Annotated in this window: 60 protein-coding genes and 5 tRNA genes (1 of these 65 only partly in view); 64 read left to right on the top strand and 1 reads right to left on the bottom strand. The window is 54.9% G+C overall.

From position 1 onward, the window contains the following. The first annotated feature begins 191 nt into the window (after positions 1–191). The 55 genes from QLQ17_RS15330 (at position 192) to rplQ (ending at position 42,160) form a co-directional block, all read left to right on the top strand. On the top strand, positions 192–1,370 hold the full coding sequence (locus tag QLQ17_RS15330) for a capsular polysaccharide export protein, LipB/KpsS family (protein WP_283210493.1): 1,179 nt from the start codon (positions 192–194) through the stop codon (positions 1,368–1,370). A gap of 22 nt (positions 1,371–1,392) precedes the next feature. After that, the gene (locus tag QLQ17_RS15335; protein ID WP_283210494.1) at positions 1,393–2,109 is read left to right on the top strand and encodes a glycosyltransferase family protein; all 717 of its coding nucleotides are present in this window, start codon (positions 1,393–1,395) and stop codon (positions 2,107–2,109) included. A 195-nt stretch (positions 2,110–2,304) separates the two neighbouring features. Then, positions 2,305–3,501, top strand: coding sequence for a hypothetical protein (locus QLQ17_RS15340; protein ID WP_283210495.1), 1,197 nt, complete (start codon positions 2,305–2,307; stop codon positions 3,499–3,501). 2 nt (positions 3,502–3,503) lie between these two features. Continuing rightward, entirely contained in the window at positions 3,504–4,571 is a 1,068-nt protein-coding gene (locus QLQ17_RS15345; protein WP_283210671.1) for a hypothetical protein, read from the top strand. Next, a complete protein-coding gene (locus tag QLQ17_RS15350; RefSeq protein ID WP_283210496.1) occupies positions 4,568–5,116 on the top strand; it encodes a hypothetical protein in 549 nt (182 codons plus the stop codon). The genes QLQ17_RS15345 and QLQ17_RS15350 overlap by 4 nt, the downstream gene beginning before the upstream one ends. Positions 5,117–5,132: 16 nt before the next feature. Then, on the top strand, positions 5,133–7,532 hold the full coding sequence (locus QLQ17_RS15355; protein WP_283210497.1) for a DUF6160 family protein: 2,400 nt from the start codon (positions 5,133–5,135) through the stop codon (positions 7,530–7,532). A 105-nt stretch (positions 7,533–7,637) separates the two neighbouring features. Next, positions 7,638–8,606: a biotin--[acetyl-CoA-carboxylase] ligase gene (locus QLQ17_RS15360; RefSeq protein ID WP_283210498.1), complete on the top strand. Its 969-nt coding sequence runs from the start codon at positions 7,638–7,640 to the stop codon at positions 8,604–8,606. Beyond that, entirely contained in the window at positions 8,603–9,337 is a 735-nt protein-coding gene (locus QLQ17_RS15365; RefSeq protein WP_283210499.1) for a type III pantothenate kinase, read from the top strand. Before QLQ17_RS15360 ends, QLQ17_RS15365 begins: the two co-directional genes overlap by 4 nt. Further along, positions 9,334–10,080, top strand: a complete 747-nt coding sequence (locus QLQ17_RS15370; RefSeq protein ID WP_283210500.1) for an SPOR domain-containing protein — start codon at positions 9,334–9,336, stop codon at positions 10,078–10,080. Before QLQ17_RS15365 ends, QLQ17_RS15370 begins: the two co-directional genes overlap by 4 nt. Positions 10,081–10,111: 31 nt before the next feature. Then, a tRNA-Thr gene (locus tag QLQ17_RS15375) sits at positions 10,112–10,187 on the top strand. 41 nt (positions 10,188–10,228) lie between these two features. After that, positions 10,229–10,312: transfer RNA gene (locus tag QLQ17_RS15380), tRNA-Tyr, on the top strand. Positions 10,313–10,322: 10 nt separating this feature from the next. After that, positions 10,323–10,397, top strand: a tRNA-Gly gene (locus QLQ17_RS15385). Positions 10,398–10,413: 16 nt separating this feature from the next. After that, positions 10,414–10,489, top strand: a tRNA-Thr gene (locus QLQ17_RS15390). 51 nt (positions 10,490–10,540) lie between these two features. Continuing rightward, positions 10,541–11,737, top strand: coding sequence for an elongation factor Tu (gene tuf / locus QLQ17_RS15395; protein WP_283210501.1), 1,197 nt, complete (start codon positions 10,541–10,543; stop codon positions 11,735–11,737). Between the two features lie 51 nt (positions 11,738–11,788). Then, a tRNA-Trp gene (locus tag QLQ17_RS15400) sits at positions 11,789–11,864 on the top strand. A gap of 32 nt (positions 11,865–11,896) precedes the next feature. Continuing rightward, the gene (gene secE, locus QLQ17_RS15405; RefSeq protein WP_283210502.1) at positions 11,897–12,265 is read left to right on the top strand and encodes a preprotein translocase subunit SecE; all 369 of its coding nucleotides are present in this window, start codon (positions 11,897–11,899) and stop codon (positions 12,263–12,265) included. A gap of 12 nt (positions 12,266–12,277) precedes the next feature. Continuing rightward, complete coding sequence (gene nusG / locus QLQ17_RS15410) at positions 12,278–12,811, top strand: transcription termination/antitermination protein NusG (protein WP_283210503.1); 534 nt, start codon at positions 12,278–12,280, stop codon at positions 12,809–12,811. 137 nt (positions 12,812–12,948) lie between these two features. After that, positions 12,949–13,380, top strand: a complete 432-nt coding sequence (rplK, locus tag QLQ17_RS15415) for a 50S ribosomal protein L11 (RefSeq protein ID WP_283210504.1) — start codon at positions 12,949–12,951, stop codon at positions 13,378–13,380. 1 nt (position 13,381) lies between these two features. Beyond that, positions 13,382–14,080, top strand: coding sequence for a 50S ribosomal protein L1 (gene rplA, locus QLQ17_RS15420; RefSeq protein ID WP_283210505.1), 699 nt, complete (start codon positions 13,382–13,384; stop codon positions 14,078–14,080). A 217-nt stretch (positions 14,081–14,297) separates the two neighbouring features. Next, positions 14,298–14,828, top strand: a complete 531-nt coding sequence (rplJ, locus tag QLQ17_RS15425) for a 50S ribosomal protein L10 (protein WP_283210506.1) — start codon at positions 14,298–14,300, stop codon at positions 14,826–14,828. A gap of 39 nt (positions 14,829–14,867) precedes the next feature. Further along, complete coding sequence (gene rplL / locus QLQ17_RS15430; RefSeq protein ID WP_283210507.1) at positions 14,868–15,245, top strand: 50S ribosomal protein L7/L12; 378 nt, start codon at positions 14,868–14,870, stop codon at positions 15,243–15,245. 244 nt (positions 15,246–15,489) lie between these two features. Continuing rightward, positions 15,490–19,566 carry a DNA-directed RNA polymerase subunit beta gene (gene rpoB / locus QLQ17_RS15435; protein WP_283210508.1) on the top strand — a complete coding sequence of 1,359 codons (4,077 nt, stop codon included), beginning with the start codon at positions 15,490–15,492 and terminating at the stop codon, positions 19,564–19,566. Positions 19,567–19,642: 76 nt separating this feature from the next. Next, a complete protein-coding gene (gene rpoC / locus QLQ17_RS15440; RefSeq protein ID WP_283210509.1) occupies positions 19,643–23,857 on the top strand; it encodes a DNA-directed RNA polymerase subunit beta' in 4,215 nt (1,404 codons plus the stop codon). A 170-nt stretch (positions 23,858–24,027) separates the two neighbouring features. Continuing rightward, a complete protein-coding gene (gene rpsL / locus QLQ17_RS15445; protein WP_283210510.1) occupies positions 24,028–24,402 on the top strand; it encodes a 30S ribosomal protein S12 in 375 nt (124 codons plus the stop codon). A 113-nt stretch (positions 24,403–24,515) separates the two neighbouring features. Then, entirely contained in the window at positions 24,516–24,986 is a 471-nt protein-coding gene (rpsG, locus tag QLQ17_RS15450; RefSeq protein ID WP_283210511.1) for a 30S ribosomal protein S7, read from the top strand. 18 nt (positions 24,987–25,004) lie between these two features. Next, the gene (fusA, locus tag QLQ17_RS15455; protein ID WP_283210512.1) at positions 25,005–27,110 is read left to right on the top strand and encodes an elongation factor G; all 2,106 of its coding nucleotides are present in this window, start codon (positions 25,005–25,007) and stop codon (positions 27,108–27,110) included. Between the two features lie 35 nt (positions 27,111–27,145). After that, a complete protein-coding gene (tuf, locus tag QLQ17_RS15460) occupies positions 27,146–28,342 on the top strand; it encodes an elongation factor Tu (RefSeq protein ID WP_283210501.1) in 1,197 nt (398 codons plus the stop codon). Positions 28,343–28,527: 185 nt separating this feature from the next. Then, positions 28,528–28,839, top strand: a complete 312-nt coding sequence (gene rpsJ / locus QLQ17_RS15465) for a 30S ribosomal protein S10 (protein WP_004580743.1) — start codon at positions 28,528–28,530, stop codon at positions 28,837–28,839. 75 nt (positions 28,840–28,914) lie between these two features. Beyond that, a complete protein-coding gene (gene rplC, locus QLQ17_RS15470) occupies positions 28,915–29,553 on the top strand; it encodes a 50S ribosomal protein L3 (RefSeq protein ID WP_283210513.1) in 639 nt (212 codons plus the stop codon). 11 nt (positions 29,554–29,564) lie between these two features. Then, on the top strand, positions 29,565–30,170 hold the full coding sequence (gene rplD / locus QLQ17_RS15475) for a 50S ribosomal protein L4 (protein ID WP_283210514.1): 606 nt from the start codon (positions 29,565–29,567) through the stop codon (positions 30,168–30,170). Continuing rightward, positions 30,167–30,460: a 50S ribosomal protein L23 gene (rplW, locus tag QLQ17_RS15480; protein WP_283210515.1), complete on the top strand. Its 294-nt coding sequence runs from the start codon at positions 30,167–30,169 to the stop codon at positions 30,458–30,460. The genes rplD and rplW overlap by 4 nt, the downstream gene beginning before the upstream one ends. Positions 30,461–30,477: 17 nt before the next feature. Then, positions 30,478–31,305 carry a 50S ribosomal protein L2 gene (gene rplB / locus QLQ17_RS15485; RefSeq protein ID WP_283210516.1) on the top strand — a complete coding sequence of 276 codons (828 nt, stop codon included), beginning with the start codon at positions 30,478–30,480 and terminating at the stop codon, positions 31,303–31,305. Positions 31,306–31,328: 23 nt separating this feature from the next. Then, a complete protein-coding gene (rpsS, locus tag QLQ17_RS15490; RefSeq protein ID WP_150914340.1) occupies positions 31,329–31,604 on the top strand; it encodes a 30S ribosomal protein S19 in 276 nt (91 codons plus the stop codon). 16 nt (positions 31,605–31,620) lie between these two features. Beyond that, a complete protein-coding gene (gene rplV / locus QLQ17_RS15495; RefSeq protein ID WP_283210517.1) occupies positions 31,621–31,953 on the top strand; it encodes a 50S ribosomal protein L22 in 333 nt (110 codons plus the stop codon). Positions 31,954–31,964: 11 nt separating this feature from the next. Next, positions 31,965–32,648, top strand: coding sequence for a 30S ribosomal protein S3 (rpsC, locus tag QLQ17_RS15500; protein ID WP_283210518.1), 684 nt, complete (start codon positions 31,965–31,967; stop codon positions 32,646–32,648). A gap of 12 nt (positions 32,649–32,660) precedes the next feature. Next, positions 32,661–33,074 (top strand): 50S ribosomal protein L16, encoded by a 414-nt coding sequence (gene rplP / locus QLQ17_RS15505; protein ID WP_283210519.1) that lies wholly within the window; start codon positions 32,661–32,663, stop codon positions 33,072–33,074. Further along, complete coding sequence (gene rpmC, locus QLQ17_RS15510; RefSeq protein ID WP_283210672.1) at positions 33,074–33,265, top strand: 50S ribosomal protein L29; 192 nt, start codon at positions 33,074–33,076, stop codon at positions 33,263–33,265. The genes rplP and rpmC overlap by 1 nt, the downstream gene beginning before the upstream one ends. 1 nt (position 33,266) lies before the next feature. Next, the gene (rpsQ, locus tag QLQ17_RS15515) at positions 33,267–33,533 is read left to right on the top strand and encodes a 30S ribosomal protein S17 (RefSeq protein WP_007154006.1); all 267 of its coding nucleotides are present in this window, start codon (positions 33,267–33,269) and stop codon (positions 33,531–33,533) included. A gap of 18 nt (positions 33,534–33,551) precedes the next feature. Beyond that, positions 33,552–33,920, top strand: coding sequence for a 50S ribosomal protein L14 (gene rplN, locus QLQ17_RS15520; protein WP_283210520.1), 369 nt, complete (start codon positions 33,552–33,554; stop codon positions 33,918–33,920). A 17-nt stretch (positions 33,921–33,937) separates the two neighbouring features. Continuing rightward, a complete protein-coding gene (rplX, locus tag QLQ17_RS15525; RefSeq protein ID WP_283210521.1) occupies positions 33,938–34,258 on the top strand; it encodes a 50S ribosomal protein L24 in 321 nt (106 codons plus the stop codon). 15 nt (positions 34,259–34,273) lie between these two features. After that, the gene (rplE, locus tag QLQ17_RS15530; RefSeq protein WP_283210522.1) at positions 34,274–34,813 is read left to right on the top strand and encodes a 50S ribosomal protein L5; all 540 of its coding nucleotides are present in this window, start codon (positions 34,274–34,276) and stop codon (positions 34,811–34,813) included. A 12-nt stretch (positions 34,814–34,825) separates the two neighbouring features. Next, complete coding sequence (rpsN, locus tag QLQ17_RS15535) at positions 34,826–35,131, top strand: 30S ribosomal protein S14 (protein ID WP_283210523.1); 306 nt, start codon at positions 34,826–34,828, stop codon at positions 35,129–35,131. Positions 35,132–35,220: 89 nt separating this feature from the next. After that, positions 35,221–35,613 carry a 30S ribosomal protein S8 gene (gene rpsH / locus QLQ17_RS15540; protein WP_283210524.1) on the top strand — a complete coding sequence of 131 codons (393 nt, stop codon included), beginning with the start codon at positions 35,221–35,223 and terminating at the stop codon, positions 35,611–35,613. 9 nt (positions 35,614–35,622) lie between these two features. Beyond that, on the top strand, positions 35,623–36,156 hold the full coding sequence (gene rplF / locus QLQ17_RS15545) for a 50S ribosomal protein L6 (protein ID WP_283210525.1): 534 nt from the start codon (positions 35,623–35,625) through the stop codon (positions 36,154–36,156). 9 nt (positions 36,157–36,165) lie between these two features. Then, positions 36,166–36,513 carry a 50S ribosomal protein L18 gene (gene rplR / locus QLQ17_RS15550; RefSeq protein WP_135804362.1) on the top strand — a complete coding sequence of 116 codons (348 nt, stop codon included), beginning with the start codon at positions 36,166–36,168 and terminating at the stop codon, positions 36,511–36,513. 12 nt (positions 36,514–36,525) lie between these two features. Further along, on the top strand, positions 36,526–37,026 hold the full coding sequence (rpsE, locus tag QLQ17_RS15555; RefSeq protein ID WP_283210526.1) for a 30S ribosomal protein S5: 501 nt from the start codon (positions 36,526–36,528) through the stop codon (positions 37,024–37,026). A gap of 4 nt (positions 37,027–37,030) precedes the next feature. Next, on the top strand, positions 37,031–37,219 hold the full coding sequence (gene rpmD, locus QLQ17_RS15560) for a 50S ribosomal protein L30 (RefSeq protein WP_283210527.1): 189 nt from the start codon (positions 37,031–37,033) through the stop codon (positions 37,217–37,219). A gap of 1 nt (position 37,220) precedes the next feature. After that, entirely contained in the window at positions 37,221–37,655 is a 435-nt protein-coding gene (gene rplO / locus QLQ17_RS15565; RefSeq protein ID WP_283210528.1) for a 50S ribosomal protein L15, read from the top strand. Between the two features lie 17 nt (positions 37,656–37,672). Continuing rightward, positions 37,673–38,995, top strand: coding sequence for a preprotein translocase subunit SecY (gene secY, locus QLQ17_RS15570; protein WP_283210529.1), 1,323 nt, complete (start codon positions 37,673–37,675; stop codon positions 38,993–38,995). 29 nt (positions 38,996–39,024) lie between these two features. Further along, positions 39,025–39,138 (top strand): 50S ribosomal protein L36, encoded by a 114-nt coding sequence (rpmJ, locus tag QLQ17_RS15575; protein WP_004580765.1) that lies wholly within the window; start codon positions 39,025–39,027, stop codon positions 39,136–39,138. A 139-nt stretch (positions 39,139–39,277) separates the two neighbouring features. Further along, a complete protein-coding gene (rpsM, locus tag QLQ17_RS15580; RefSeq protein WP_283210530.1) occupies positions 39,278–39,634 on the top strand; it encodes a 30S ribosomal protein S13 in 357 nt (118 codons plus the stop codon). Positions 39,635–39,647: 13 nt separating this feature from the next. After that, complete coding sequence (gene rpsK / locus QLQ17_RS15585) at positions 39,648–40,037, top strand: 30S ribosomal protein S11 (protein WP_004580767.1); 390 nt, start codon at positions 39,648–39,650, stop codon at positions 40,035–40,037. A gap of 18 nt (positions 40,038–40,055) precedes the next feature. After that, entirely contained in the window at positions 40,056–40,676 is a 621-nt protein-coding gene (gene rpsD, locus QLQ17_RS15590) for a 30S ribosomal protein S4 (RefSeq protein WP_283210531.1), read from the top strand. Positions 40,677–40,723: 47 nt separating this feature from the next. Further along, a complete protein-coding gene (locus QLQ17_RS15595) occupies positions 40,724–41,728 on the top strand; it encodes a DNA-directed RNA polymerase subunit alpha (protein ID WP_283210532.1) in 1,005 nt (334 codons plus the stop codon). A 33-nt stretch (positions 41,729–41,761) separates the two neighbouring features. Then, complete coding sequence (gene rplQ / locus QLQ17_RS15600) at positions 41,762–42,160, top strand: 50S ribosomal protein L17 (protein WP_283210533.1); 399 nt, start codon at positions 41,762–41,764, stop codon at positions 42,158–42,160. A 61-nt stretch (positions 42,161–42,221) separates the two neighbouring features. Here rplQ and uvrA read toward each other — a convergent pair whose 3' ends face one another. Further along, on the bottom strand, positions 42,222–45,041 hold the full coding sequence (gene uvrA, locus QLQ17_RS15605) for an excinuclease ABC subunit UvrA (RefSeq protein ID WP_283210534.1): 2,820 nt from the start codon (positions 45,039–45,041) through the stop codon (positions 42,222–42,224). A gap of 173 nt (positions 45,042–45,214) precedes the next feature. On the opposite strand from uvrA, the gene QLQ17_RS15610 reads away from it, so the two are divergent. The 9 genes from QLQ17_RS15610 to QLQ17_RS15650 form a co-directional block, all read left to right on the top strand. Further along, positions 45,215–46,585, top strand: coding sequence for an MFS transporter (locus tag QLQ17_RS15610; protein ID WP_283210535.1), 1,371 nt, complete (start codon positions 45,215–45,217; stop codon positions 46,583–46,585). Between the two features lie 56 nt (positions 46,586–46,641). Further along, complete coding sequence (gene ssb / locus QLQ17_RS15615) at positions 46,642–47,136, top strand: single-stranded DNA-binding protein (RefSeq protein ID WP_283210536.1); 495 nt, start codon at positions 46,642–46,644, stop codon at positions 47,134–47,136. Between the two features lie 168 nt (positions 47,137–47,304). Next, entirely contained in the window at positions 47,305–48,819 is a 1,515-nt protein-coding gene (locus QLQ17_RS15620; protein WP_283210537.1) for a PilN domain-containing protein, read from the top strand. Further along, positions 48,816–49,511 (top strand): type II secretion system protein M, encoded by a 696-nt coding sequence (locus QLQ17_RS15625; RefSeq protein ID WP_283210538.1) that lies wholly within the window; start codon positions 48,816–48,818, stop codon positions 49,509–49,511. The genes QLQ17_RS15620 and QLQ17_RS15625 overlap by 4 nt, the downstream gene beginning before the upstream one ends. A 336-nt stretch (positions 49,512–49,847) precedes the next feature. Further along, positions 49,848–51,572: a pilus (MSHA type) biogenesis protein MshL gene (gene mshL, locus QLQ17_RS15630; protein ID WP_283210539.1), complete on the top strand. Its 1,725-nt coding sequence runs from the start codon at positions 49,848–49,850 to the stop codon at positions 51,570–51,572. Between the two features lies 1 nt (position 51,573). Continuing rightward, positions 51,574–52,413 carry an ExeA family protein gene (locus tag QLQ17_RS15635; RefSeq protein WP_283210540.1) on the top strand — a complete coding sequence of 280 codons (840 nt, stop codon included), beginning with the start codon at positions 51,574–51,576 and terminating at the stop codon, positions 52,411–52,413. Continuing rightward, on the top strand, positions 52,410–53,522 hold the full coding sequence (locus tag QLQ17_RS15640; RefSeq protein WP_283210541.1) for a tetratricopeptide repeat protein: 1,113 nt from the start codon (positions 52,410–52,412) through the stop codon (positions 53,520–53,522). The genes QLQ17_RS15635 and QLQ17_RS15640 overlap by 4 nt, the downstream gene beginning before the upstream one ends. A 3-nt stretch (positions 53,523–53,525) precedes the next feature. Beyond that, positions 53,526–55,307 carry a GspE/PulE family protein gene (locus QLQ17_RS15645; RefSeq protein ID WP_283210542.1) on the top strand — a complete coding sequence of 594 codons (1,782 nt, stop codon included), beginning with the start codon at positions 53,526–53,528 and terminating at the stop codon, positions 55,305–55,307. Further along, positions 55,307–55,554, top strand: partial view of a type II secretion system F family protein gene (locus QLQ17_RS15650; RefSeq protein WP_283210543.1) — the start only. Its footprint extends 982 nt past the window's final position; only the first 248 of its 1,230 coding nucleotides appear in the window; its start codon is at positions 55,307–55,309; the stop codon falls past the right edge of the window. Before QLQ17_RS15645 ends, QLQ17_RS15650 begins: the two co-directional genes overlap by 1 nt.

Consider the following 55,554-nt stretch of genomic DNA (forward strand, 5'->3'; position numbering starts at 1 on the left):
TCAGCAGTGAAACAGACCAGCGCCGATGGTAGTGTGGCTTCTGCCCATGTGAGAGTAGGTCATCGTCAGGCTCCTAATACCCAAACCCCAGCACCTCAAGTGCTGGGGTTTTTTATTGGATGGCAAAAAATGTGATTGGCTTTCGTCCTTGATACGCTAAGATTGAGCCGGCGATTAAAAGGCGATCTACTTTGGATGGAGGAGTATTCCCTCACAATGGTTTCATGAACATTCTTTTTGTCTCTCTCTCCTCGAGCCGTCAACGATACTATTCAAATATCAAACGTTTCGCCCCTGAAGGCTACAGTGCGTTTGTCGAGCCTGGTTATGTCAGCCTTTACTCATTAAGGCGCTTGTTCGTAAAGGCTCCGCGATCGGTCAGTGACTCCCTTGGCCAAAAAGTCAAAATCCAGTTGCGGCGTCAGGAGATAAACTACCCCTCTCTATTTTCTTCGGGGCTTTTGTCGCGCTGGTATCGTAAGTCGCTATATCTATGGGAGAAGCTTCGATTCTTTTCCTTGGTCGATTTGATCCGGTCTCGCGACGCCAACACCGTCGTTGTTTGGAATGGGCAGAAGCCACCCTATTCAACTGTCGTGTCTGCAGCCGACTATCTAAATATACCGGTCTGGTATTTCGAAAATGGGCATTTTGCCAACACTACGACCTTGGACCCGAGAGGCGTAAACGCCTGTTCATCAGTTGTCAAAATTCCTTTGTCGCTAATTACGGATGGGGAAGACCGCCCAATAGCCAAATCGAAGGAAGCGAGCAACACGAAAATCAAGGTGCTTGTACCGCTTCAGATAGAGTCGGACACACAGCTTGTGTCTAACTCGGATTGGGTCAGCACTTCTCAAGATTTGGTCCATCTCGTTGCAGATTGCATGGAAGGCGTCGTAGGCAACGCCAGGCGCTTTGAGGTGATTGTGCGCCATCACCCCTGGGGCAAAGCCAAGGTGGAAGTGCCCGATCGGCGCGGTGTTTCCGTCGATGATGAAACCTCACTGGAAGACCAGTTAGAAATGGTCGACCTGGTGATTACCATCAACTCAACAGTTGGGCTGAAAGCGTTAGAGCGTGGTTTGCCGGTGTGTGTGCTGGCACCTTCAGTGTACAGTCGTCCTGAGGTATGTTCTGTGGCGCAGAATAAAGAGCAATTAATGCAGGCTCTAAAAGAGTTGTTTCAGGATCCAATGCAGAAGCCGAAAGCGGGCGCCTATCTTCAGTTTCTTTCTGAAGTGTATTCTATACCCGGTGATTGGCACTATTCCGACGATTTGCCACCACAACACTTTCAACACATCTGGTCGCGCCTGCTACGTTCAGACCAATATAGTGCCATTCTCAGACGGGCCAACGTAGGCTGAGATGGATAAGGAGTGGCCGTCAGTGAATACCGTTCTCTGCATGAAATGGGGCGCAAAATATGGGCCTGAGTACGTAAATCGTCTGGCCTCGATGGTTCGAAGGAACCTGTCAGTCGAATATCGGTTCGTGTGTCTAACGGATGATAGTCTTGGTATCGACCCTGGCGTTGAGGTGCAACCTATTCCTGATGGCTTGGTTGCGATTGATGGTCCGGAACGCGGCTGGAAAAAATTGCTGGCCTTCGCCGTCTCCCGTTACGGCGTGAAAGGGCGAGTTCTCTTCTTGGATCTTGATGTGGTCATCTTGAAGAACATCGACGATTTTTTTTCTATCGATGGCGACTTCCTGATTATCAAGGATTGGAATTTGGACGGAAGTATCGGTAATTCTTCCGTATTTCGATTTGAGTCAGGACAACATCACGACATCATCGAACAATTCAACCAGGAGCACGACTCGATCCGGCGTCGGTTTCGCAATGAGCAGGCGTTCTTATCTGCCTGGATTAATGACCAAGGGCGCCTCGATTATTGGCCAGATAGCTGGTGTCCGAGTTTCAAGGCTAACTGCATTCCCCGATTTCCGAAAAACCTGTATCAGGCGCCAGAGCCACCTCCTGCAGCAAGAATCGTGATATTTCACGGTAACCCAAACCCGGATGCCGCTTTAGAAGGAAAATCTGGGAAATGGTATCGCTATTTCAAGCCCGCCCGTTGGATCGTGGAATACTGGCGGTAAACCATTCTGAGAGCCGCTTGTTTAAAATCTATGACGCCGCTCACAGTGACATCGTGTAAAAATGGTTACTCTTTGTACACGAACTGGCCAAAAACCATAAGAAAGCCAGCGTAAGAAAATTGTATTCAGAGACACTCGTTGGAAAATAACAATAATCCCGCTTTTTGAAGCGGCGATTGATGGTGAGATGTGTCTATGAAAAACAAATGGCTTTCGCTGGTGATGATGTCATTCGTTACCCCTGCCTTCGCTGACCTTCAGCCGATCTCTGACGCTGCCCTTTCGGAAGTCACCGGCCAGGCTTTTGTGTCGGTTGATCGCCAGTACCATCCTGACGAAGCAGATAGCACCTCTTATACCCGCGTGAATCTGGGTATGGATATGGAAATCCAGACCAATGTGGACGTTCTCGAAATGGGGCGTTACGAGCGTGACGGTGAAAAGGCCGGAACGTCCGATGTGCTAATTGAGGACTTCGCGCTGGGCTATATTAATAATCGCGCCTATTTTGACCGCAATTCCAAAGCCCCACGCCAGAGAAAGGCCGACGGAAGCAGCTACGCAGAAAACGAAATCGTCCCGTTCTTCATCGACAACCCTTTCTTCGAATTTGCTTACGATGAAGATACTCAGGAGGTCGTTGGTTTCCGGCTCGGATTCGGCGAGTCGATGGGTATGCTCTCCGGAAAAATCGAGACGCTCACGGGTAACGTCAACGTCGACATCATCGATCGCGGTGAAGGGCTGCGCGAGGCCGATTCCAATGGCAACTTTTTTGACCGCATCATTGTGTTGCTGACGCCGTTACTGGAAGGCGGTAGCCCCCTGCAGACCAAGGCTCAGTTGGTCTACGGCGAGGAGGGTGATCCCAACATCGGTGAACTGGATCCGATTCGAGCAGAACATATTGGCGTACCGAACGGCGAAAGGTTTGTACTGGAAGATGCTGGTGGGTTTACCCGTTGGTCGGTGGCCAACCTGATTGGCTTTGGGTCCAGCTCTCGCATAGAAGTCCCTGATTGCTCTTTTTTCAGCTGTGGTAGTGGCGATATCTACGTTTACGCCCAGGACTGTCTGGTGCTGGGTATTGATTCCTGTTTTGACCTGGATATCTACAACAGTTTCCCGGTTGGCCAAGTGGGAGAAGTCAACGGCGAGCGCCGAATTACCGGTCCTGCGGACGGTGCGTTTATTTCATTCCAGACCAAAGACATTGACTGGCTGGAAGATGTCAAAAAGACCAACCCTACGGCGGAAGACTTTATTCGCGCCACCTCCGGTGCCTTCTTCAATATCCCGAACGGTGCCACCGAAGTGAACCTCAATGAAGCGTTATACGGTACGGAGCGCTATAGAACGGAGTACATCGATCGGGGGCGGGGGCTGTTTTGAGTATGCTGGCTAGCTCGCAAAGGTTGATCGCTATTGCCCTCCCTGTTTTTCTCGGGTGGGCACTTTCCTTTTCTGTCTTGGCAGAGCTTCAGGACCTTACTGAGGAAGAACTGTCAGGAATCTCCGGTGCCGGGCTAGGTATCGTGCTTGAAGATTTCAAATTCTCCCATGGCACGGATGCGCCTGATGCCAATGGTAACCAGGCCCGGATTTTCAAGATTGGTGGCATCAAGAGTACCGATGGCCGGGACGTGGAAATCGTTGTCAATCATCTCTACATCTCTGGCTCTGGCAGCCAATACGGGCAATCCTTGAGCCCGGTAAACCTTGGCAGGTTGGTGAATCCATACAGCATCGATGTGGTGGACGGTAACGACATCGGGGTGCCCAACAAGGCGGTGCTGGAGTTTGCCGCCCCTTCCCTGATTGATCCCACGCTGGGTTTTGACTGTATGAGCGCCTCGGCCACGGCGGGCAGCGGGCCCTGCGCGAGCCGTCCGGCCACCGAATCCTACATTGGCGAGAGGCCAGACGTCGGGATGCAGATGAACATCGCTGTGGGCAATGATCGATCAGCCAACATCAATATTCACGCTCAGAGTGCGGTGATTGACGGCAGTTATCTTCGACTCTGGGGTGATAACGATCGTCGTCAGATGGTGGGTCAGTTCAAGCTTAATTTTTACACGCCCGAACTGTCCGTGAATGCCTGCTCTCAGGATGGATCCTCCTGTGGGTCGAGGATCACCATGACGGATTTTGCGTTGGAGCTGGCCATTGGTAACCAGCTACAACCGGTTTTCTTTGATGTCGATGGCGGCGGGAACTTCGTCGTAGAGGTCGCGGCGATTGACCGCCCATCCCCCGGTTCTATCGGCGCAGACGGTTTGCGTGGAAGCAGTAACGCGGCGACCTGGGACTTCTATAACGACTACTACTCCAATCCGGAATACAGAAGCAATCTGCGCATCGGCAATTTCTCGGTCGGTGACCGTGACTTCGGCTCTGCGAGGGTTCAGGGGATGTTGATACAGCACCTGAAGATTAAAACGAAGGATCTGGCGAAATGAGATGGATCAAACCAACTTTTATGGCTTTAGGTTTGGCTGCATTTATAGCGGCCCCGGTCAGTGCTGAACTGGATCGATTGAGTGATGAGGATTTGTCGGATGTGTCAGGTCAGGGCGGGATATATCTTTCTGGCGACATCAGCATCAACGAGGAAGGCGGTCCTATCGATAACAGCTATTTTGGCCGCTGTGACGATGGCTCGAAAAAGTGCGGTGCCCGATTTGCCAATCAGTTGAAAGAGGGTGGTGGCTGGATGGTGCTGGACGAGATTCGCGGCAATTTTGCTTTTGAAGGGCTGACGCTTCGAGTTCGTTCCGTGGATTCCGGGTTCGGTGGTGACGGTGAGGAATTCAATGGGGATGTGCTGGAGGTCGGCCTCCCAAATGTCGTTCGGTACAACGATGTCCGGTTCAAAATAGCGGCCAGCAACCAGGCGCGACCAACGGCACCGGGGTTCCAGCAGACGGACATTTTTTCGGTCCAGATGCAGGGCGATGTAATCATGGAAGGCAATATGCTGGTCTTCCCAACGGGAAACCCATGAAGGTGCGGCAATGATGATGGGATTCAGATGGCGGTTTATCTCGGGCTCTATCGTCACTCTGGTGAGTGGTGTCTGGGCTGTCATGCCGGTGTATGCCGATCTACAGCAATTGGATGATGCTGATCTGGCCGGAATCAGCGGCCAGAGTGGCATCACCATCGACCTGGATCTGGAAGTGGGTGCAAAGCAGTTGTCCTATTTTGAGGATGGCAATGGTATACACCTGGAAGATTTCCGCATCGGTACCGCCGATGCTGCCCAAGGGGCCGCTGGCCACGTAATCAAGATCGATGTCGAGGACGATGCATCCCTCAATCTTGATTTTCTGGTCGATAACCGTCGGATCGAGTTTCAGAACGTGACGCTCGATGGCGTCGCCGGGCGCGGCATGGGCGGAATGTTCTTTGATCATTCGCTGGACGGGTATCTTCGGATAAGTTCGGGTGGAGCGATCAGCTCGGCCGGCACCACGTTTGATACGGCCTTTGAAGTGACAAACGGCCGCCTGGGGTACAGAACCAACGGCAACGAAGTTTTCCTGGACGATATCACGATGTCGGTGGAAGCGCTGGGGATCACGCTGGATGAGGTTGGAGGCGGGCTTGAGTTCAAGGTGCCCCGGCTAACCGGTTCCTACGAAGTGGGGGCTATTCGGTACAGCAACAATCCATCGAATCACGGTAACTCCGTGGATGTCGATTCCGGTCGTCTGTTGCCGAGTTATGGCAGCCTGAGTGGCGATTACGATCTGAGCACGCAGCTGAATATCGTGGGTGGTGGTCGCGACGGCACGGAAGGCTTCCGTCTGGACAACGACACCGTGATTAACTCCGCGAACTTCATCTACTCGGACGACGGCAATTCTCTTAGATTTCGAGATATAACGGGAGGCTATCGCTTCAACGACCTGAGAGTGGATGTCACTCAGGATTGGCAAGGTCGTCAAGCACTGGGGCTCACCCTTGGCTCGCTTGAAGGGGATCTGGCCATTGGTGGCATCGAGATGGGCAGTGATGGTGACAGTATTGGTCAGGTCAATCTGGATTTTGTCTTTGAAGATCACGTTTACAACGGCCAGGCCTATTCCAATGCCCTTTATCTGCAAGGGGGTGGTCACGCCGATGCCGGTCCTCAGGGGCTCCGGTTAGCTGCGGAATGGAGTCTTCGCGATGCCGACCTGGCGTATACCGAGGACGGTAACCGGGTCATTTTCAGCGGATTTCAGTCGTGGGGTCGCGGTGACGTGACGGTGAATGTGACCCGTGACGAGGTGATCAACGGTACCGAGTTTTTTGATGGTTTGCGGATTGGTTTTGAGGATCTGAAAGCCGGTTATCGGATTAACGGCCTGCGTGTTGGCGACGAGGATGCACCTTTGCAGGGTGGCACAGAGTTGCTGTTAGCGTTGGGCTTCTATCCGTCCTACGAGTTTGACCTTGATGGGCATGTCACTCTGGGTCCGGGCGGTGCAGAAGGGGAGGGTCTCACCATTAATTCTGACATCCGCATTCGGAACGGCAAGGCGGCAATCATCGCTGGCCCCTATGACGAGGGCAATGGGGAGCAGGCCCAAAAAGGGCTGTGGATCAGCGAGCTGGATTATGACGCCCATGTTCGTGATATGACGGTGGATGTGACCGAGGACGGGCTGGCCATTATCAAAGGAGAGGCTTGGAGTACCATGGATGTGGGCAATCTGCGGGTGGGCGACAAACAATCCGGGAAGAGCTTTGGGCGCTTTGTACTGCAAAAATACGAAACCGGCAGCAGTATGACCATTAAGCCCGGAGGCGCCGGTGCGGTATGCGCCGGTGGCATGGGGTCTGATCCCGCGGCCTGTAGCGGTTCCGGCGGCGTCTGGGAAGAGCGTGGTGACGAAGGTGTCACGATTGCGCTCAAACAGATTTTCGCCAAGGCGGTGAGTGAAAGGCGCAAGAATGCCTTTACCTGGGAAACCAATCGACGCACCAGTGGCGGCGCGTCAGTCAATGGAACCGGCACACAATTGGTTCTGAACGATATATACACCAGTGATGGCGGCGATTTTGACGGCGATGGCGTGGACGACAACACCTTCGGTATACAAACGGAACTGTCTGTTGATGTGTATCAGACGCGGGTTGTGAAAAAATCGGATGGGCCAGATGCCCAGGGTGTCGTTGGCTCTCGCGGAGACGAAAAAATCATGGATGCGTCAGCGGCTGCGGGTTATCGCTACGTATCTTCTCCTTCCGAAACCCAGCTGAAGGATCGCCCCCTGGGCTTTGCCGTGCAGGCTCGGTCGCGATTCAAGGAGCTGTCGATCGGTAACATTGACCTGGTTCACCCGGTCGGGGGTGCCCAAACGGCAGTGTATGGGGTGAAGATGCAAAACGTGGACATCAAGGCCAACCTCACGGCCACACCCATTCCCTGATGTTCACTTGCACAAACTTGAGCTCTGGCCGACGAACTTTGTTTTTTGCGGCGTCCTGGTGTTTAATCGCGCCCTGATACTGATCTATTTACCGGGCGCTGCAGAATGAAATCCAGAGCTTTACTCGGCCTTCTGTCAGATGGCCAGATACACTCCGGCGAGTCTCTTGCTGCGCGACTTGGCGTCAGCCGTACGGCCGTCTGGAAGCAGATAAAGCGTGCCGAGGATGAGGGCTTTTCCATCGAAACCATTCGCGGCAAAGGCTACCGGCTGAAAACGCCGGTGGATTTGCTGGACGCCACAGAAATACTCGGTCATCTCCCGCCAGATATACGGTCATCGGTTTCTCTCAAGGTCTTTGACGAACTGGATTCGACCAACGCAGAAATTATAAGGCAACGTGGCTCTGACAATGGTGCTGCTGTGCCGGTTTGCCTCGCCGATCATCAGACAGCAGGTCGCGGTCGCCGGGGGCGTCAATGGCAAAGCCCCCGGGGCGAGAATCTGTATTTAAGCCTGGGTCTTACCTTTCGAGGTGGCTTCTCAATGCTGGATGGTCTGAGCCTGGTGCTGGGGCTTGCGGTGGCAGAGGCGCTCGAAAAGGAGGGCGCCAAAGACATCGGATTGAAATGGCCCAACGATCTCTTTCTGGCTGACGCCAAGCTTGCCGGCATTCTGGTGGAGCTTCAGGGCGAACTTGAGGAGGGCGTTGTGCAGGTGGTGGCAGGCATCGGTGTCAACGTGCACATGACCCGTGGTGAGGGTGTGGGTCAGGCCTGGACGAGCCTGGCCCGGGCAATGCCGGACAATGAGTGGGCCAGGAATCGGCTGGCATCTTCGATCATTGCCGGGGTTTTGGGGGCCGCCGACGTGTTTGCTGATAAGGGTTTCGTCGAGTTCCGGGAGCAATGGCAGGCTCGGGATATTTTTAGAGACAGATCGCTTAAAACCGCGGCCGGCGAGCTGCGGGGCAAAGGTGGTGGTGTTGACGAGCAGGGCAACTACCTGATTGAGGTGGATGGCTACCAAGAGAAGGTTCGCGCCGGAGAAATCAGCTTGCGAGCAAACTCATGAGGTTGCTGATAGACGCAGGGAATACCCGCCTTAAATGGCAGTTGAGAGAAGGGGATCGGATCGTCGCCCGAGGTGCTCATTTGCTGAATGAGTCAGGGTGGCTTGGTGAAATTGCGGCTTATGCACGACACATCCAGCATGTTGCGGTATCAACCGTGGTTTCGGAGGCCAAGCGCCTCGAGCTTGTGAGCGCCCTGGCTGATCTTGCAATATCGGACGTTCATTTCTATTGGTCAGAAGAAGAGCGCGAGGGCCTGCACAATTCCTATTCCGAAGTTCACAGGATGGGGGCAGATCGCTGGCACGTTATGGTAGGTGGCTGGAGTCGCAAGCCTGGTGGCTTCGCAGTAATCGATGCCGGGAGCGCGATCACGGTGGACTACGTTTCCGATAATGGGCATCACCATGGCGGGTACATACTGCCGGGAAAACATATGATGCTTCGATCCCTGCAGCAGGATGCCGCAAGAATCAATTTCGAATCGCTGGATGCGGATGCAAACTTGCCAGGCAAATCGACCACGGAGTGCGTTCAGCATGGTCTGGTCTGGTTGTGGCAGGGGGTGATTGGCCAGGTAATCTCGGATTGTCGGGAATTCGGTCTCAGTCAGGTCTATTGCACAGGCGGTGATGGTCAGGCCCTGATGGCTGCTGGCTTACCGGCTGAATACGAGCCGGACTTGGTGCTCGAAGGCCTGGCAGTAGTCGATGCTGGGGCTTCTGGCCAATGAAGTGGGTTGGTTGGGGGCTGCTTGTTTTGAACGCCCTGGTCTGGTTTGGCATCGATTACTGGGAGCCGGCGCACGTGAAGATCGTCGCCGCTGAAAAAACCTTGCCCAGAGTGGCAACGTTGAAAGTAGATTCAGAGCATCAAGATGAGGGTTCGGATCCTGCGCCCACAGAGAATCAGCCCGCGCAATCCTCAATGACGGTTTCTTCAGTCGCCGCGCCAGAGCCGGAACCCGTGCCTGAACCGCCTCCGGTAACTCGAGTCTGCGTCAAGCTGGGTTGGTTCGAAACGGCAGAAAAGGCTCGCGATATTTATCAGTCTCTCGGTCGCCCCGGGGCTTTAAAGTCAGTCTCTGAAGAGGAGCGCGCCCTTGAGCCTCTACATTGGGTGATTATTCCTCCGCAGCCGGAAGACAAAGCGTTGTCCCTGTTCAACGAGCTGCAGCGTCGGGGCATAGATTCGTACCTGGTGACCCGCGGAGAGAATACCAATGCGATCTCGTTGGGCCTGTTCCAGTCCCGCGACGCGGCTGAGCGGGTCCTGAAGGCAAAAAAACGCCAGAATCTCAATGCTGTACTGGCAAACTTCCCCCGTAATCAGCTAAGCTACGCCCTCGTTTTTGAGGTGGCCCGGAATGCCGACCAAGGCACCGGAGAAGGGCGAGTCAGGGATTACCGGGACGATTTCGAAATGGTCGAAATCAGCGGTTGTGAAGGTATTGCAACAACTCCTGAAAATCCGTAGTATACCGCCCTCGCTGAAGAGGCGAATGTGGGCTGGCGTAGCTCAGTTGGTAGAGCAGCTGACTTGTAATCAGCAGGTCGGGGGTTCGATTCCGTCCGCCAGCTCCACTTTTTAGTTTTAACGGGTTCGCCTTGGGCGAGCCTGTACGGGAGGGGTTCCCGAGTGGCCAAAGGGATCAGACTGTAAATCTGACGCGAAAGCTTCGCAGGTTCGAATCCTGCCCCCTCCACCACTTATTGCTCGCGGGCATCGTATAGTGGCTATTACCTCAGCCTTCCAAGCTGATGACGCGGGTTCGATTCCCGCTGCCCGCTCCAATTTGAAGTGTGAAACGCTCATGTAGCTCAGTCGGTAGAGCACATCCTTGGTAAGGATGAGGTCACCGGTTCAATTCCGGTCATGAGCTCCATCATTTTGTCCGGTCAACGTTACGGTCAGGTTGATTAGGGAGATAGGTCGAATGTCTAAAGAAAAATTTGAGCGTAGTAAACCGCACGTAAACGTGGGCACCATTGGTCACGTAGACCATGGTAAGACCACGCTGACAGCTGCCCTGACTCGTGTATGTCACGAGGTATGGGGAACGGGTTCTGCGAGTGCATTCGACTCGATCGATAACGCACCGGAAGAGAAGGCGCGTGGTATCACCATCGCGACCTCTCACGTTGAGTACGATTCACCGGCACGTCACTACGCACACGTAGACTGCCCGGGCCACGCTGACTATGTGAAGAACATGATCACTGGTGCGGCGCAGATGGACGGCGCGATTCTGGTTTGCTCCGCAGCTGACGGCCCCATGCCGCAGACTCGTGAGCACATCCTGCTGTCCCGTCAGGTAGGCGTTCCTTTCATCGTTGTGTTCCTGAACAAAGCGGACATGGTTGACGATGAAGAGCTGCTTGAGCTGGTTGAGATGGAAGTTCGTGATCTGCTGAGCCAGTACGACTTCCCAGGCGACGACACGCCGATCGTTACCGGTTCTGCGCTGATGGCGCTGGAAGGTAAGGACGACAACGAGATGGGTACTACGGCTGTTAAGAAGCTGGTAGAAGCCCTGGACGAATACATCCCGGATCCTGAGCGTGCGATTGATCAGCCGTTCCTGATGCCGATCGAGGACGTATTCTCTATCTCTGGTCGCGGTACTGTAGTGACCGGTCGTGTAGAGCGTGGCGTACTGAAGACAGGCGACGAAGTTGAGATCGTTGGTCTGAAGGACACCGTGAAGACGACCTGTACTGGTGTTGAGATGTTCCGCAAGCTGCTGGACGAAGGTCGTGCAGGTGAGAACATTGGTGCGCTGCTGCGTGGCACCAAGCGTGACGACGTAGAGCGTGGTCAGGTTCTGGCGGTTCCAGGTTCCATCACTCCGCACACCAAGTTCGAGTGCGAAGTGTATGTCCTGAGCAAAGAAGAAGGTGGTCGTCATACGCCGTTCTTCAAGGGCTACCGTCCGCAGTTCTACTTCCGTACCACCGACGTCACAGGTTCCTGTGAGCTGCCGGAAGGTGTGGAAATGGTAATGCCGGGTGACAACGTCAAGATGAGTGTTACCCTGATCGCCCCGATCGCCATGGAAGATGGCCTGCGCTTCGCGGTTCGCGAAGGCGGTCGTACCGTTGGTGCCGGCGTGGTCTCCAAGATCATCGAGTAATTGCTCTTTTGGGCAAACACTCGAAGTAAGTGCACTGAGTTGTTTCGGTGCAGGCCAGTAGCTCAATTGGCAGAGCAGCGGTCTCCAAAACCGCAGGTTGGGGGTTCGATTCCCTCCTGGCCTGCCATTTTTAACATCCGGATACAGTAGCTGATTCCTATGGAGTCAAAAGCCGATCGTTCAACCAGTGGCTTCGATACAATCAAGTGGCTGGTCGTATTTCTCCTGATTGCCGTCGGTGTCGTTGGCAATCAGTATTTCAGCGCCGAGTCATTATTGTATCGGGTGCTGGGTCTTGTGGTGCTTGCCCTGTTTGCGGCATTGGTTGCTTTGCAGACCGATCGCGGGCGTCGGTTCGCGGCACTCCTGAAGGAAGCCAGGGTAGAAATCCGGAAAGTGGTATGGCCCACCCGGCCAGAGCTGATTCAGACCACGTTTATTGTGGTTGTTTTTGTTTTGTTTGTGGCTCTGGTTTTGTGGGGTATGGATTCGTTGATCAGTTGGCTGGTCTCCGGAGTTATCGGGTAACAGGAGTGGGCAATGGCTAAGCGCTGGTACGTCGTACATGCGTATTCTGGCTTTGAAAAGCACGTAATGCGCACTCTGGCAGAGCGCGTTGCGCTCAATGGCATGGAAGACAAGTTCGGTGAGATTCTGGTTCCCACCGAAGAAGTTGTCGAAATGCGCGACGGCAAAAAGCGTAAAAGCGAGCGTAAGTTCTACCCTGGATACGTACTGGTCCAGATGGAAATGGACGACGCTACCTGGCACCTGGTCAAGAACACCCCGCGTGTACTTGGCTTTATTGGTGGTACCAAAGACAAGCCGGCTCCGATCACTGAGCGCGAGGCTGAAGCAATTCTTCGTCGCGTGGAAAGTGGTGCTGATAAGCCGAAGCCCAAGACGCTGTTTGAGCCAGGCGAGATTGTTCGGGTTACCGAAGGTCCGTTTGCCGATTTCAATGGCGTAGTGGAAGAAGTGGACTACGACAAGAGTCGGGTCAAAGTTGCTGTTCTGATTTTCGGTCGCTCTACACCAGTCGAGCTGGAGTTCGGGCAGGTCGAGAAGGACTGATCGGCAGCTGATAATTCTGAGAGCTCGCGCGCCCAGGCGACGCGGGCTTTTTGTGTCTGCAATGCGGAGTTGCTTCGCAGAGCGCAGTTAAAAAGAGCCGGGGAGCCGAAAGGCGTTTGAACCCATAGGAGAAAATCATGGCGAAGAAAATCGAAGCGTACATCAAGCTTCAGGTTGCTGCCGGTAAGGCCAACCCAAGTCCCCCCGTTGGTCCTGCTCTGGGTCAGCGCGGCGTGAACATCATGGAATTCTGCAAGGCGTTTAACGCTGAGACTCAGGACCAAGAGCCTGGTCTGCCGATTCCGACTGTTATCACTGTATACAGCGATCGCAGCTTTACCTTTATCACCAAGACTCCGCCTGCGCCGGTTCTGCTGAAGAAAGCAGCAGGTATCAAGAGTGGGTCAGGTCGTCCTAACACTGAGAAAGTGGGTACTGTTACCCGTGATCAGCTCGAAGAGATCGTTAAGACCAAAGAGCCTGATCTGACGGCCGCTGATATGGATGCCGCCGTACGTACCATCGCTGGAACTGCCCGCAGCATGGGCCTCAATGTGGAGGGCCTGTAACATGGCAAAGTTGAGCAAGCGTCAAAAGCTTATTCGCGAAAAAATTGACAAGGCTCGCGCCTATACCATCGACGAAGCAGTTTCTCTGCTGGTTGAGCTGGGCGAAGGCGTGAAGTTTAAAGAGTCCGTTGATGTAGCGGTCAATCTGGGTGTCGATGCGCGTAAATCGGACCAGGTTGTGCGTAGCAGCACGGTTCTGCCTCACGGTACTGGTAAGTCCGTTCGCGTTGCCGTCTTTACTCAGGGCGCGAATGCCGAGAAAGCCACCGCTGCTGGTGCAGATGTGGTCGGTATGGATGATCTGGCTGAAGAAGTTAAGAAAGGCAACATGGACTTTGACGTGGTCATTGCCACGCCAGACGCCATGCGTGTTGTCGGTCAGCTGGGCCAGATTCTCGGCCCTCGTGGTCTGATGCCTAACCCGAAGGTTGGCACGGTGACTCCGGACGTTGAGACCGCTGTTAAGAATGCGAAAGCCGGTCAGGTTCGTTATCGCACGGACAAGAACGGTATTATCCATGCGCCCATGGGTAACGTTGAATTTTCTGCTCAGAACATCAAGGAAAACGTTGAAGCTCTGATTGCAGACCTGAAAAAGGCCAAGCCGTCTTCTTCGAAAGGTGTTTACCTCAAGAAGGTAACCCTGTCGTCGACGATGGGTCCTGGTCTTACTATCGACCAGAGTGCTTTGAGCATTTAAGACTCTGATCGGTAGTACTTTGTAGTCTAGGCGGAAGCCGAGGCTGTCAAAGACCGCAGGCCCCCGCGGTCGACCTTATGGTCGGCCAGAAGGGTTAAAGCAACGCCTGCGCAGACGGTGTGAAGACGTTCTCTCTGAACCCAAACACCGTTAAGGCGCCCGCAAGGGCAATGATGGGTTTGCCGGGATGAGCCCGGCGAAATCGAGGAGAAATCCAGTGGCAATTAGACTCGAAGACAAGAAGGCGATCGTCGCTGAAGTCAACGAGACTGCCGGTGGTGCTCTGTCTGTGGTAATGGCTGATTACCGTGGTGTCACCTCAGGTGATATGACGGCGCTTCGTGCCAAGGCTCGCGCCGAAAACGTACTTCTGAAGGTTGTTCGTAACAACCTGGCGAAGATTGCGATTCGCGGTACCGAGTTCGAGTGCATTGACGAAGCTCTGGTTGGCCCAACCATTTTGGCCTTCTCAATGGAAGATCCGGGTGCGGCTGCACGCCTGCTGAAGGATTTTGCCAAAGAGAAAGAAGCGTTCGAGATTAAAGGCCTGGCTGTCGGCGGTGAGCTGATGGGCGCAGACCAGATCGATCGCCTGGCCAAGCTGCCAACACGTCACGAAGCACTGACGATGCTGGCCGCAACCACACAGGCACCGATTACCAAGCTTGCACGGACACTGAACGAAGTTCCAACGAAAGTGACCCGTGCCGTAGCGGCAGTTCGAGACCAGAAGCAAGAAGCTGCTTGATTCTGTTGAACACCATTTTTATATTTTTGGGAGAAAGTCATGGCTCTGTCTAACGAAGACATTTTGAACGCAATTGCTGAAATGAGCGTAATGGACGTTGTTGCGCTGGTTGAAGCAATGGAAGAGAAGTTTGGCGTATCTGCTGCTGCAGCAGTTGCTGCTGCTCCTGCCGCTGCTGGTGGCGAAGCCGCCGCTGCTGAAGAGCAGACTGAATTTGACGTTGTTCTGACCGGTCCAGGTGAGAAGAAGGTCAACGTGATCAAGGCCGTTCGTGAACTGACTGGCCTGGGTCTGAAAGAAGCTAAGGAAATGGTCGACAGCGCTCCTTCTGTTGTTAAAGAAGGCGCAAACAAAGACGACGCCGAAGCTGCGAAGACCAAGCTCGAGGAAGCAGGCGCTTCTGTTGAGCTTAAGTAAGCGGTCGTTGTTGATCGAAACCGTGCTTTGAGCACGGGTAGGCTGGTGGCCCAGTGCCACCGGCCTTTTTCTGTTGTATGTGCCTTAAGTTGTATGAAAGCTCAAAGTACTGTTGCTGAAAGCTTTGACTCAAGGCCAGTGTCTTTTTTTAAAGACAGCGCAGTAAGCCGAGCAATTCGGCCCCGAAGCAGAAAAATGGTTGCTTCTTGATACCAGGTATCAGGTCTAAAGCTGGGGAATGCAGATGACTTACTCCTATACTGAGAAAAAGCGGATTCGCAAAGATTTTAGTAAATTGCCGTCCGTTATGGATGTCCCCTATTTGCTGTCTATTCAGCTGGATTCATTCCGGGACTTCCTCCAAAGTGAAGCCGAGCCTGACAATCGTCGGGAAACCGGTCTCCACGCAGCATTCAAATCCGTATTCCCGATTGTCAGTTATTCTGGCAACGCCGCGCTCGAATACGTGAGTTACCGCATCGGCGAGCCGGTATTTGATGTCAAGGAATGCCAGCTTAGGGGCGTCACCTACGCAGCACCGCTGCGGGTGAAAGTAAGACTTATCATTTACGATAAGGAATCGTCCAACAAGGCGATCAAGGATATTAAAGAGCAGGAAGTCTACATGGGCGAGATGCCCCTGATGACTGAAAACGGTACCTTCGTTATCAACGGTACCGAGCGGGTTATTGTGTCCCAGCTCCACCGCTCTCCAGGTGTGTTCTTTGATCATGACAAGGGTAAAACGCACTCATCAGGCAAGCTGCTCTATTCTGCCCGGGTGATTCCTTATCGCGGCTCCTGGCTGGACTTCGAGTTCGATGCCAAGGATTCCGTGTTTGTCCGTATCGACCGCCGTCGTAAGCTGCCGGCCTCTATCCTGTTGCGTGCTCTGGGTTATACCTCCGAGCAGATGCTGGATATGTTCTTCGACACCAGTAAATTCAGCATTGGCCCAGAAGTGTGCAAGCTGGAGTTGGTGCCTAGCCGTCTGCGTGGCGATATCGCAACGTTCGATATCAAGGACAAGAAAGGCAAGGTGATTGTTGAAGAGGGTCGCCGGATCACCGCGCGTCATATTAAACAGCTTGAAAAAGCGGGCTTGACCGAACTGGAAGTACCGACCGAGTACCTCTATGGCCGCGTATTGGCCAAAGACATGGTGGACTCCAAGTCTGGTGAAGTGCTGGTTGAGTGTAACTCCGAGCTGACCGAAGAAGTTGTTAAGACCATTCTGGATGCCGGTGTCACAGATATCGAAACGCTGTACACCAACGATCTGGATTGTGGTCCGTTCATGTCCGATACCCTGCGCATCGATCCGACCCGCAGCCCGCTCGAGGCTTTGGTTGAGATCTATCGCATGATGCGTCCGGGCGAGCCGCCCACCAAGGAGTCGGCAGAGAACCTGTTTAATAACCTGTTCTTCTCTGAGGAGCGCTACGACCTGTCGTCTGTAGGTCGCATGAAGCTCAACCGCCGCCTGCGTCGCGAAGAAAGCACCGGTGAAGGTACTCTGACTCACGACGACATTATTGATGTGCTGTCTACGCTGATCGATATTCGTAACGGTCAGGGCAACGTCGACGACATCGATAACCTGGGTAACCGCCGCGTACGTTGCGTTGGTGAGATGGCTGAAAACCAGTTCCGTGTTGGTCTGGTGCGAGTAGAACGCGCCGTTCGCGAGCGTCTGAGCCTTGCTGAAAGCGAAGGCCTGATGCCGCAGGATCTGATCAATGCCAAGCCGGTTGCGGCTGCGGTCAAAGAGTTCTTTGGTTCCAGCCAGCTGTCCCAGTTTATGGATCAGAACAACCCGCTGTCCGAAGTGACTCACAAGCGTCGTATCTCGGCCCTCGGCCCAGGTGGCCTGACTCGTGAGCGCGCCGGCTTTGAGGTGCGTGACGTACACCCGACTCACTACGGTCGGGTGTGTCCAATCGAGACGCCGGAAGGTCCGAACATCGGTCTGATTAACTCGCTGGCTACCTATGCCCGCTCCAACTCTTACGGTTTCCTCGAGAGCCCGTATCGGAAGGTCGTTGAAGGCAAGGTCACCGACGAAGTGGTCTACCTGTCGGCGATTGAAGAGAGCAATTACATCATCGCCCAGGCGAGCGCGGCGATGGATGATAAGAATCGCCTGTCCGATGAGCTGGTGACCGTTCGTCACCAGAACGAGTTCACCGTAACGCCGCCGGAAAACGTCAACTTCATGGATGTGTCTCCGCGCCAGGTTGTGTCTGTTGCAGCCTCGCTGATTCCGTTCCTTGAGCACGACGACGCCAACCGTGCACTGATGGGCTCAAACATGCAGCGTCAGGCTGTGCCGACTCTGCGTTCTCAGGTGCCTCTGGTAGGCACGGGTGTAGAGCGCACCGTGGCTCAGGATTCGGGTGTCTGTGTCTCTGCCCGTCGTGGTGGTGTGATCGAAAGCGTGGATGCGGCCCGCATCGTGGTTCGCGTCAACGACACGGAAACCGAAGCCGGTGATGCTGGTGTGGATATTTACAACCTCACCAAGTACACCCGTTCGAACCAGAATACCTGCATCAACCAGCGTTCCATCGTGAACGAAGGCGATCAGGTTGCCCGTGGTGACGTCCTGGCGGATGGTCCTTCGGTGGATCTGGGTGAGCTGGCTCTGGGTCAGAACATGCGCATCGCGTTCATGCCCTGGAACGGTTACAACTTTGAGGACTCCATCCTCATCTCCGAGAAAGTGGTTCAGGAAGATCGCCTGACCACCATCCACATTCAGGAACTGACCTGTGTGGCTCGGGATACCAAGCTGGGCAGCGAAGAAATTACCGCGGACATTCCGAACGTAGGTGAAAGCGCGCTGTCCAAGCTGGATGAGTCCGGTATTGTTTACATCGGTGCCGAAGTGGGTGCCGGCGATATCCTGGTCGGAAAGGTAACGCCGAAAGGTGAGACCCAACTGACGCCGGAGGAGAAGCTCTTGAGGGCAATCTTCGGTGAGAAGGCCTCAGACGTGAAGGATACGTCTTCACGGGTGCCAACCGGTACTCGCGGCACCGTTATTGACGTGCAGGTCTTCACTCGTGATGGTATCGAAAAAGATCAGCGTGCTCAGGCCATCGAGAAAGAGCAGCTGGATGAGTACCGCAAAGACCTGAAAGACGAGTATCGCATTGTTGAAGGCGCCACTTATGAGCGTCTGACCAACGCGCTCAAAGGTCAGGAAGTGATCAGTGGCCCGGGCCTGAAGAAAGGCGCCAAGCTAGACGAGGCTTACTTGTCAGAGCTGCCACGCGATGACTGGTTCAAGCTGCGCATGAAGGACGAGAGCCTGAATGAGCTGCTCGAGAAGTCCGAGCAGGGTCTGGAAGATCGCAAGAAGGACCACGAAGCGCGTTTCGACGACAAGAAGGGCAAGCTTCAGCAGGGCGATGACCTGGCACCTGGCGTTCTTAAGATCGTTAAAGTGTATCTGGCCATCAAACGTCGCATCCAGCCGGGTGACAAGATGGCGGGCCGTCACGGTAACAAGGGTGTTATTTCCTCGGTGATGCCGATTGAAGACATGCCTTACGACGAGTTCGGCAACACGGTGGATGTGGTTCTGAACCCGCTGGGTGTTCCGTCGCGGATGAACGTTGGTCAGGTTCTCGAGACGCACCTGGGTGCGGCTGCCAAGGGTCTGGGTGAGCGTATCAGTCAGATGTTGGACGAGCAGCGCAAGGTCGCTGAACTGCGCAAGCTGCTGGACGAGATCTATAACCACTCGGACGAGGTCACCAAGGTGGACCTGGATTCCCTGAGTGATAAAGAGATCCTGGCACTGGCTAATAACCTGCGCACAGGTGTTCCTATGGCAACGCCGGTTTTCGACGGCGCCAAGGAAGCCGAAGTCAAGCACATGCTTGAGTTGGCAGGTCTTAGCACCACGGGTCAGACGGTGTTGTACGACGGTCGTACCGGCGACGAATTCGATCGCCCGGTCACGGTTGGCTATATGTACATCCTGAAGCTGAACCACCTGATCGATGACAAAATGCACGCCCGTTCCACCGGTTCGTACAGCCTGGTTACCCAGCAGCCGCTGGGTGGTAAGGCGCAGTTCGGTGGTCAGCGCTTCGGTGAGATGGAAGTGTGGGCCCTTGAAGCCTACGGTGCAGCGTATACGCTGCAGGAAATGCTCACTGTGAAGTCTGATGATGTAAACGGTCGGACCAAGATGTACAAGAACATTGTCGATGGTGACCATCGTATGGAGCCGGGCATGCCCGAGTCCTTCAATGTTCTTGTCAAGGAAATCCGTTCGTTGGGTATCGACATCGAACTGGAATCCGAGTGAGCCGAATTGTTTTTGGCAGCGTGAGCGGGCACCGTCGGTGCCCGCCCGAGAATAACGCCATCCGGAGCTGTTACTGATGAAAGATTTGCTGAATCTTCTCAAAAACCAGAACCAGAAGCAGGAATTTGATGCCATCCGTATTGGATTGGCGTCGCCTGACATGATTCGATCATGGTCTTTTGGTGAGGTGAAAAAGCCTGAGACCATTAATTACCGGACGTTCAAGCCAGAACGTGACGGTCTTTTCTGTGCCAAAATTTTCGGCCCGATCAAGGATTACGAGTGCCTCTGCGGCAAGTACAAGCGCCTGAAGCACCGTGGTGTTATCTGCGAGAAGTGCGGTGTCGAAGTGGCATTGGCCAGTGTGCGTCGTGAGCGCATGGGTCACATCGAGCTTGCGAGCCCGGTTGCCCATATCTGGTTCCTGAAATCATTGCCGTCCCGCATCGGTCTGATGCTGGACATGACCCTGCGGGACATTGAACGGGTTCTGTATTTCGAATCCTTCATTGTGATCGAGCCGGGCATGACCACTCTCGAGAAAGGGCAGCTGCTGAACGACGAGCAGTACTACGAAGCCCTGGAAGAGTTTGGTGACGAATTCGACGCCCGCATGGGTGCCGAGGCCGTTCAGGAATTACTGGAAGGCATTGACCTGCAGGCGGAAGTGGACGCGCTGCGGGAAGAAATCCCGCAAACGAATTCCGAGACCAAGATCAAGAAGTTCAGCAAGCGTCTGAAGATTCTTGAGGCTTTCCTGTACTCCGGCAACAAGCCGGGCGACATGGTCATGACCGTGCTGCCGGTTCTTCCGCCGGATCTGCGTCCGCTGGTCCCACTGGACGGTGGTCGTTTTGCGACCTCGGATCTGAACGATCTGTACCGTCGGGTCATTAACCGTAACAACCGCCTCAAGCGCCTGCTGGAGCTCAACGCTCCGGATATCATCGTGCGCAACGAGAAGCGGATGCTGCAGGAAGCTGTGGACGCACTGCTGGATAACGGCCGTCGTGGCCGCGCCATTACCGGCACCAACAAGCGCCCGCTGAAGTCACTGGCTGACATGATCAAAGGTAAGCAGGGTCGCTTCCGTCAAAACCTGCTCGGTAAGCGCGTGGACTACTCCGGTCGTTCGGTGATCGTAGTGGGTCCTTACCTGCGTCTGCACCAGTGTGGTCTGCCGAAGAAGATGGCGCTGGAGCTGTTCAAGCCGTTTATTTTCTCCAAGCTTGAGCATCGTGGTCTGGCGACCACCATTAAGGCTGCCAAGAAAATGGTTGAGCGCGAAGAAGGCGTGGTCTGGGACATCCTGGATGAGGTCATTCGCGAGCACCCGATCATGCTGAACCGTGCGCCAACCCTGCACCGTCTGGGTATTCAGGCGTTCGAGCCGGTGTTGATCGAAGGCAAGGCCATCCAGCTGCATCCGCTGGTGTGTGCGGCCTACAACGCCGACTTTGACGGTGACCAGATGGCGGTTCACGTACCGCTGACACTGGAAGCCCAGCTCGAAGCCCGTGCGCTGATGATGTCCACCAACAACGTGCTGTCGCCGGCTAACGGCGAGCCGATCATCGTGCCATCGCAGGACGTGGTACTGGGTCTGTACTACATGACCCGTGACCGCAAGAGTGCGCTGGGTGAAGGCATGACCTTCGCTGACGTGAAAGAGGCACATCGTGCCTACGGTGCCGGCAAAGTTGATCTTCAGGCCATGGTCAAGGTTCGCGTCAAAGAAGTGACCTATGACGAGAATGGCGAGAAGGTCGAGGTTTACAAGATCGTTGATACGACCGTTGGTCGTGCTCTGCTGTTCGATATCGTTCCGGACGGTCTGTCCTACGAGATCGTCAACAAGCCGATGGTCAAGAAGGCTATCTCTAACCTGATCAACACCTGTTATCGCGATGCCGGTCTGAAAGACACCGTGATCTTCGCGGATCAGCTGATGTACATGGGGTATCACTTCGCAACGGTCTCCGGTATCTCGATCGGCTTTAACGATTTCGAGATCCCGCCCGAGAAGTACGAGCTGGTTGATGCCGCTTCCGAGGAAGTGAAAGACATCGAAACCCAGTACGCGTCCGGTCTTTTGACCCAGGGCGAGAAATACAACAAGGTCATCGACATCTGGTCCCGCGCTAACGACAAAGTGTCCAAGGCCATGATGGATCGTCTGTCTCAAGAGCAAGTCATCGGACCTGATGGCAAGCCAGTAAAAGGTGAGAACGGCGAAGACCTGATGCAGGAGTCTTTCAACTCCGTTTACATGATGGCCGATTCTGGCGCACGGGGCTCCCCCGCTCAGATCCGTCAGCTGGCCGGTATGCGTGGCCTGATGGCCAAGCCGGATGGCTCGATCATCGAGACGCCGATCACTGCGAACTTCCGTGAAGGTCTGAACGTACTCCAGTACTTCATCTCCACCCACGGTGCTCGTAAAGGTCTGGCAGATACCGCACTGAAGACGGCGAACTCTGGTTACCTGACGCGTCGTCTGGTTGACGTGTCTCAGGATCTGGTGGTGACCGAGCCTGATTGCGGAACCGATGAAGGTCTGCTGATGACGCCGCACATCGAAGGCGGTGACGTGGTTGTGCCGCTGGGCGATCGTGTTCTGGGTCGTGTGACTGCGCGTGATGCGTTCACCCCGACCGATAAGGACAACGCGGTTGTTCCTGCTGGCACTCTGCTGGACGAGAAAGCGGTTGAATCGCTTGAGCGTGCCGGTGTGGACGAAGTCTGGGTTCGCTCAGCGATTACCTGTGAGACTCGCCACGGTATCTGTTCTAAGTGTTATGGACGTGATCTGGCCCGCGGCCATGAGGTCAACGTTGGTGAAGCGGTCGGTGTTATCGCTGCCCAGTCCATCGGTGAGCCGGGTACCCAGCTCACGATGCGTACCTTCCACATTGGTGGTGCGGCAAGCCGGGCATCCGCGGTCGACAATATCCAGGTCAAGCATGGCGGTACCGTTCGCCTGCACAACCTGAAGTCGATCGAGAAAACCGACGGTTCTCTGGTCGTGGTCTCCCGTTCTTCTGCGCTGGCGATTGCCGACGAGCAGGGACGTGAGCGCGAGTGGTACAAGCTCCCGTACGGCGCGGTACTGTCTGTTAAACATGGCGATGCTGTGGAAGCGGGCGTCGCGGTTGCCAAGTGGGATCCGCACACTCACCCGATCATTGCGGAAGCCGAAGGCACGGCCAAATTCGTCAACATGGACCAGGGCATCACTGTCCGCACCCAGACCGACGAGCTGACTGGCCTGTCCACCATGGAGGTCATCGACCCGAAAGAGCGTCCAGCCGCTGGTAAGGACATTCGTCCGGCCATTCAGCTGGTTGACGACAAGGGCAACGATGTTGACCTGCCAGGTGGCGGTACTGCGATCTTCTTCCTGCCGGCGAATGCGCTGGTCACCATGGCAAATGGCGCGAAAATCGAGTTGGGTGACGTGGTTGCCCGTATTCCTCAGGAAAGCTCGAAGACACGCGACATTACCGGTGGTCTGCCACGGGTTGCCGACCTGTTCGAAGCCCGTCGTCCGAAAGAGTCGTCCATCCTGGCTGAAGTCAGTGGCGTGGTCTCCTTCGGTAAAGAGACCAAAGGCAAGAAGCGTCTGGTCATCACGCCGAAGGATGCAGATCCCTATGAGGTTCTGATTCCCAAGCATCGTCAGATGAACGTGTTTGAGGGTGAAACGGTCGAGAAAGGCGAAGTCATTTCCGACGGACCGTCCAACCCGCACGATATTCTGCGTCTGCTGGGTGTGGTGGAACTGGCGAAGTACATCACCAACGAGATTCAGGACGTTTACCGTCTGCAGGGTGTTGTGATCAACGATAAGCACATTGAGGTTATCGTTCGCCAGATGCTGCGCAAGGTGGAAATCACCGATGCTGGCGATACCAACCTGCTTTCCGGCGATCAGGTGGAAATCACCCAGTTCATGGAAGAGAACGAGAAAGCCGAGGCGGCCGACAAAGAACCGGCCCGCTGCGAGCGTTTGCTGCTGGGTATCACCAAGGCATCGCTGGCCACAGAGTCCTTCATCTCAGCCGCGTCGTTCCAGGAAACGACTCGGGTACTGACCGAAGGCGCGGTGACTGGCAAGCGCGATTACCTCCGCGGTCTGAAAGAGAACGTGGTAGTGGGTCGCCTGATTCCTGCGGGTACTGGTCTGGCTTACCACAACGAGCGTCGCCGCAAGCGTGACCTGGAAGAGCAGGGCGTAACGGCCGCTGATGTGGAAGAAGCGCTGAGCGCAGAGCTGAACCGCGAGAGTTAATTTCGCGGTCAGCGACTGACCCGCCGGAAGATACCTATTCGGCGGTTGGTCAAAAAGACAGCAGTCACCTTGACTGTTCGGGGGCGCAGGCTTAAACTTGCGACCCTCAAATTTTACCCCCGCCCGTCGGGGGTAAGTTTCATTGATATGGTTTGTTGGAGTTTGCTTACATGGCAACGATTAATCAGTTGGTACGTAAGCCTCGTAAACGCAGAGCGGCCAAGAGCGACGTACCTGCTCTGCAGGCTTGCCCGCAGCGCCGTGGTGTATGCACTCGTGTATACACAACTACGCCGAAGAAGCCGAACTCAGCACTGCGTAAAGTGTGCCGTGTTCGACTGACGAACGGCTACGAGGTTTCCTCATACATTGGTGGTGAAGGTCACAACCTTCAGGAGCACAGCGTAGTGCTGATCCGCGGCGGTCGAGTAAAAGACCTTCCGGGTGTTCGCTACCACACTGTTCGCGGAACGCTGGACACTCAGGGTGTACAGAACCGTAAGCAGGGTCGCTCCAAGTACGGTGCAAAACGACCCAAGTCCTGATGTCCCAAACGGGTGTCTTTTATCGTTGTTATGTAGAACGGTAAGAGTAAGGCTGAGTAGCTGATGCTATCTCAGGGGTTCCTGAAGACCTTTTAACAGATAAGGGCTTATCGATGCCTAGAAGAAGAGTTGCAGCAAAACGGGAAATTATCCCGGATCCGAAGTTCAACAGTGCAAGACTGGCCAAGTTCATCAACCACGTTATGGAAAGTGGTAAGAAGGCCGTTGCAGAGCGCATTGTTTATGGCGCGCTCGACATTGTTGCCGACAAGTCAAAAGAAGAGCCGATCGACATGTTCGAGAAGGCCCTGGAAAACATCCAGCCGATGGTCGAGGTCAAATCTCGTCGCGTGGGTGGTGCTACTTACCAGGTGCCTGTCGAAGTAAGGCCTTCGCGTCAGAACGCGCTGGCCATGCGCTGGCTCGTAGAATTCTCACGGAAGCGTGGTGAAAAGTCCATGGCTCAGCGCCTGGCAGGTGAAATCCTGGATGCCGCTGACAGCAAGGGCTCCGCTGTTAAGAAGCGCGAAGACGTTCATCGCATGGCAGAAGCCAACAAGGCGTTCTCTCACTTCCGTTTCTAATAAGCCGAGGTTTATACAGTGGCACGCAAGACTCCGATCAAAAGATACAGAAACATTGGTATTTGTGCGCACGTTGATGCGGGCAAAACCACAACCACCGAGCGGGTTCTGTTCTACACCGGTATTTCTCACAAAATCGGTGAAGTACATGATGGCGCTGCGACCATGGACTGGATGGAGCAGGAGCAGGAGCGTGGTATTACCATCACCTCTGCTGCGACCACCACGTTCTGGCAGGGCATGGACCAGCAGTACGACGAGCACCGCATTAACATCATCGACACCCCGGGACACGTTGACTTTACCATCGAGGTAGAGCGTTCATTGCGTGTACTCGACGGCGCCGTTGTTGTGTTCTGCGGTTCCTCTGGTGTTGAGCCTCAGTCAGAGACGGTATGGCGCCAGGCCAACAAGTACGAAGTTCCTCGCATGGTGTTCGTCAACAAGATGGATCGTGCCGGCGCGAACTTCCTGCGAGTGGTTGAGCAGATTAAGAAGCGTTTGGGTGCGAACTGCGTTCCCGTTCAGCTGCCAATTGGCGCTGAAGACCAGTTTGCGGGTGTTATCGACCTGATTCGTAACAAGGCTATTTACTGGAACGAAGACGACGCGGGTGCGACTTACGACCAGCGTGACGTACCAGCCGAAATGGCGGATGAAGTTGCCAAGTACCGCGAAGAGATGGTGGAGGCAGCAGCCGAAGCAAACGAAGAGCTGATGGAGCGCTATCTCGAAGAAGGCGAGCTGAGCATCGAAGACATCAAGAAAGGTCTTCGTCTGCGCACACTGGCCAACGAGATTGTTATCGCTACCTGCGGTTCTGCGTTCAAGAACAAGGGTGTTCAGGCCGTTCTTGATGCGGTTGTCGAGTTCCTTCCTGCGCCGGACGAAGTTAAAGCCATTCGTGGTGAAATTGACGAAGACGGCACCGAGGAGCTGCGTGAGGCTGATGACAATGCACCTTTCGCTGCACTGGCCTTCAAGATCGCAACCGATCCGTTCGTAGGCACGCTGACCTTCTTCCGGGTTTACTCGGGTAAGCTGGAATCCGGTAACGCGGTCTACAACTCGGTCAAGCAGAAGAAAGAGCGTGTCGGCCGGATGGTTCAGATGCACTCGAAAGAGCGCCAGGAAATCAAAGAAGTTCTGGCGGGCGATATCGCTGCAGCGATTGGTCTGAAGAATGTGACCACAGGTGACACGCTGTGCGACGAGAATCACAAGATCATTCTCGAGCGTATGGAATTCCCGGATCCTGTTATTTCGGTTGCGGTTGAGCCGAAGTCGAAGGCAGACCAGGAGAAGATGGGTACAGCGCTGGGTAAGTTGGCCCAGGAAGATCCGTCTTTCCAGGTTCGTACCGACGAAGAATCCGGTCAGACCATCATCTCCGGTATGGGTGAGCTTCACCTCGACATTATCGTTGATCGCATGAAGCGTGAGTTCAAGGTTGAGGCGAACATTGGTAAGCCACAGGTTGCGTATCGTGAGTGCATCCGTAAGCCGGTAGACGTCGAAGGCAAATTCGTACGTCAGTCCGGTGGTCGCGGTCAGTACGGTCACGTCAAGCTGAAGCTTGAGCCGCTGCCCCTGGACGACGAAGATGGCGATAACTTTATCTTTGTGAACGAAATCGTTGGCGGTGTAGTTCCGAAGGAATACATCCCGGCTGTCCAGCAGGGTATTGAAGAGCAGATGAAGAACGGCTGTCTGGCTGGTTATCCTCTGCTTCGCATCAAAGCCACGCTGTACGATGGTTCCTATCACGACGTTGACTCCAACGAAATGGCGTTCAAGGTCGCGGGTTCCATGGCCATGAAGAAAGGTGCCTTGGAAGCGAATCCGGCACTGCTTGAGCCGCTGATGAAGGTCGAAGTAGCGACTCCCGAGGACTACATGGGTGACGTTGTTGGTGACCTGAACCGTCGTCGTGGCCTGGTGCAGGGTATGGAAGATACCCCAGCGGGCAAGACGATCCGTGCCGAAGTTCCGCTGTCGGAGATGTTCGGTTACGCCACCGATCTGCGTTCTGCAACGCAGGGCCGGGCGTCTTATTCGATGGAATTCTCCCGTTATATGGAAGCTCCTTCGAACATTGCCGATGCGATCATTAAAAAGGGTTGATACCCAGGACTTAAGAAACAGGAAGAGGTGTAACCGTGTCTAAAGAAAAATTTGAGCGTAGTAAACCGCACGTAAACGTGGGCACCATTGGTCACGTAGACCATGGTAAGACCACGCTGACAGCTGCCCTGACTCGTGTATGTCACGAGGTATGGGGAACGGGTTCTGCGAGTGCATTCGACTCGATCGATAACGCACCGGAAGAGAAGGCGCGTGGTATCACCATCGCGACCTCTCACGTTGAGTACGATTCACCGGCACGTCACTACGCACACGTAGACTGCCCGGGCCACGCTGACTATGTGAAGAACATGATCACTGGTGCGGCGCAGATGGACGGCGCGATTCTGGTTTGCTCCGCAGCTGACGGCCCCATGCCGCAGACTCGTGAGCACATCCTGCTGTCCCGTCAGGTAGGCGTTCCTTTCATCGTTGTGTTCCTGAACAAAGCGGACATGGTTGACGATGAAGAGCTGCTTGAGCTGGTTGAGATGGAAGTTCGTGATCTGCTGAGCCAGTACGACTTCCCAGGCGACGACACGCCGATCGTTACCGGTTCTGCGCTGATGGCGCTGGAAGGTAAGGACGACAACGAGATGGGTACTACGGCTGTTAAGAAGCTGGTAGAAGCCCTGGACGAATACATCCCGGATCCTGAGCGTGCGATTGATCAGCCGTTCCTGATGCCGATCGAGGACGTATTCTCTATCTCTGGTCGCGGTACTGTAGTGACCGGTCGTGTAGAGCGTGGCGTACTGAAGACAGGCGACGAAGTTGAGATCGTTGGTCTGAAGGACACCGTGAAGACGACCTGTACTGGTGTTGAGATGTTCCGCAAGCTGCTGGACGAAGGTCGTGCAGGTGAGAACATTGGTGCGCTGCTGCGTGGCACCAAGCGTGACGACGTAGAGCGTGGTCAGGTTCTGGCGGTTCCAGGTTCCATCACTCCGCACACCAAGTTCGAGTGCGAAGTGTATGTCCTGAGCAAAGAAGAAGGTGGTCGTCATACGCCGTTCTTCAAGGGCTACCGTCCGCAGTTCTACTTCCGTACCACCGACGTCACAGGTTCCTGTGAGCTGCCGGAAGGTGTGGAAATGGTAATGCCGGGTGACAACGTCAAGATGAGTGTTACCCTGATCGCCCCGATCGCCATGGAAGATGGCCTGCGCTTCGCGGTTCGCGAAGGCGGTCGTACCGTTGGTGCCGGCGTGGTCTCCAAGATCATCGAGTAATCCTCGTTTGATCCGGAAAAAGGGGCTGATGGTTCAGCCCCTTTTTCTATGTCCGTCGCAGAATCTGACCCGGTAGAGTCACTGCTGAATGCAGTTGACACTGTTGGGTATTATGCATACAATGCGGCTCCTTTTTTTGAAGGTCGGCTAACTAAGTAGCTGCTACGAGTGGAGTTTGGTGCATCATGCAAAGCCAAAAAATTCGAATTCGGTTGAAGGCGTTTGATTATCGCCTTATCGACCAGTCAACGCAGGAGATCGTCGATACCGCGAAGCGGACCGGCGCTCAGGTGCGTGGACCAATTCCTCTGCCGACGCGGAAGGAAAAGTACACGGTTCTGATTTCCCCGCACGTCAATAAAGACGCGCGTGATCAGTACGAGATTCGTACACACAAGCGTTTGCTGGACATCGTCGAACCGACGGAGAAAACAGTAGACGCTCTGATGAAGCTGGATCTGGCAGCGGGTGTAGACGTTCAGATCAGCCTCGGCTAATACCGCCAGGTATTAGTCTGTGTAACTGTCATAAGGCCATAGAGGGTGAAAGCCCCGTACACTAAGAGGTGACACATGGCGATTGGTATTGTCGGTCGTAAGGCCGGTATGACCCGTATTTTTACGGAAGACGGGCAAGCAGTGCCCGTAACGGTAGTCGAGGTTGAGCCCAACCGGATTACCCAACTGAAAACTCTTGAAAGCGATGGCTATCGTGCGGTTCAGGTAACCGTTGGAAAGCGTCGTTCCTCTCGTGTGACCAAGAGCGAAGCAGGCCATTTTGCGAAAGCTGGCGTTGAAGCCGGTCGCGGGCTGTGGGAATTCCGTCTTGCTGACGGTGAAGGTGACGAGCTGACTGCTGGTGGCGAAATCAACGCCTCCATTTTTGAAGACGGTCAGGTTGTCGATGCGATTGGTCAGTCCAAGGGTAAAGGTTTCCAGGGTGGCGTTAAGCGTTGGAACTTCTCCATGCAGGACGCCACACACGGCAACTCCCTTTCTCATCGTGCTCCGGGTTCTATCGGTCAGAACCAGACGCCGGGCAAGGTATTCAAGGGCAAGAAAATGGCGGGCCAGATGGGTAATGCGCAGGTTACTGTGCAGAACCTTCAGGTTGTCCGCGTTGACGCCGAGCGCAACCTTCTGCTGATTCGTGGTGCCGTTCCGGGCGCTACTGGCGGAAATGTTGTCATCAAGCCTGCAGTTAAAGCCTGAGGAGCGGTGCGATGGAATTGACTATTACAGGTAGCGGCAAGGGAATTTCTGTTTCCGACGCTGCGTTTGCCAAAGATTTTAACGAGTCGCTGGTTCATCAGGTGGTCACTGCTTACATGGCAGGTGGTCGTCAGGGAACCAAGGCTCAGAAGACGCGTTCTGAGGTGTCTGGCGGTGGTAAGAAGCCGTGGCGTCAGAAGGGTACAGGTCGTGCCCGCGCAGGTACCATCCGCAGCCCGATCTGGCGTGCCGGTGGTGTGACCTTTGCTGCCAAGCCTCGTGGCTTCGAGCAGAAGGTCAACCGCAAGATGTACCGTGCTGCGATGTGCTCTATTTTGTCCGAGCTGGTTCGTCAGGAGCGCCTGGTGGTGGTAGACGACATGAATGTCGATACCCCGAAGACCAAGGCCTTCAACGCCAAACTGAAAGATCTCGGTGTCAGCAATGCCCTGATTCTGTCCGACAGCGTCGAGCAGAACCTGCATCTGGCGTCACGCAACATTCCTCACGTTGATGTGCGTGATGTTGCTGGTCTGGATCCGGTTAGCCTGGTCGCCTTTGAGAGTGTTGTGGTGACTGTTCCCGCTCTGAAGAAGATTGAGGAGATGCTGGGATGAATCAGGAACGTATTTATCAGGTTCTTTTGGGGCCGCACGTATCAGAGAAAGCTTCGCTGGTTGGTGAAAAAGGCCAGGTGGTTTTCAAGGTAGCTCCGGATGCAACCAAGCCCGAGATCAAGAAAGCCGTTGAGCAGCTGTTCAACGTCACCGTCGAAGGTGTTCAGGTTCTGAACCGTAAGGGTAAGCTCAAGCGCACTATCCGCGGGTTCGGCAAGCGTAATGATCTTCGCAAGGCTTATGTAAAGCTTGCCGAAGGTCAGGACATCGATTTTATGGATGTGGAATAAGGTAAAGGGGTCGTAAAATGCCGATCGTCAAAACCAAGCCAACATCTGCCGGCCGCCGTCACGTTGTAAAGCTCTACAACCCTGATCTTCATCGGGGGCGCCCTTACGAGCCGTTGTTGGAAACATTGAGTAAATCGGGTGGTCGTAACCATTTTGGTCGCATCACTACCCGTCACGTTGGTGGTGGTCACAAGAAGCACTACCGCGTTATTGACTTTAAGCGGACCAAAGATGGTATTCCGGCGACTATTGAGCGCCTGGAATACGATCCTAACCGCTCAGCGCACATTGCGCTCCTGAAGTATGCCGATGGCGAGCGTCGTTACATCATCGCTCCCAAAGGTATGCAGATTGGGGATCCTGTGCGTTCCGGTATCGACGCGCCGATTAAAGTAGGCAGCACGCTTCCGCTTCGGAATATTCCGGTCGGTTCTGTTGTTCACTGCGTCGAAATCAAGCCTGGCAAAGGTGCTCAGCTGGCTCGCTCTGCGGGCGCATCCGTACAGCTGGTTGCTCGGGAGGGGGCTTACGCCACCATCCGCCTGCGTTCAGGTGAAATGCGTAAGGTGCTTGTTGACTGTCGCGCCACATTGGGCGAGGTGTCCAACAGCGAACACAGTCTCAAGCAGCTTGGTAAAGCGGGTGCATCACGTTGGCGCGGTAAACGTCCAACAGTACGTGGTGTTGCTATGAACCCAGTTGACCACCCACATGGTGGTGGTGAAGGGCGTACCTCTGGCGGACGTCACCCGGTAACTCCGTGGGGTGTTCCGACCAAAGGACATAAGACTCGTAAGAACAAGCGTACTGACAAGATGATAGTACGTCGTCGTTCAGCCAAGTAAACGACTACATAGAGGTAAATGCTGTGCCACGTTCTTTGAAGAAAGGTCCTTTTATAGACCTGCATCTGTTGAAGAAGGTCGAGGCAGCTCTGGAAGCGAACGACAAGCGACCGATCAAGACCTGGTCGCGTCGTTCCACGGTCTTTCCGGAGTTTGTAGGCTTGACCATTGCAGTCCACAACGGCAAGCAGCACGTGCCGGTTTATGTCACCGAAGATATGGTAGGACATAAGCTGGGTGAGTTCGCGGCGACGCGTACTTATCGTGGTCATGCGGCCGACAAGAAAGCTAAACGCTGATTGTGAGGGAATAGAAATGGAAGTAGCAGCCAAGTACAAGGGCGCTAACCTCTCAGCTCAGAAAGCACGTCTTGTCGCTGACCAAGTACGTGGAAAGGCTGTTGAGGATGCCCTGAATATTCTGACTTTCAGCCCTAAGAAGGCAGCGGTTGTACTCAAGAAAGCGCTTGAGTCTGCCATTGCCAACGCTGAGCACAACGAAGGTCTGGACGTAGATGATCTGCGGGTTTCCACCGTTATGGTGGATGAAGGTCCGACGCTCAAGCGAATCAAAGCTCGAGCCAAGGGGCGCGCTGACCGTATTTTCAAGCGCACCTGTCATATCACCGTCAAGGTCGCCGACAAGTAGGAGATGCTCAGATGGGTCATAAAGTAAATCCAACCGGCATGCGCCTGGGTGTGATTAAAGAGCACAACTCAGTGTGGTACGCCGAAAAAGCGGAATACGCGAACAACCTGTTGAACGACATTGAGGTTCGTGAATTCCTGGACAAGCGTCTGGTAAAGGCGTCTGTCAGCAAGATTGTGATCGAGCGCCCAGCTCAGAACGCCCGTATCACGATCCATACTGCCCGTCCCGGTATTGTTATCGGTAAGAAGGGCGAAGATGTTGACCGTCTGCGTCGCGAAGTCAGCGACATGATGGGCGTGCCTGTGCACATCAACATCGAAGAAGTCCGCAAGCCGGACCTGGATGCCCGCCTGGTCGCCCAAAACGTGGCCGGTCAGCTGGAGCGTCGTGTGATGTTCCGTCGCGCTATGAAGCGTGCGGTTCAGAACGCTATGCGTCAGGGAGCCAAGGGTATCAAGATTCAGGTAGGCGGTCGTCTCGGGGGCGCTGAAATTGCTCGTTCCGAGTGGTATCGCGAAGGTCGAGTTCCGCTGCACACACTGCGTGCAGACATTGATTACTCGACCTACGAAGCGAAAACCACCTACGGCATCATCGGCGTCAAGGTATGGATCTTCAAAGGTGAGATTCTTGGTGGTATGGAGCAGGTCCGTGCTGACAAGAAAGCCTCTGGGAAGAAAGGTTCTAAGTAAAGGGGCACTCTTATGCTGCAACCAAAACGCACCAAATTTCGCAAGGTAATGAAAGGCCGTAACACCGGTCTTGCGCACCGTGCTAACAAGGTGAGCTTCGGTGAATACGGATTGAAGGCGACCAGCCGTGGACGTATAACTGCGCGCCAGATTGAGGCCGCGCGTCGTACCATGACTCGTCGCATCAAGCGGGGCGGTAAGATCTGGATCCGGGTATTCCCGGACAAGCCGATCTCTAGCAAGCCGCTGGAAGTACGAATGGGTAAAGGTAAGGGTTCTGTCGAGTATTGGGTGGCTGAAATTCAGCCAGGCCGCATGCTCTATGAGATGGAAGGTGTTGCGGAAGATATTGCACGCGAAGCCTTCACTCTGGCGGCGGCGAAACTGCCCGTACAGACCACCTTTGTAACGAGGAAGGTGATGTGATGAAAGCAACAGAGCTGCGTGAAAAGTCAGTCGAGGAGCTGAACAAAGAGCTGATCGACCTCCTGAAGGAGCAGTTCAACCTGCGCATGCGCAAGGCGACAGGTCAGCTGAATCAGTCTCATCTTCTTCAGAAGGTGAAGCGTGACATTGCTCGCGTAAAGACAGTGATGAACGAAAAGGCAGGACAGTAACATGACTGAAGCTACCCAAACTGCCAGAACCCTGAGCGGCAAGGTCGTGAGCAACAAGATGGAGAAATCCATTGTGGTTCTGGTTGAGCGCCAGGTGAAGCATCCTCTGTACGGTAAGTACATGAAGCGTTCATCAAAGATTCATGCTCACGATGAAAGCAATCAGTGCAACATTGGTGACACCGTTACAATCCAGGAAACCCGTCCGGTCTCCAAGACCAAGAGCTGGGCTCTGGTTGAGGTCACCGAGCGTGCATCCAAGGTGTAATTCGCCCGGAGAACAACCATGATTCAGACTCAAACAATGCTTGATGTCGCGGACAACAGCGGTGCACGACAGGTTCAGTGCATCAAAGTTCTGGGCGGTTCACACAGGCGTTACGCCGGCGTTGGGGATATCATCAAGGTGACCGTCAAGGAAGCCATCCCCCGCGGCAAAGTGAAAAAAGGCCAGGTACTGAAAGCTGTTGTAGTGCGTACCCGTAAAGGTGTGCGTCGTCCCGACGGGTCGCTCATCCGTTTTGACGGTAACGCGGCAGTACTTCTGAACAATCAGGACGCACCGATTGGTACCCGTATCTTCGGACCGGTTACCCGTGAACTGCGTAATGAGAAGTTCATGAAAATCATTTCACTGGCACCCGAAGTACTTTAAAGGACCAGAGGCCGGTTATGAAAAAGATCAAACGAGATGACGAAGTCATCGTCACTACGGGCAAAGACCAGGGCAAACGTGGTAAGGTCCTGAAAGTTCAGGACGATGGTCGCGTGATTGTTTCAGGGATCAACATGATCAAGAAGCACACGAAACCGAACCCGATGGCTGGCACCCAAGGTGGCATCGTCGAGAAAGAAGCACCTATCCAGGCTTCCAACGTGGCTATTTTTAATCCGCAGACCGGCAAAGCCGATCGCGTAGGCTTCCAGATCAAGGAAGACGGCGCCAAAGTGCGGATCTTTAAGTCCACGAAAGAAGTCGTCGATAACCAGTAAGCGGTGGTGGTTACGATGCTTAATATGAAAGAGCAGTACAGTAAGGAAGTGGTACCCGCCCTGCAGAAAGAGTTCGCTTACAAGAACCCGATGCAGGTGCCGCGTATCGAGAAGATCACCCTAAACATGGGTGTCGGCGAAGCGGTCGGTGACAAAAAGCTGATTGAAAATGCTGTGGCGGATCTTGAAGCCCTGGCAGGTCAAAAAGCAGTTGTTACCGTGGCGCGTAAGTCCGTTGCGGGTTTTAAAATCCGTGAAGGCTGGCCGATCGGTTGCAAGGTTACCCTGCGCGGTGAGCGCATGTGGGATTTCTTCGATCGTCTGGTTCACATTGCGGTTCCCCGCATTCGTGACTTCCGCGGTCTGAATCCCAAGTCCTTCGATGGTCGTGGTAACTACAGCATGGGTGTGCGTGAGCAGATCATTTTCCCGGAGATTGAGTACGACAGAGTCGACAAGATCCGTGGTCTTGACATCACCATTACCACCACTGCCGGTACCGACGACGAAGGTCGCGAACTGTTGAAAGCCTTCGGCTTTCCGTTCAAGAAATAAGGAACGAGTGTAATGGCTAAGGTTTCCATGAAGAACCGAGAGTTCAAACGCGAGAAAACGGTTGCGAAATACGCAGCCAAGCGTGCTGAGCTCAAGGCGATTATCAAAAACCCGAATACCAGCGATGATGACCGTTGGGATGCGCAAGTGAAGCTCCAGAAGCTTCCACGTAACGCAAGCCCGTCGCGTCTTCGTAATCGTTGCCAGGTGACAGGTCGTCCTCACGGCGTTCTGCGCAAGTTCAAGCTTTCTCGCATCAAACTGCGTGAAGCCGGCATGCGCGGTGATGTTCCGGGTCTGACCAAAGCAAGCTGGTAAAGGCAGGTATCAGGCGCTAAGCCAGGTACCCGTTGGTAAGCGGTGCAAGGCGCCGCTGCACAACTAAAAAGAGCAGGAGTCTCATACCAATGAGTATGCAAGATACGCTTGCGGATATGTTTACGCGTATTCGTAATGCCCAGATGGCACAGAAGGCCGACGTGGCCATGCCGTCTTCCAAGATGAAGGTCTCCGTGGCCCAGGTCCTGAAGGACGAAGGTTACGTTGAAGATTTTTCCGTTTCAGCTGATGCCAAACCCCAGCTGACGATCAGCCTCAAATACTTTGGCGGCAAGCCGGTTATTGAAGAGATCAAGCGGGTCAGTCGTCCGAGTCTGCGTCAGTTCCGGGGTACCGGTGAACTGCCGAAAGTGTCCGGCGGTCTGGGTGTCGCTATTATCTCCACGTCCAAGGGCGTGATGTCTGATCGTGCTGCCCGCGCCGCTGGCGTTGGTGGCGAAATCATCGGCACCGTATTTTAGGAGAACACTATGTCCAGGGTTGCCAATAATCCTGTCGTTCTGCCTTCCGGTGTTGAGGTTAAGCTGAACGGACAGGAAATTAACGTGAAGGGCTCCAAGGGAGCGCTTCAGCACACGATCCATCAGGCGGTTGAAGTTAAGCAGGAAGAAAATGTTCTGCGTTTCGCCGCCCGTGATGGTGCTCAGCAGTCCCGCGCTCTCGCTGGTACGACTCGCGCGCTGGTCAACAATATGGTGACCGGTGTGACTACGGGTTGGGAGCGTAAGCTGTCACTGACGGGCGTAGGCTACCGTGCGCAAGCGCAGGGTAAGAAGCTCAACTTGACACTGGGTTTTTCACACCCGGTTGAATATGAGCTGCCCGAGGGGATTACCGCAGAGACTCCGTCCAATACGGAAGTCGTCATTCGCGGTATCGACAAGCAACAGGTTGGCCAGGTCGCTGCGGAAGTCCGCGCGTTCCGTCCGCCCGAGCCTTATAAGGGTAAGGGTGTTCGTTATGCGGATGAGCAGGTCAGACGCAAAGAAGCCAAGAAGAAATAAGGCGGGACTATGAGCGCGAATAACGAAAGACTGCGTCGCGCACGTAAAGTGCGCATGAAAATCCGTAGGTTGGGTACTGACCGTCTGTGCGTTCACCGCACGCCGCGTCATATGTACGCCCAGGTTACGACTGCAGACGGCAGCAAAGTCATTGCCGCTGCCTCCACGTTGGATAAGGACCTGCGCCAGGGTGCAACCGGTAACGTGGACGCCGCTAAAAAGGTGGGTCAGCTGATTGCTGAGCGTGCCAAGGCGGCAGGAGTGGAACGGGTCGCGTTTGACCGTTCCGGTTACCGTTATCACGGTCGCGTACAGGCTCTGGCCGACGCTGCCCGTGAAGCTGGCTTGCAATTCTAAGAGGTGGAGAGAATGAGCGTTAACGAACAGAAGGCGCCTGAGCTCCAGGAAAAGCTGGTTCAGGTCAATCGCGTCGCCAAGGTGGTTAAAGGCGGTCGTATCTTCGCCTTCACCGCACTGACGGTCGTGGGTGATGGCAAAGGTCGCGTTGGTTTCGGTCGTGGCAAGGCGCGTGAAGTGCCGGTTGCGATTCAGAAAGCCATGGAAGCTGCGCGCAAGAACATGGTTGAGGTCCCTCTGGACGGCAACACCCTGCAGTACGCTGTAAAAGCGCAGCACGGTGGGTCCAAGGTCTATATGCAGCCAGCGTCAGAAGGTACAGGTATCATCGCCGGTGGTGCGATGCGTGCAGTACTGGAAGTAGCCGGTGTGCAGAACGTACTGTCCAAGTGTTACGGGTCTACTAACCCGGTCAACGTGGTACGTTCCACCATCAAGGGTCTCCAGGCGACTCACGCGCCTGAAGATATTGCAGCCAAGCGCGGTAAATCCGTCGAAGAGATTCTGGGTTGAAGTCATGGCGAACGCAAAGACGATTAAAGTAACACTGACCCGCAGCCCGATCGGCTGCCAGCCCAAGCACAAGCTGTGCGTCAAGGGCCTGGGTCTTCGTAAAATCGGTCATACCGTGGAAGTGGAAGATACTCCTTCCGTTCGTGGCATGATCAACCGGGTTAACTACCTGGTGCAGGTAGAGGAGAACTAAGATGCGTTTGAACGAACTTAGTCCAGAGCCTGGTTCACGTCCGGCCGCCAAGCGCGTAGGTCGTGGTATTGGTAGCGGTCTTGGTAAGACCGGCGGCCGTGGTCACAAGGGTCTGAAAGCTCGCTCTGGTGGTTCTGTAGCGCCAGGTTTCGAGGGTGGTCAGCAGCCTCTGGTTCGTCGTCTGCCGAAGTTCGGTTTTACATCTCGCCAACAGCGTTATGTAGCCGAAATTCGTCTGAACGAGCTGGCCAAGGTCGACGGTGACGTCGCTGATCTTGACGCCCTGAAGAAGGCGGACATCGTTCGTGAAGAGATTCGCGAAGCGAAGGTGATTCTGTCCGGTGAACTCAGCCGTGCGGTCACGGTCAAGGGTCTCAAGGTGACGAAAGGCGCACGCGAGGCGATCACTGCCGCGGGCGGTAAAGTCGAAGACTAAGGCGAGTCGAGGACTAAATGGCCAAGACAGCATCATTGCCTGCGGGCGGAGGAAAAGGACTGGCAGAGCTGCGTTCGCGGCTCTGGTTTGTCTTTCTGGCACTGTTGGTGTACCGAATCGGTGCCCATATTCCAGTGCCGGGTATCAATCCCGATCGCCTGGCAGCTTTGTTTGAGCAGAATCAGGGCACCATCCTGAGCATGTTCAACATGTTCTCTGGTGGTGCGCTTGAGCGTATGAGCATCTTCGCGCTTGGCATCATGCCTTACATTTCTGCCTCGATTATTATGCAGCTCATGACGGCGGTCAGTCCGACGCTAGAGCAGCTGAAGAAAGAGGGAGAGGCGGGTCGTCGCAAGATCAGCCAGTACACCCGGTATCTGACGGTTGTTCTCGCACTTGTTCAGGGTGCGGGCATTTCCGTAGGCCTGGCGTCTCAGGGCGTCACCTTTAATGACAGCTTCAGCTTCCACTTTGTGGCAGTCGTATCGTTTGTAAGCGGCGCGGTCTTCATGATGTGGCTTGGCGAACAGATCACCGAGCGTGGTGTCGGTAACGGCATTTCTCTCTTGATCTTCGCTGGTATCGTGGCCGGGTTGCCCGGTGCGATCGGCCAAACGCTGGAACAGGCGAGAAATGGCGAGATGAGCCTTCTGGTTGTTCTGGGGATTGGTATCCTTGCGGTTGCCGTCATTGGTTTTGTGGTGTTCATGGAGCGTGGTCAGCGTCGTTTGACGATCAACTACGCCAAGAGACAGCAGGGGCGAAGAGTATTTGCCCAGCAGTCCAGCCATCTGCCGCTGAAGGTCAATATGGCCGGTGTGATTCCGCCGATTTTCGCGTCATCGATTCTGCTGTTCCCGGCTTCAATGGGCCAGTGGTTCGGTCAAGGCGAAGGAATGGAATGGCTGGGCAGTCTGTCTCAGGCACTGGCGCCAAGTCAGCCGCTGTACATCATTCTGTTCGCGGCTGCGGTTGTGTTCTTCTGCTTCTTCTATACGGCGTTGATGTATAACCCGAAAGAAGTCGCTGACAATCTCAAGCGCTCTGGCGCGTTTATACCGGGCATTCGCCCAGGTGATCAGACTGCCAAGTATATCGATGGCGTTCTGACTCGTCTGACCTTGTTCGGTGCAATGTACATCGCAGCAGTGTCCCTGTTCCCACAGTTTCTGATGGTGGCTGGGAATGTGCCCTTCTATCTGGGCGGCACCTCACTGCTGATTGTTGTAGTCGTGGTGATGGATTTCATGGCTCAGGTTCAGTCGCACCTGATGTCTCATCAATATGATTCATTGATGAAGAAGTCCAATCTCAAGGGCTATGGTCGGAACGGTTAATCCGTTCCCCTTGAAAACTGGAGTCGACAATGAAAGTACGCGCTTCGGTAAAGAAAATTTGCCGTAACTGCAAAGTAATTCGTCGGAATGGCTCAGTACGAGTCATTTGCACGGAGCCTCGTCACAAGCAGCGTCAGGGTTAATCCTTACGGATTCAGCACTGACATTGTCGAGGGTACGATTTATAGCGCTTGACCTCATGCGGGGTCAGGCGCTATTATTTCGCGCCCTTTTCGTGGCGGAAAATTCACACAGCAAAGCTTTGAACGCGGAGTAATTTGGATGGCACGTATAGCCGGTGTCAATATACCCGATCACAAACATGCTGTTATCTCTCTGACTTACATTTTTGGAGTCGGTAAGACAGCAGCCCAGAAGCTTTGCGATGCAACCGGCGTTAAGCCGGACGTCAAGGTCAAAGACCTGAGCGACGAGCAACTTGAGTCACTTCGTACCGAAGTGGGCAAGCTGTCAGTCGAAGGCGATCTGCGTCGTGAAGTTCAGATGAACATTAAGCGTTTGAAGGATCTCGGTTGCCACCGTGGTCTGCGTCACCGTCATGGGCTTCCAGTCCGTGGACAGCGTACGAAGACCAACGCACGCACCCGTAAAGGTCCTCGCAAACCTATTCGTAAGTAACAGGTAGGCAAACATGGCAAAGCCAGGTACACGTACCCGTAAAAAGGTGAAAAAGACGGTTGTTGATGGCGTCGCGCACATTCACGCGTCCTTCAACAACACTATCGTGACCATTTCAGACCGTCAGGGCAACGTACTGTCCTGGGCCACTTCCGGTGGTTCTGGTTTCCGTGGGTCGCGCAAGAGTACACCTTTTGCTGCGCAGGTAGCAGCTGAAAGAGCCGGTAATGCGGCTGCTGAATACGGCCTTAAAAACCTGGACGTAGAGGTTAAAGGTCCGGGGCCCGGACGTGAATCCGCTGTACGCGCGCTTAACGGCTGCGGGTACAAGATCACTAACATCACTGATGTGACGCCGATTCCCCACAACGGTTGTCGTCCGCCCAAAAAGCGCCGCGTCTAACACAGGAGACAGTGAATTATGGCTCGTTACATAGGCCCGAAGTGCAAGCTGTCTCGTCGTGAAGGGACAGATCTATTTCTGAAGAGCGGTGTTCGCGCGCTCGATTCAAAGTGCAACATCGAGACTCCGCCGGGTATGCACGGCGCGCGTCGCGGTCGTCTGTCCGAATATGGCGTACAGCTTCGTGAAAAACAGAAAGTCCGTCGTATCTACGGCGTACTCGAAAAGCAATTCCGCAACTATTACAAAGAGGCCGCCCGCATCAAGGGTGCAACCGGTGAGAACCTGTTGCAGCTGCTGGAAGGTCGCTTGGATAACGTTGTGTATCGCATGGGTTTCGGTTCGACCCGTGCTGAGTCCCGTCAGCTCGTTTCGCACAAGGCGATTCTGGTGAACGATAAGATGGTGAACATCCCATCTTATCAGGTTAAGCCAGGTGACGTCGTGAGCGTGCGCGAAAAGGCAAAAAACCAGCTGCGTGTTAAAGGCGCACTGGATCTTTCAGCCAGCCGTGCACCGGTGAGCTGGGTAGAGGTCGACGCCAGCAAGATGTCCGGCGTTTACAGATCAGTGCCTGAGCGTACTGAACTGCCGGCCGACATCAATGAGAACCTCATCGTCGAGCTTTACTCCAAGTAAAGCCTGATTTGCAACGTAAGTAGCAACGATAGCAGATAGGGGCGTCTATGCAGCGTTCAGTACATGAGTTATTGACACCTCGTACCATTGACGTGAAAGAATCCAGCGCCATGCGTGCCAAGGTGACGCTTGAGCCTCTCGAGAGAGGCTTTGGTCATACCCTGGGCAGCGCTCTGCGCCGGATCCTTTTGTCCTCAATGCCGGGCTGCGCGATCACCGAGGCACAGATCGACGGTGTTTTGCACGAGTACAGCGCGATTGAAGGTGTTCAGGAAGACGTCATCGAGATTCTTCTGAATCTCAAGGGCGTCGCTGTAAAAATGGGCGGCCGGGACGATGCTGAGGTAACACTCAGCAAGAAAGGCCCGGGCGTTGTCACCGCTGGTGATATCACTCTTGATCACGATGTGGAAATCACCAACCCGGATCATGTGATTTGTCACTTGAGCGGTAATGGTGAAGTCAACATGCGACTCAAGGTTGCACGTGGTCGTGGCTATGAGCCAGCTGACCAGCGTGGTCTTGAAGAAGATGAGACTCGTGCCATCGGACGCCTGCAGCTGGACGCCACGTTCAGCCCTGTTCGCCGTGTCGCGTACGCTGTAGAAAGCGCACGTGTTGAACAGCGCACGGACCTGGACAAGCTGGTTATTGATCTGGAGACCAATGGCACCATCGATCCGGAAGAAGCGATTCGCCGGGCCGCTACCATTCTCCAGCAGCAGCTGGCTGTGTTTGTTGACTTTGATCACGAGAAAGAGCCTGAGCGCGTTGAGGAAGAGGAGGAGATTGATCCGATTCTTCTGCGTCCGGTCGATGATCTTGAGTTGACGGTTCGTTCAGCAAACTGCTTGAAGGCTGAGAACATTTACTACATCGGCGATCTGATTCAGCGCACCGAAGTTGAGCTGCTGAAGACGCCTAATCTGGGTAAAAAGTCGCTCACCGAAATTAAAGACGTGCTCGCATCGCGTGGCCTGTCTCTCGGTATGCGTCTTGATAACTGGCCGCCGGCTAGCCTACGTGGCGACGACCGGGTTCTGGGCGGTTAATCGCCGATTAGTTTAAGGTAAGGAATTAGAGCAATGCGTCATCGTAAGAGTGGTCGTAAGTTCAGTAGGACCAGTGCGCATCGCAAGGCCATGTTCCGTAACATGACTGCGTCACTGGTTGAACACGAGCTGATCAAAACTACGCTCCCCAAGGCGAAAGAACTTCGCCGGGTGGCAGAGCCTTTGATCACGCTGTCAAAGAAAGATTCGGTCGCGAATCGTCGTCTGGCGTTTTCACGCCTGCGTGACGACGCAGCGGTTGCCAAGCTGTTTAACGAGCTTGGTCCCCGTTACAACGAGCGTCCGGGTGGATATCTCCGTATCCTGAAGTGCGGCTTCCGTGCTGGCGACAACGCACCTATGGCGTTTGTCGAGCTGATCGGTCGCCCACTGGATGTGGAAGTTGAAGAGGTTGAGGAAGGCGAAGAGTAAGTCTTCGTTCAACCCGAAAAAAACCGGAGGTGAAAGCCTCCGGTTTTTTTGTGTCCAATGATTATTGATTGAGCAGAGGTCGCAGGTATCGACCGGTATGGGATGCCGGGTTGTTAGAGACTTCTTCAGGTGTGCCTTCGGCGATAATTCTGCCGCCACCGGACCCACCTTCCGGACCGAGATCCACGATCCAGTCTGCGGTTTTGATAACGTCCAGGTTGTGTTCGATCACGACCACTGTGTTGCCATGTTCTTTCAGGCGTTGCAGGACGTTCAAAAGCTGCTGGATATCGTAGAAGTGCAGGCCGGTTGTCGGCTCATCCAGGATATAGAGTGTCTTCCCGGTATCGCGTTTAGACAGTTCCTTGGCCAGCTTCACTCGCTGCGCCTCGCCTCCCGATAGCGTCACCGCGCTCTGTCCAAGGCGGATGTAAGACAAGCCCACATCCATCAAGGTTTGCAGTTTTCGCGCAAGAAACGGAACGGCTTCGAAGAACTCTCTGGCCTCCTCGACCGTCATTTCCAATACTTCGTGGATGTTCTTGCCTTTGTAGCGGACCTCAAGGGTTTCACGATTGTACCTCTTGCCTTTACACACATCGCAGGGCACGTAAACGTCTGGCAGGAAATGCATCTCGACTTTGATCACGCCGTCACCCTGGCACGCCTCGCAGCGTCCACCCTTGACGTTGAAAGAGAATCGGCCCGGCTTGTAGCCTCGTGAGCGCGCTTCCTGTGTTCCGGCGAACAGCTCGCGGATGGGGGTGAAGAGCCCGGTATAGGTGGCCGGATTAGACCTGGGTGTGCGGCCGATTGGGCTCTGGTCAATATCGATCACCTTGTCGAGGTGATTCAGGCCTTTCAGGTTCTGATAGGGCGCATGGGTCAGGCTGGTGGCCTTATTCAGGCGCGCTGCGCAAACCGGGTAAAGGGTGGCGTTAATCAGGGTGGACTTGCCCGAACCAGATACGCCTGTGATGCAGGTCATGATGCCAAGCGGCAGATCGAGCGTCACGTCCTGCAGGTTGTTGCCGCTGGCTCCTGTCAGTACCAGGCTCTTGCCGTTACCTTTTTCGCGGCGGGCCGGAATGGCGATTTCTTTGGTGCCGCTAAGGTACTGGCCTGTCAGCGAGTCTTCATTGGCGATGATCTGCTCCGGGGTGCCCTGGGCGATAACATGGCCGCCATGGACGCCAGCGCCAGGACCGATATCGATCACATGGTCGGCTGCTCTGATGGCATCTTCATCGTGTTCAACCACGATAACTGTGTTGCCCAGGTCACGAAGGTGGGTCAGTGTTGCGAGCAGACGGTCGTTATCGCGTTGATGAAGGCCAATGGAGGGTTCATCCAGAATATACATGACGCCGACCAGGCCTGCGCCAATCTGACTTGCGAGGCGAATTCGCTGCGCCTCGCCACCAGAGAGCGTGTCTGCGCTGCGTTCCAAGTTCAGGTACTCAAGCCCTACATTCACCAGAAACTGTAATCGCTGCCGTACCTCTTTTAGGATCTTTTCCGCGATTTCGCCTTTCCGGCCGGGTAGCGCAAGCGTCTGGAAATACTCGTGTGCTTCACCCACCGGAAGGTGAGTTACGTCTGCAATGTTGTTCTGCTCGATGAATACGTGTCGAGCGCTGCGGCGAAGGCGGCTTCCGCCACACGTTTTACAGGGCTGTTGGCTCAGGTGCCTTGCCAGCTCTTCGCGCATGCTCTGGGAATCGGTCTCTCGATACCGGCGCTCAAGATTTGGCAGTATGCCTTCAAACGGGTGGGCCTTTTCCATGATGTGGCCACGGGAATTCACGTATCGGAAGGGGATGTCTTCATCTGTGCCATAAAGGAGTGTTTCTCGAAACTGTTCCGGCAGTTCGTCCCAGGGCGTGTCCATATCAATGCCAAAGTGTTCCGCAACACTGCTTAGCATCTGGAAGTAATAGACGGCCCGGCGATCCCATCCTTTGATGGCGCCCTCTGCCAGGGTCGCCTCTGGGTGCTGAACGATTTTCTCAGGATCGAAAAACTGTTTTACGCCCAATCCGTCACAGGTGGGGCAGGCGCCGGCCGGGTTGTTAAAAGAAAACAGTTTGGGTTCCAGCTCACTCAGGGCATAACCACATTGGGTGCAGGCATAGCGTGCCGAGAATGTCTGCTCATCACCATCGCCGTCCATGGGCGCAACCAGAGCAATCCCGTCTGCCAGGCCGAGCGAGGTTTCGAAGCTTTCTGCCAGCCGTTGTTCGAGCCCTTCTTTCACTTTAAACCGGTCGACTACCACATCAATCTGGTGTTTCTTTTTCTTGTCCAGAGGTGGTACTTCGTCGATGTCGTAAACTTTGCCGTCGACACGAAGGCGAATGAAACCCTGACTTTTCATAGTGTCGATCACATGCTGATGTTCGCCTTTGCGGTCTCGAATCACCGGCGCCAAAATCATCAGCTTGCTGCCTTCTTCCATTGCCAGGACCTGATCGACCATCTGGCTGACGGTCTGGGCTTCCAGCGGTTGGCCGTGGTCCGGGCAGCGGGGTTCGCCAGCCCTGGCAAACAGTAGCCGAAGGTAATCGTAGATTTCGGTAATCGTGCCAACGGTGGAGCGAGGGTTGTGGGAGGTGCTTTTCTGTTCGATTGAAATGGCCGGTGATAGACCTTCGATGTGATCTACATCCGGTTTTTCCATCATCGACAGGAACTGGCGTGCGTAGGTTGAAAGAGATTCGACGTAGCGGCGCTGGCCTTCCGCATAGAGCGTGTCGAAAGCGAGGGACGACTTGCCCGAGCCTGACAGGCCGGTGATCACGATCAGTTTGTCCCGCGGCATATCCAGGTCAATGTTTTTCAGATTGTGGGTTCTCGCCCCTTTGATCTGGATATGATCCATAATTCTCCCCGGTCGAAAAAAACGATTAGTATACCGCGTTTGATCCTCTGGCGGCCAAAGTGCAGCGGATCTGTTTTGTGCCCTGGCAATGCCTTGGGCTCGGCGCATCTGTTACAATGCGCCGCCATTATCGTCGGCATTGCTTAACCATCAACACCTGTGGAAGGCCCACCATGAATGCTCTTGAAAGGCGCTCTGTAGCAGCACTGGCATCGGTTTACGCCATGCGTATGCTCGGCCTGTTCATGGTGATGCCCGTGTTCGTGCTGTTGGGCAGTGATCTCGAAGGTGCAACGCCCGCGCTCATCGGCCTGGCCATTGGCATTTACGGCCTGGGGCAGGCAGTCCTACAGATCCCGTTCGGCATGCTCTCGGACCGGTTTGGCCGCAAGCGCATGATTTACATCGGTCTGGCACTCTTCGCCATCGGCAGTCTGCTGGCTGCTTCCGCTGAGTCGATATACGTTGTGATCGCCGGTCGGATTCTTCAAGGATCGGGTGCCATTGCCAGCGTGCTGATGGCTCTGCTCAGCGATCTGACCCGTGAGGAAGAGCGCACCAAAGCGATGGCCACGGTTGGCATCTCAATCGGCTTGTCATTTTCTTTGTCGCTGGTTCTGGGTCCGCTGTTGGGCGCTGTCTTTGGGTTATCGGGAATTTTCTATGTAACAGCTGCTCTGGCAGGCATCGCTGTGGTGATTGTCCATCGTTTGGTGCCAACGCCGCATCAGCATGTCTCCAGCGCGGATACGCAACCTGCCCGTGACATGCTCTCGCGAGTATTGCGGGATCCCAGGCTGTTGCGTCTGGACTATGGCATCTTTGCCCTTCATCTGGTTCTTACGGCCGTATTTCTGGTTTTTCCGACCCTGCTGCAGGAACAGTTCGGGTTGCCGTCCAGTTCTCATTGGTGGTTCTACCTTACCGTGATGGTGACGTCGTTTTTTGCCATGGTTCCTTTCATCATCATCGGCGAGAAAAAGCGCAAAATGAAGCCGGTGCTGTGTGGGGCTATCGTGCTGTTGACCGTCGCTACCGCAGCAATCGGGCATGTATCCCATGCGCTTCTGGTCGCCTGGGGCGTTCTGTTTTTCTTTTTCATGGCGTTTAATCTGCTGGAAGCCAGCCTGCCTTCACTGGTCAGCAAGGAGTCGCCGGCTGCGGCCAAAGGCACCGCCATGGGCGTGTACTCCACCTCGCAGTTTCTGGGTGCATTTCTCGGAGGGTCGCTCGGTGGCATACTGCTGGAACATGCCGGTTTGCAGGGCGTAATCTGGTTGATGGTGGGCGTTTTGCTGATCTGGTTGTTGGTTGCGTTGACCATGCCTGCGCCGGGTTATACAGGAAGTTTCGTGGTACAGTTGCAGCATGAAGCGCCCGCTCATTTCGACGATATCGATGAGAGCCTGAGGCGGCTACCGGGTGTGCAGGATGTGGTGATTCTGGAAGAGGCTGACACGGCGTACCTGAAGGTAGACAGGCGTCAGTTTGATGCGCTTAGCCTGGCGGATTTTCCATTCGTGCGGCCCATAAAAGAACCTTAAACCCGTTTGGCTGAAAGGACACGAGCCAGACTAAAACAGATTGTCAGGAGTAAACCATGGCACGAGGCGTAAACAAGGTTATTCTGATCGGCAACCTGGGGCAGGACCCTGAAACCCGCTACACCCCAAACGGGAATGCGGTGGTGAACCTGAACCTGGCAACCGATGAAAGCTACAAAGATCGTCAGTCTGGGCAGCTGGTTCCCAAAACCGAATGGCATCGTATTGTCATGTTCGGCAAGATTGCGGAAGTGGCTGGTCAGTACCTGCGCAAAGGCTCAAAAGTTTATATCGAAGGCAAACTCCAGACTCGCAAGTGGCAGGGCCAGGATGGTCAGGACCGTTATACCACCGAAGTGGTTGTCGATATCAATGGGCAGATGCAGATGCTGGACAGCCGTGGGGGTGACGGCGGTGGTATGAGCCAGGGCGCCCCAGCAGGTCGCCCGCAGCAGTCCAGTCAGCCGCCGGCTCAGAGTCAGCAGAATCAGCCATCCCAGAGCAGCATGCCGGAACCGATTGATGACTTTGATGATGATATTCCGTTCTGACGAGAGCGGTATATCGAGTAAAAGCTTCGGAATACTGGAGTTTTTTTACTTCCGGTGAGTTGCAAGAGCGGGTTAAAAAGTTCGCAAAACATGGCATTAGAAGCGATACTTCAACTAGTATTGAGACGTGGTGCGTATTTTCCTGCTTTTGCACGCTGAGGCTATCGAGTGGTCCGAAGCTTAATAACAAAAATAGTCGGTCGTTCAAAACGCCGGCACACGCTGTATCTAGAGATTCGCCCCGATGGCATTGCCTGGGCGACTCCCGGTAATGAAGCGGGTTTTATCGAGTGCTCTCCCGCCAAACGAGAGCAGGAGCTCGCTGCAGCGGTTGAACAGAACGGTTGGACCGGGGCCAGCACGACTCTGGTTCTTCCGTTGGATCAATACCAGGTCTTTCAGTTGGATCGGCCTGAAGGTGTTGAAGAGTCTGAACTGGGCGATGCGCTGAAATGGAAGTTGAAAGACTTCCTGGATTTCAGCCCTTCCGACGCCGTATCTGATGTGTTTCCCTTCCCAAAAGACGCCTCCAGAGGCCGTGGCGATCTGGTCAACGTCGTTGCCGCGCGCAAATCGTTAGTCCGGGAACTGGTGGATCTGGTCGAAAACAGTGATCTCGAACTGGTATCCATTGATATTGCTGAGCTGGCGCTACGCCATCTGGTCGCCCGCCTGGATGAGAGCCAACGGGGCGCCGCATTGGTTCACATGCGGGGGCGTTACGGACAGATGGTGGTTTGCAAAGGCGATGTTCTTTACCTCTCCCGCCGTCTGGACGTTGCCGCTGAGGATTTGCACGATGCGTCTCGTCAGGAAAACGCTGTGCAATCGCTCGCACTGGAAATGCAACGTTCACTGGATTATTACGAGAGCCAGCTAGGGCAGGTCCCGCCTGCGTTGATCCGTTTCGTGACCCGGGATACGTCGCTGCCGCTGTCCTCAATGCTGGGTTCCTATCTTGCGGGCGTTGTTGAGCCCCTGGACTGGTCCGACGTGGGTGTTGAAGATGGCATAGACAGTCGTTGTCTCGTAGCTTGGAGTGCGAGCCTTGCTGCCGCAAACCGATCCTCTGACGAACGCCAGGAAGTCGATCTGTACGTGGAAGAGCTCCGCCCGCGTAAAGAAAAACTCCAGGCAGGCAGTGCCGTGGCCTTGTTGATGGTGGTGTTGCTCTTCCTGATAGCCGTTGCCGGATTTGTTCGTTATCAGAACGCTGAGTTGACCACCAAGCTTGCCGATCAACAACGGCGCACCGATCAATTACAGCAAACTGTTGATCAGCTCACCCGAGAGGCCGAAGCACGTCAGCCGGATCCACAGATTGAAGCGGCACTGCAGCGAGTTAATGACACGTTGATCCGACGGCAGCGCTTACTGGCTCAGGTTGAGCGCTTGATGACTGATGACTCGGCCGGTTTCGCCGCATCACTGTCTGCGCTCGCCAGGCAGGTTCCGGGCGGGTTATGGCTGACCCGCATTCAGTTGAATTCCCAAACCGACCATGTGGCGCTGAATGGCCGAACCCAGGCCGGTCAGCTGGTTCCTCAGTACCTGGAAGCGTTGGGTGAAGAGCCGGCGTTTCAGGGGCGCACCTTTGGTCTGTTCAGGCTGGATCGTGGTGAGGATAAACGCTGGATCGAATTCAGCGTGGCCACAGATCAGGATGCGGAGGACGCTGAATGAGCGCGCTCAAGCAATACTGGGAGCAAGGTGCGAACTGGTTCAACGAGCGCCCGATACGGGAACGAGCGCTGATCACAATTACCGTGCTGGTGCTGTTCCTGGTGGTGATCTGGGAGTTGGCGGTCACCCCTGTGGTTTCACGCAATGAATCGCTCAATGCGCAGATAGCCAGTTTGGCCCAGCAGGAACAGGCTCTGTTGGAACAGCAACGGTCTCTAACCCAACGCCTGGCCTCTGATCCATCTCAGGAGCTGAAGGAGCGTTTGGCGTCTCGGCAGGCTCGATTGGACAGGCTGGACGCACAGCTCGCAGAAACGACTGGCAAACTGATCGCGCCGAGAGCAATGGTTAAGCTGCTTCAGGATATCCTGGCGGCGCAGGAAAAACTGGAACTGGTCAGAGTCGAGTTGCTTGCGCCCACGCCGATTTTTGATCAACGTGGCCAGTCATCTGCGGGCGATGGCGAGCCAGAATCCGACAATCGCTCCGGGCCGTTGCTTTATGCTCACGACGTTGAGTTGGTTATTCGGGGCGGCTACCTGAACGTACTGGAATATGTTCAAACCCTGGAAGCGATGGATAGCCGGCTGGGGTGGGTATCGCTGGATTATGAAATGCAGGAATACCCGGATAACGAAGTCCGTCTTCGGGTAAGAACCCTGAGTCTTGACCGGGCCTGGCTGGGAGTCTGACATGACGAACCGAGCTAACTGTATTTTATGCAGATTTCTTGTGCTGATTCTGGCTTTGTGGGCCGGGCTAGCTCACGCATTGAACGATCCAACGCGCCCTAACGGTTTTCAGACACCAAAGGTGGAATCAAAACCGCAGCGGTCGTTTTCTCTTGAGTCGATCATCATCGGTGCAGGCCGCAAAGTGGCCGTAATAGACGGACAAGCCCGCCAGGAGGGCCAAATATTCCAGGGTGTTCGCTTAAAGCGGATATATCCAGACCGGGTAGAGCTGATTGTTCAGGGACGAGTACGCGTTATCAGTCTTGAAACCCTTCCGCAGGTGCGGAGTTCCCAATGACACAGATACGAGCAGCCATGACATTCAATCAGACCATGATTAGCCTGGTGATGGTCGTCGCCTTGGCAGGATGCAGTAACAATCCGCTGATGCGAACCAGCCAGGCAACGTCCACAGATGCCGCCCAGGCCATTGATGACGAGCTTGCCGAGGCGGCAGGTGAGCCGAAAGAGCAGGATGAAGCAGGTGCAGAAACTACGCCTGCCATGGACGATTCTCTGAGCCAGGCTCTACTGCCATCTCTGGAAAGCGGTACCGGAGGGGATGAACGATTCGATGTGAATGCCAGCGGGCTTGCCGCAGGCCCATTCTTTCAGGCCCTGGTGGAGGGAAGCCGCTACAACGTGGTGGTGTATCCGGGCGTGGAGGCCCAGATTGACCTGAGGCTGCGCGATGTTTCCGTGCCTGAGGTTATGGATATTGCCAGTGAACTCTATGGCCTGGACATTGAGCGCAACGGGCGCCTGTTCCAGGTGAAAACAAGCAGCGCGCAGACCCGGATGTTTCCCATCGATTATCTGCACTTCAAGCGTCGTGGCGGGTCAGAGACCCGTGTCAGTTCGGGGCAGGTCAGCAGCTCCAGGAATAGTTCCGGAGCGTCAAGCGCCTCTGATGGCCAAGATCAAACCACGAACCTGGTCGGCACCCAGATTTCCACAGAAACCGAATCCAATTTCTGGGAAGACATCGAGCAGGCGCTTGAGATGATTGTTGGGGCAAAGGGTGGCAATCAGGTGATCGTCAATCCCGGCGCCGGTCTCGTCATGGTTCGGTCGGACAGTCAGGGCATGCGCCAGGTGGAGGAATATCTGCGCCGTACTCAGCTGATCATGCAGCGTCAGGTCGTGCTGGAAGCCAAGATCCTTGAGATTCAGCTGAATGAGGGTTATCAGCAGGGGGTTAACTGGGCTGATCTCCAAAGTGCGTCAAGTATTACCGCGTCGGATGGTTTACCAGAAGACTTTACGGCTCAGGCCCTGGCGGGGCAGGTGATTCAGACCTCTGATATTGGCGGTCTGTTTTCGGCCAGTGTGCGCGCCGGCGATTTCACCGGCCTGATCGAGTTGCTGGGCAATCAGGGCAACGTACAAATCCTGTCCAGCCCCCGGATTTCTACCGTCAACAACCAGAAGGCCGTCATCAAGGTAGGAACCGATGAATTCTTCGTGACCGACATTGATTTTGAAGACGACAGTAATGCCAATTCGTCGTCCGACAGCACGTCCACTTCGGTTGAGCTGACTCCGTTTTTCTCCGGCATCTCACTGGATGTGACACCACAGATTTCCGAAGACGGCACCATCATTCTCCACGTGCATCCCTCGGTCAGTGAAGTGAGCGACCAGGAGAAACTGATCACGGTCGGAAACCGCGATGTCACGCTTCCTCTGGCACGGAGCACGGTAAGAGAGACGGACAGCGTGATCCGGGCCGAAAGTGGCCAGATCGTGGTGATTGGTGGCCTGATCCAGAATTCCAGCGAGGACAACAACTCGGCCGTTCCCTTCTTTAGCGAAATTCCTGTTGTGGGCGAATTGTTCAAGCAGCGGAAATTCGAATCCACCAAAAGTGAGCTGGTCATACTTTTGCGTCCTATCGTTGCGGGGGCAGAGGAAATGAAAGCGGACGTATCGGCCAGCCGGGAACGCATGAGAGTGCTGCGCGAAGTGCTGGAGTCCTCGAAGTCGACCATTCCTCAGGCGGAGAAAGCCAGGCGATAGCATGTACGAAGCCCATTTCGGACTGCAGGAAGCACCGTTTGCATTGACGCCCAACACCCGCTACTTCTTGCGGGCGCGCAGCCACAGCGATGCGCTGGAGTTACTGCTGGTCGCCCTGAAAGAGCGTGAAGGCTTTATCAAGATCACGGGCGAGGTGGGCACGGGAAAAACCCTGCTTTGCCGTCTTCTGCTCAATGAGCTGGAGCAGGAAGCTTACACCGCCTATATTCCGAACCCCCATCTGACGCCCGAAACGCTGTACGAGGCGGTCGCTGAAGAGCTGGGCGTGGATGTCAGTGCCTGTGGCAACACCCATCAGGTTCTGAAGGCTCTAAATGACCGGTTGATTGCTCTGGCCATGGAGCAACGCCCGGTTGTGTTGGTGATTGATGAAGCTCAGGCGATGCCGGAAGCAACCATCGAAGCGCTTCGGCTGCTGACCAATCTGGAAACAGAAAGCATACGACTGTTGCAGGTGGTGTTGTTTGGCCAGCCAGAATTGGATGAGCTGCTGAAGCGAGACAGCCTGCGCCAACTCAGGCAGCGAATCACGTTTCAGTATCGCCTGGCACCGCTGGATAAGGTGCTGGTGGCACAATACTTACGCCACAGGCTGGCACAAGCCGGCTATAACGGCGGTGAGCTATTCTCCTCACCGGCTCTGCGGCTGATCACTCGATCCTCTGGCGGTATCCCAAGGTTGGTCAACATCATTGCTCACAAAGCATTGCTCGCCGCCTGGGGTAAAGGTGATCGCCAGGTAAGTCGGGGACATGTGATGCAGGCCATTCGCGATACCGACAGCGCTCAGGTGCCAAACCTGCTGGTGAGGTGGTTATGAGCCTGCTCAATGATGCCCTGAGGGCAGCGGAACACCGGCAGCACAGACCGGAGGCGCCAAGTGCCTACACCGGCCATGCCGTTCAGGGAGGCCAGGGTGGCCGTCGTTGGCTGGTTATCCTTTTGCTCTTGATCATGCTGGTGGCTGGCATAGCGACGGCTTATTGGCTAGTTACTCGGGAAATGACTTCGCCTAGCGCCGACAGCACGGTAGCACTGGCTGAATCCCGCGAGGGTGAAATTCAGCGCTCACAGGCTGCAGAGGCCGATCCGCAGCCTGCTTCTTCCGTTGAAACCCGCGTTGAAATCGTCGCTCCCGCTCCTTCTGAACCTGAGAGGGAAAGTTCCACGAAAACATCACCCGCGCCTGAACCACGGGTTGCCGATCAACTCGAGAAACCGGAACCAGAAGTGGCGGCGAGAGAGCCAGCAGAATCCGCCAGGGCTGCGTCTGAGCAGCAGCCACAGGAAGCCGAATCCAACAGCGCAACAGTTGAGCCTGAAGAGTCCGAAACACCAGTGGTAAAAACGACGCCCCAGAGCCCGGAGGCAAATGACCGTCAAACGGCCAAAAATCTTGAAAGCCTGGTGTCTGATGGTCGAATCGAAGAGGCCGAACGTCGTCTCGCCGGACTGATACAGACACAGGAAGCGCCTCTTAGCCGGTTTGTTGTCGCCAGAGCGCTGTTGGTTGAGGGTGATCCTGGTCGCGCCCTGAACTGGTTGCCATCAATTGCCGCCGGTCGTGACGCACGGTTGCGAATGTTGAGGGCGCGGGCTCTGCATGCCAATGGAGAGTTGCAGGCCGCATTGGAAACGCTGCAATCCCGAGTGCCGGCGGTGGCGGATCAGCCAGAGTACCGAGTGACACTAGCTACGTTGTTACAGCAACAGGGGAACAGTGAAGAAGCGGCGCGCCACTGGGCCGAACTGATTGCCTGGGACGATAGTAAAGCGCCCTGGTGGGTCGGCCTGGCCATTTCACTTGAAGACCAGGGTCAGGTCCGCAGCGCCGCAAGGGCCTATGAACAGGCGGCAGCATTGCCGGGTTTGTCGCCTTCGCTGGCAGATTACGTGCAGCGTCGGCTGCGGTCTCTGAGGGCAGGATGATTCATGGCTGAAGCGAAGAAAAAGATCCGAATTGGCGATCTGCTTGTCCAGAACGAAGTCATCACTGAACAGCAGTTGATGACCGCTCTGCGTGAGCAGAAAAACACGGGCCGCAAATTGGGCCGGACGCTGATCGATCTTGGCTATGTCGAGGAGGATAACCTTCTCAACATTCTTTCGCGTCAGCTGGACGTCCCTTTCGTGCAACTCCGTCATTACCAGTTCAACAATGAACTGGTAAAGAAACTGCCCGAGGCTATGGCCCGGCGGTTCCGAAGCATTGTGCTGGCGGAACAACGGGGCGAATTGCTGGTGGGCATGGCCGACCCGCTCGATATTTTTGCCTACGACGAGCTGGTTCGGGTACTCAAGCAGCCCATAAAGCAGGCGGTAGTTCGCGAAAGCGAGTTGCTCAGCACCCTGGACCTGGTTTACCGCCGCACGGATGAAATTGCGTCGCTGGCGGAAGAGCTCGAAGACGAACTGGGCGACGATGCCTTTGATCTGGCGGATTTGTCTGCCGAATCGGAAAGCGCAGAAGCACCCGTTGTAAAACTGCTCCAGACACTCTTTGAGGATGCGGTACAGGCCCGCAGCTCGGATATTCACATCGAACCTGACGAGGCCGTTGTGAGGATTCGCCAGCGGGTCGATGGTGTGCTTCAGGAACAGGTGATGAAAGAGAAGCGCGTAAATTCCGCGCTGGTTCTGCGCCTGAAGCTGATGGCCGGTTTGAACATTTCTGAAAAACGCGTACCCCAGGATGGCCGTTTCAACGTGCGGGTAAAAGGCCGCAGTATCGATGTGCGGGTATCCACCATGCCGGTACAGTACGGTGAGTCGGTCGTCATGCGACTGCTGGATCAAAGCCAGGGCATGCTGAACCTCGAAAGCACCGGGATGCCGCCGAAGCTTCTGGAGCGTTTTCGCCGCATGATCAAGAAGCCGCACGGAATGATTCTGGTGACCGGGCCAACCGGTAGCGGTAAAACCACCACACTTTATGGCGCTTTGACAGAGCTGAACCGCCCTGAAGTGAAAATCATCACGGCGGAAGACCCGGTGGAATACCGGCTGCCACGTATTACCCAGGTGCAGGTGAACCCCAAAATTGGGCTTGATTTTGCCTCGGTACTGAGGGCTTCCCTACGTCAGGACCCGGACGTGATTCTGGTCGGTGAAATGCGAGACCACGAAACCGCCGAGATTGGCCTGCGTGCCGCGATGACTGGCCATCTGGTGCTGTCGACCCTGCACACCAATGACTCCATCAGCAGCGCGATGCGCCTGATTGATATGGGCGTTGAGCCGTTTCTCGTTGCCAGTTCATTGCTGGGTGTTGTGGCGCAGCGGTTGGTACGAAAAGTCTGTGACAACTGTGTGGAGTCATACGAGCCCACCGACCAGGAGAAAGTCTGGTTGCAGGGTTTTAATCTGGATCCACTGGACCTGGAAGCAGGATTCGTACACGGCCGCGGCTGCTATCAATGCAGTAACAGTGGCTACAGGGGTCGACTGGGTGTTTACGAAATGTTGGAAATGAACGAGCGAATGCTGGACGCCCTGCGTCGTCAGGATATCGCCGAGTTCACCAGGGAATCCAGAAAAAGCAGCTTGTATCGCCCCCTGGGCCTATGCGCTATGGACTTTGCACTTCAGGGCGTAACGACACTGGATGAGGTATCCCGCGTTGCTGCAACCTCTGAAGGGGACGTATCGTTGGAGGACGTGCCTGAATTGGTCGATGAAGTGGCCGAGGATAGCTCGCCTGAGGAGAGTGACTGATGCAGTTCGCCTACCGCGGGAAAGACAGCCGAGGGGCCACTCAGCAGGGGGACCTGGCTGCCCCTAATGCCGATGCGGCGGCGTCTGAACTGATGCGTCGCGGTATAACGCCCCTGTCAATTCGCGAAATTGAACAATCGGATTCGCTCAGCGACAAACTCTCGAAACTGCCGCTGTTTCGCAAGAAGGTGTCTCTGGACGAGCTGATTGTTTTCTGTCGGCAGATGTACGCGTTAACCAAAGCCGG

Origin of the sequence: Marinobacter sp. CHS3-4 (assembly GCF_030053415.1) — a bacterium.
Classification (GTDB): domain Bacteria; phylum Pseudomonadota; class Gammaproteobacteria; order Pseudomonadales; family Oleiphilaceae; genus Marinobacter.

Excerpts from the sequence above, each read along its gene's own strand:
- QLQ17_RS15340 (WP_283210495.1), top strand. The coding sequence starts at position 2,305 with ATGAAAAACAAATGGCTTTCGCTGGTGATGATGTCATTCGTTACCCCT.
- QLQ17_RS15345 (WP_283210671.1), top strand. The coding sequence starts at position 3,504 with ATGCTGGCTAGCTCGCAAAGGTTGATCGCTATTGCCCTCCCTGTTTTT.
- QLQ17_RS15350 (WP_283210496.1), top strand. The coding sequence starts at position 4,568 with ATGAGATGGATCAAACCAACTTTTATGGCTTTAGGTTTGGCTGCATTT.
- QLQ17_RS15355 (WP_283210497.1), top strand. The coding sequence starts at position 5,133 with ATGGGATTCAGATGGCGGTTTATCTCGGGCTCTATCGTCACTCTGGTG.
- QLQ17_RS15360 (WP_283210498.1), top strand. The coding sequence starts at position 7,638 with ATGAAATCCAGAGCTTTACTCGGCCTTCTGTCAGATGGCCAGATACAC.
- QLQ17_RS15365 (WP_283210499.1), top strand. The coding sequence starts at position 8,603 with ATGAGGTTGCTGATAGACGCAGGGAATACCCGCCTTAAATGGCAGTTG.
- QLQ17_RS15370 (WP_283210500.1), top strand. The coding sequence starts at position 9,334 with ATGAAGTGGGTTGGTTGGGGGCTGCTTGTTTTGAACGCCCTGGTCTGG.
- tuf (WP_283210501.1), top strand. The coding sequence starts at position 10,541 with ATGTCTAAAGAAAAATTTGAGCGTAGTAAACCGCACGTAAACGTGGGC.
- secE (WP_283210502.1), top strand. The coding sequence starts at position 11,897 with ATGGAGTCAAAAGCCGATCGTTCAACCAGTGGCTTCGATACAATCAAG.
- nusG (WP_283210503.1), top strand. The coding sequence starts at position 12,278 with ATGGCTAAGCGCTGGTACGTCGTACATGCGTATTCTGGCTTTGAAAAG.
- rplK (WP_283210504.1), top strand. The coding sequence starts at position 12,949 with ATGGCGAAGAAAATCGAAGCGTACATCAAGCTTCAGGTTGCTGCCGGT.
- rplA (WP_283210505.1), top strand. The coding sequence starts at position 13,382 with ATGGCAAAGTTGAGCAAGCGTCAAAAGCTTATTCGCGAAAAAATTGAC.
- rplL (WP_283210507.1), top strand. The coding sequence starts at position 14,868 with ATGGCTCTGTCTAACGAAGACATTTTGAACGCAATTGCTGAAATGAGC.
- rpoB (WP_283210508.1), top strand. The coding sequence starts at position 15,490 with ATGACTTACTCCTATACTGAGAAAAAGCGGATTCGCAAAGATTTTAGT.
- rpoC (WP_283210509.1), top strand. The coding sequence starts at position 19,643 with ATGAAAGATTTGCTGAATCTTCTCAAAAACCAGAACCAGAAGCAGGAA.
- rpsL (WP_283210510.1), top strand. The coding sequence starts at position 24,028 with ATGGCAACGATTAATCAGTTGGTACGTAAGCCTCGTAAACGCAGAGCG.
- rpsG (WP_283210511.1), top strand. The coding sequence starts at position 24,516 with ATGCCTAGAAGAAGAGTTGCAGCAAAACGGGAAATTATCCCGGATCCG.
- rpsJ (WP_004580743.1), top strand. The coding sequence starts at position 28,528 with ATGCAAAGCCAAAAAATTCGAATTCGGTTGAAGGCGTTTGATTATCGC.
- rplC (WP_283210513.1), top strand. The coding sequence starts at position 28,915 with ATGGCGATTGGTATTGTCGGTCGTAAGGCCGGTATGACCCGTATTTTT.
- rplD (WP_283210514.1), top strand. The coding sequence starts at position 29,565 with ATGGAATTGACTATTACAGGTAGCGGCAAGGGAATTTCTGTTTCCGAC.
- rplW (WP_283210515.1), top strand. The coding sequence starts at position 30,167 with ATGAATCAGGAACGTATTTATCAGGTTCTTTTGGGGCCGCACGTATCA.
- rplB (WP_283210516.1), top strand. The coding sequence starts at position 30,478 with ATGCCGATCGTCAAAACCAAGCCAACATCTGCCGGCCGCCGTCACGTT.
- rplV (WP_283210517.1), top strand. The coding sequence starts at position 31,621 with ATGGAAGTAGCAGCCAAGTACAAGGGCGCTAACCTCTCAGCTCAGAAA.
- rpsC (WP_283210518.1), top strand. The coding sequence starts at position 31,965 with ATGGGTCATAAAGTAAATCCAACCGGCATGCGCCTGGGTGTGATTAAA.
- rplP (WP_283210519.1), top strand. The coding sequence starts at position 32,661 with ATGCTGCAACCAAAACGCACCAAATTTCGCAAGGTAATGAAAGGCCGT.
- rpmC (WP_283210672.1), top strand. The coding sequence starts at position 33,074 with ATGAAAGCAACAGAGCTGCGTGAAAAGTCAGTCGAGGAGCTGAACAAA.
- rpsQ (WP_007154006.1), top strand. The coding sequence starts at position 33,267 with ATGACTGAAGCTACCCAAACTGCCAGAACCCTGAGCGGCAAGGTCGTG.
- rplN (WP_283210520.1), top strand. The coding sequence starts at position 33,552 with ATGATTCAGACTCAAACAATGCTTGATGTCGCGGACAACAGCGGTGCA.
- rplX (WP_283210521.1), top strand. The coding sequence starts at position 33,938 with ATGAAAAAGATCAAACGAGATGACGAAGTCATCGTCACTACGGGCAAA.
- rplE (WP_283210522.1), top strand. The coding sequence starts at position 34,274 with ATGCTTAATATGAAAGAGCAGTACAGTAAGGAAGTGGTACCCGCCCTG.
- rpsN (WP_283210523.1), top strand. The coding sequence starts at position 34,826 with ATGGCTAAGGTTTCCATGAAGAACCGAGAGTTCAAACGCGAGAAAACG.
- rpsH (WP_283210524.1), top strand. The coding sequence starts at position 35,221 with ATGAGTATGCAAGATACGCTTGCGGATATGTTTACGCGTATTCGTAAT.
- rplF (WP_283210525.1), top strand. The coding sequence starts at position 35,623 with ATGTCCAGGGTTGCCAATAATCCTGTCGTTCTGCCTTCCGGTGTTGAG.
- rplR (WP_135804362.1), top strand. The coding sequence starts at position 36,166 with ATGAGCGCGAATAACGAAAGACTGCGTCGCGCACGTAAAGTGCGCATG.
- rpsE (WP_283210526.1), top strand. The coding sequence starts at position 36,526 with ATGAGCGTTAACGAACAGAAGGCGCCTGAGCTCCAGGAAAAGCTGGTT.
- rpmD (WP_283210527.1), top strand. The coding sequence starts at position 37,031 with ATGGCGAACGCAAAGACGATTAAAGTAACACTGACCCGCAGCCCGATC.
- rplO (WP_283210528.1), top strand. The coding sequence starts at position 37,221 with ATGCGTTTGAACGAACTTAGTCCAGAGCCTGGTTCACGTCCGGCCGCC.
- secY (WP_283210529.1), top strand. The coding sequence starts at position 37,673 with ATGGCCAAGACAGCATCATTGCCTGCGGGCGGAGGAAAAGGACTGGCA.
- rpmJ (WP_004580765.1), top strand. The coding sequence starts at position 39,025 with ATGAAAGTACGCGCTTCGGTAAAGAAAATTTGCCGTAACTGCAAAGTA.
- rpsM (WP_283210530.1), top strand. The coding sequence starts at position 39,278 with ATGGCACGTATAGCCGGTGTCAATATACCCGATCACAAACATGCTGTT.
- rpsK (WP_004580767.1), top strand. The coding sequence starts at position 39,648 with ATGGCAAAGCCAGGTACACGTACCCGTAAAAAGGTGAAAAAGACGGTT.
- rpsD (WP_283210531.1), top strand. The coding sequence starts at position 40,056 with ATGGCTCGTTACATAGGCCCGAAGTGCAAGCTGTCTCGTCGTGAAGGG.
- QLQ17_RS15595 (WP_283210532.1), top strand. The coding sequence starts at position 40,724 with ATGCAGCGTTCAGTACATGAGTTATTGACACCTCGTACCATTGACGTG.
- rplQ (WP_283210533.1), top strand. The coding sequence starts at position 41,762 with ATGCGTCATCGTAAGAGTGGTCGTAAGTTCAGTAGGACCAGTGCGCAT.
- uvrA (WP_283210534.1), bottom strand. The coding sequence starts at position 45,041 with ATGGATCATATCCAGATCAAAGGGGCGAGAACCCACAATCTGAAAAAC.
- QLQ17_RS15610 (WP_283210535.1), top strand. The coding sequence starts at position 45,215 with ATGAATGCTCTTGAAAGGCGCTCTGTAGCAGCACTGGCATCGGTTTAC.
- ssb (WP_283210536.1), top strand. The coding sequence starts at position 46,642 with ATGGCACGAGGCGTAAACAAGGTTATTCTGATCGGCAACCTGGGGCAG.
- QLQ17_RS15625 (WP_283210538.1), top strand. The coding sequence starts at position 48,816 with ATGAGCGCGCTCAAGCAATACTGGGAGCAAGGTGCGAACTGGTTCAAC.
- mshL (WP_283210539.1), top strand. The coding sequence starts at position 49,848 with ATGACACAGATACGAGCAGCCATGACATTCAATCAGACCATGATTAGC.
- QLQ17_RS15635 (WP_283210540.1), top strand. The coding sequence starts at position 51,574 with ATGTACGAAGCCCATTTCGGACTGCAGGAAGCACCGTTTGCATTGACG.
- QLQ17_RS15640 (WP_283210541.1), top strand. The coding sequence starts at position 52,410 with ATGAGCCTGCTCAATGATGCCCTGAGGGCAGCGGAACACCGGCAGCAC.
- QLQ17_RS15645 (WP_283210542.1), top strand. The coding sequence starts at position 53,526 with ATGGCTGAAGCGAAGAAAAAGATCCGAATTGGCGATCTGCTTGTCCAG.